A 54,613-nucleotide genomic window follows, 5' to 3' on the forward strand; every position below is an offset into this window, starting at 1 on the left:
GTACTGGCGACCATTCTGCAGAGTGCGCCGCAGGCGCGCGGAGTGCTGTTCGATCTCCCCGCAGTGGTCGAGGGGGCGGGGCGGGTCTTCGACGCCGCCGGGGTGGCAGGGCGCGCGAGCGTCGAGAGCGGATCGTTTCTCGACAGCGTGCCCGCCGGCGCCGACCTCTACGTGATGAAGAACGTCATCCACGACTGGGACGACGAGCACTCCCTCACGATTCTGCGCAACATCCGGACCGGCATCGACGCCGACGGCAGGCTCGTCCTGTTGGAAATGGTGCTGCCCGAGCGCGCGACCTCGTTCATCGGCCACATGCTGGACCTCGAGATGCTGCTGATGCTGCACGGTCGGGAACGCACCCGATCCGAGTACTCAGAGTTGCTGCGCCAGGCCGGTTTTCGACTGACGAAAGTGATCCCGACAGTCAGTCCGCTGTCGGTGATCGAGGCGGTGCCCGCTTAGTCCGCGCGGTTACCCGCCCCGCCTGCGCCGCCGCTGCCGCCGGCACCGCCGGACGTACCACTTCCGGCGCTGCCGGCGCTGCCCGATGCACCGGCCCCGCCGGCGTTGTCGCCGCGGGAACCACCGCTGCCGCCGCGGCCACCGACACCGCCCGCGCCTCCGCCGCCGGTCGATCCGCCGGCGCCGTCGCTGCCGGCAGAGTTCTGTTCCTCGCTACCTGCGCCGCCGCGCCCCCCGGCGCCGCCGGTGCCCCCGGCACCACCGGTTCCGCCACGGCCGCCCGCACCGCCGTCGCCACCGTCACCGTCGGTCACGGTCCCGCGCACCGGATCGGACACGTCGACCCCGCCGTCGCCGCCGTCTCCTCCGATTCCGCCCGCCGCGCCGGTGCCACCTCGACCGCCAGAACCACCGGCTCCGCCGGCACCACCGGTGCCCGTGAGCCGGCCCGCGCGACCGCCGGCGCCTCCTGCGCCTCCTGACGCACCCGTGCCGCCCGTCGCACCGGTACCGCCGGCCCCGCCGTTGCCGCCGGCACCGCCGAAGCCGACCGTGGATCCGATGTCGACGTTGCCACCGTCGCCGCCGTCGCCACCCCGCGCGCCGGTGCCGCCCACGCCGCCGTTACCGCCCCGGCCACCGAACGCGGCTGCGCCGGGCGCGACCTGCTGGGCCAGCCCCGCGCTTCCGCCGTCGCCGCCCATGCCGCCGCCGGCGCCGTTGCCGCCGTCTCCGCCGTCGCCGCTGATCGTGAACAGGTGACGACCGAAAAGTCCGCGGGCGCCCTGGCCGGTGCCACCCTGGCCGCCGGACTGGTTGCTGCCCGTGGCTCCGTCGCCGCCGCGACCACCCGTGGCGCCCGTGATGGCTCCGTCGACGACGGCACCGGCGAACGGCGACCCGGAGGTGCCCAGATAGCTGGGGTTGCCAGTGGCGGCACGACCGACGGGAGCCGGATTGTCGCCGTCGAGGCCCACCCCGCCCTTGCCGCCGTTTCCGCCATTGCCACCGTTGCCGTAGAGGCGTCCGGCCGCACCGCCGGCGCCACCCTTTCCGCCGGCCATGCCCGGTCCGCCGTCTGCGCCGTTGCCGCCGTCACCACCGTTTCCGGTGTCGGCGAAGCGCCCGGCGTTCCCACCGGCACCGCCGTCCTGGCCGGGAGAAGTGCCGTCTCCCCCGCGGCCGCCGTTTCCGCCAAGAAGTCCGCCGTTGCCACCTTTGCCACCGTTGGCGCCGTCGCCGCCGTCTCCCCAGAGCAGACCGCCATTGCGTCCGTTGCAGGCGGCGCCTGTGCAGTCCAGCGGCGCGTCGGCGCCATCGCCGATCAGCCAGCCGCCAGGGCCGACCATCGTCGGCCTCGGGATCGCCGACGTGCGGGTGGTCGATGCCACAGATGCGTCCCGACGATCCGATCCCGCCCAACCGAACAGCCAGAGTTGTTCATTGCCAGCACCTTCGGGCGACAGCGAACTTTCCGTCGAGGTCAGCACGACATCCAGACGCGGAGGTGCGCCGTGGCCGGGCGACAGGCTCAAGACGACGCCGATGCCCATCATGGCCGCGCCACCGGTGCCGGCTGCCAGCCATTGACCGACAGTCGTCCGCCCGCCCATTTTCTTCGTCCCGTGCCCCTCGTTGGGCATGCGCGATCCCCCCGCCGCTTTGCTTGTGAATTGCTGAGATCTAACCGGCAAATCCGCGCGAGAGTCAATAGGCGCGCCGGGTCATGTCGGCGCATATGGTCTGCGGCGTGCACCATCGCGTCACCGTGTCCTCAGGCTCCCCGTTCGAAGACCGCGTCGGCTACTCCCGCGCGGTGCGGGTCGGGCCGTTCGTCGCAGTCGCCGGCACCACTGCACCCGGCCCGACCGCGAGCGCTCAGACCAGAGAAGCTCTGCAGCGCATCGCCGCCGCACTCGCCGAGGTGGGCGCGTCCCTGTCCGATGTCGTCCGGACTCGCATCTTCGTCACCGACATCGCGTCGTGGCCCGAGGTGGGCGCGGTGCACGCGGAGGTCTTCGGGGCGATCCGCCCCGCGGCGACCATGGTCGAGGTGTCGGCGCTGATCGATCCGGGTCTCGTCGTCGAGATCGAAGCCGACGCCTACGTCACGGGCGGGGACGAGGACGGTAGCGGGGCGAACACCCCGTCCGAACCCGGGGCGTAGGGAGTGACGCGGATCACAGCCGCAACCGGCAGTTCTCCGTACAAATGTGGGAACTCCATGCCATCTGGGTCAGTCGGAACCCCCGGCTCCCAGCGAACAGGAGATGTCAGGTGTGCCCCGTCGATGTGCAGCAGCACCAGGTCCGTGCGACCGGCGAAGAGCCGGTTCGCGGGCAGATGGACCTGCTCGGGCGTGGACAGGTGCACGAACCCCACATCGGTCAACGACGAGGGCCGGTGCGCTCCGCACCTCATCGCAGCCGCCCACTCGTCAGAAGTGCACAGGTGCACATAGTCCGCGACGCCTGCCGAACTCGGCATACCAGCCGCCTTTCCGAGTCGTCAATCGGACGGCCGTGAGACACGACACACCCGTAAACCCCCGGGGAACAAGGCCGAAACCCCGAGCGTCTGACACAGTAGAACTACGTCGCTACACCCTATGGAGGTGCCATGACCGCAACGCTCACCAGTCCGGAATTGACCAGGGCTGATCGCTGCGACCGGTGTGGAGCGGCGGCCAAGGTACGTGCCAAGCTCCCGTCAGGTGCCGAGCTGCTGTTCTGCCAACACCACGCCAACGAGCACGAAGCCAAGCTCGTCGCGCTGGCTGCGGTGCTCGAAGTGAGCCCGGTGGAGTCGTAGCCCGAAATTCGGCATGCTGGGCTGGTCATGAGTGACCAGTCTTCGCGCTCGGGTGACCGACCGCCCCGCGCCACCCCGTCTCGTCATCACGTCAGGCAGATCTCACTGAGAGCTTTGTCGAAGAGTTGGGACGATTCGATTTTCTCCGAATCGGCTCAGGCTGCTTTCTGGTGCGCGCTGTCTCTGCCGCCATTGCTGCTCGGCATGCTGGGCAGTTTGGCCTACATCGCGCCTCTGTTCGGTCCCGACACCCTGCCGGTGATCGAGAACCAGCTGATCAGCACTGCGGGACGGTTCTTCTCGCCCAACGTGGTCAGCGAGATCATCGAGCCGACGGTGCGCGACATCGTCAGGGGTGCCCGGGGCGAGGTCGTGTCGATCGGCTTCGTGATCTCGCTGTGGGCGGGGTCGTCGGCGGTCTCGGCATTCGTGGACTCGATCACCGAGGCGCACGATCAGACACCTTTGCGGCACCCCGTGCGGCAGCGGTTCTATGCGCTGGGGCTCTACGTCGTCATGCTGGTCGGGGCGATCGCCACGGCGCCGTTCCTGGCGCTCGGCCCCCGCAAGATCGCCGAGTTCATCCCCGACAGCTGGGACAACGTACTGCGCTTCGGGTACTACCCGGTGCTTTTCGTGGCGATCACCGTGGGAGTCCTCATCCTGTACCGGGTGTCCCTCCCCCGGCCGCTGCCCACGCATCGACTGATTCTGGGTTCCGTGTTGGCGACCACGGTGTTCCTCGTCGCCACCTGGGGTCTGCGGGTCTACCTGACCTGGATCACGAGCACCGGATACACCTACGGCGCGCTCGCCACGCCGATCGCGTTTCTTCTCTTCGCGTTCTTCCTCGGGTTCGCGATCATGATCGGGGCGGAACTCAACGCTGCGATCCAGGAGGAATGGCCCGCTCCGGCCACCCACGTCAACCGCGCACGTGAATGGCTGGAGGCGCGAACGGAAGCGGCGCGCGGCAATGGGTCCGTGCCGGCCGGCGCCCCCACGGCGCCGGCAGTGCAGGAATCCGACGCCGCTACTTCTTGAGTTGTTCGTAGATGCGCTTGCAGTCCGGGCACACCGGCGATCCCGGCTTGGCCGAACGGGTCACGGGGAACACCTCACCGCACAACGCGACCACATGCGTGCCCATGACGGCACTCTCGGCGATCTTGTCCTTCTTGACGTAGTGGAAGACCTTCGGGGTGTCGTCGTCGGTCCCGTCGTCGACGCGTTCGTCGGTGTCGGTGCGTTCGATCGTCTGGGTTTGCATGAAGCCATTCTGCCTGGGAATGAATCGGTAATAAGTGCGGCAGGCATTGCTTGCTCCCGATGTGGAACAGTGGAGATATGAAACAAGGCCAAGAGCTGAGTTTCGACGACGAGGGCCAGCCCGTACTCATCACCAGGGCCGCCCCCGCCTACGAGGAACAGCACCGTCAGCGGGTGCGGAAGTACCTGGCATTGATGTCCTTCCGCATCCCGTCACTCATCCTTGCCGCGGTCGCCTACGGCATCTGGCACAACGGCCTCATCTCGCTGGCCATCGTCGTGGTGGCGATCCCGCTGCCGTGGATGGCCGTCCTGATCGCCAACGATCGGCCGCCACGGCGCGCCGAGGAGCCGCGCCGCTACCAGAACCAGACGCGCATCCCGCTCTTCCCGACCGCGGAGCGGCCCGCACTCGATATCCGCCCTCCGCGCGCACCGCAACCGGATCCGGCCGATTCCGACGGCGACTTCCGCAGCTGAGCGCGTTCTTGCTCATTTCTCAGCACATTCTCAGGTCGTGCCCGAATAACCGCTGATCAGAAGGTGTGAAGCGGATCCATCGTGGGAACTCTGAGCGGGTCTGGGGCGTTGTAGCTCTTGAAAGTTCCACCCGATCAGGAGGCCGTCATGGCAAATGCCACCACCAGCCGCATGGACCAAGACCTCGACGCTCAGTCCCCCGCCGCCGACTTGGTGCGGGTGTATCTGAACGGGATCGGGAAGACGGCTCTGCTCAACGCCGCCGACGAGGTCGAGCTGGCCAAGCGGATCGAGGCGGGGCTCTACGCACAACACCTTCTCGCGACTCGTAAGCGGTTGGGCGAGAACCGCAAACGCGATCTCGCCGCAGTGGTTCGCGACGGCGAAGCTGCCCGGCGCCACCTCTTGGAAGCCAACCTGCGGCTCGTGGTGTCGCTGGCCAAGCGCTACACCGGCCGCGGGATGCCGCTGCTCGACCTGATCCAGGAGGGCAACCTCGGGCTGATCCGCGCGATGGAGAAGTTCGACTACAGCAAGGGTTTCAAGTTCTCGACCTACGCCACCTGGTGGATTCGTCAGGCGATCACCCGCGGGATGGCCGACCAGAGCCGCACCATCCGCCTCCCCGTGCATCTGGTCGAGCAGGTCAACAAGCTCGCCCGCATCAAGCGCGAAATGCACCAGAACCTGGGCCGCGAGGCCACCGATGAGGAGCTGGCGGCCGAGTCCGGCATTCCGGTCGAGAAGATCAACGATCTCCTCGAGCACAGCCGGGACCCGGTGAGCCTCGACATGCCGGTCGGCAGCGACGAGGAAGCACCGCTGGGCGACTTCATCGAAGACGCCGAGGCGATGTCGGCGGAGAACGCCGTGATCTCCGAGCTGCTGCACACCGACATCCGGTACGTGCTGGCCACTCTCGACGAACGCGAACAGCAGGTGATCCGGCTGCGCTTCGGGCTCGACGACGGGCAGCCGCGCACGCTCGACCAGATCGGCAAGCTCTTCGGCCTGTCGCGCGAGCGGGTGCGCCAGATCGAGCGGGAAGTGATGGCCAAGCTGCGCAACGGCGAACGCGCGGACCGGCTCCGCTCGTACGCCAGCTGACCTTGTTCTGCCAGTGAGCCCGTCGGACCACCCGGCGGGCTCACTGCCGTGCGGCCCGGTGTGGCCCGGGTCGCTGCAGGAAGAGCCGCTATCGACTGCGGTGGCCGGTAGACTCGCCCCCGACGGAGGGCTATGCGAATGAACGATCTTGTCGACACCACCGAGATGTATCTGCGAACCATCTACGACCTCGAGGAAGAGGGCGTGGTACCGCTGCGCGCACGCATCGCCGAGCGCCTCGAGCAGAGTGGCCCCACCGTCAGCCAGACCGTGTCGCGGATGGAGCGCGACGGACTGCTCCGCGTCGCCGGAGACCGGCACCTCGAGCTGACCGACAAGGGCCGCGCACTGGCCGTGGCCGTGATGCGCAAACACCGCCTCGCCGAACGGCTCCTGGTCGATGTGATCGGCCTGCCCTGGGAAGAAGTGCATGCCGAAGCGTGCCGCTGGGAGCACGTCATGAGCGTGGACGTCGAGCGCCGCCTGGTGCAGGTCCTCGACAATCCGACGACGTCGCCCTTCGGCAACCCGATTCCGGGCCTGTCCGAGCTCGGCGTCGACAGCCTGCTGGACGAGACGCGCAACCTGGCCCGCCTGACCGAGATGCCCGCCGGCATGCCCGTTGCGGTGGTGGTGCGCCAGCTCACCGAGCACGTCCAGGGCGACGTCGATCTGATCGCTCGGCTCAAAGACGCCGGCGTCGTGCCCAACGCGCGGGTGACTGTCGAGGTCAACGACCACGGTGGCGTGATGATCGTGATCCCGGGCCACGAGCAGGTCGAACTCCCCCACGAGATGGCGCACGCCGTCAAGGTCGAGAAGGTCTGACGCTCATCCGGCCCGCCGGCCGAACGTCTGGCGCGGAGGCAGCCGGACACCGAGTTGCGCGGCGAGTCGATACCCCGTTCGCGCCAGCTCCCTGATCTGCTCCGGGCGTAGCCCCGACTGCAGAGCCTGATCGAGCATCCCGGCCATCCGGTGGAGCGGCTGGCAGCGCAGTGCGGCGTCCAGCGATATCCCGGCCAAGGGCCCGTCTCCGCGCGCGTATGCCGAGAATGCCAGCAGGACAAGGGCTTCCACGCGCCACGGGGCGGGGAGTCGGCGTGACAGCTCGGCCCACAGCGCCTCGGCCATGCCGGCGCGGTCGCCGACGGCGAGCGCGTAGAGCGTGTCCCGCACTCGCGGATCGGTCAACGACAGCGCCAACCGGCTGGCCTGCTCGTCGCGGACCGGGTCACCGCTCGCGAGTTGTTCGGCGCACTCCAGGGCGTGCTCGATGTCGCTGCGTGCGCACGCACACGCGCGGGCACCCTTGAGCGGTCCGGCCGCCTCGATCATCTGCGCGAGCACGGCGCTGTGCGCAGGATCGGTGACGGCGACGACATCGAGCAGCTCGTCGCGACGGGCATAGAGCCGCCGGCCGTCCAGCACCGCCGCCGCAGCGACAGGTGACGCACTCGGGTCCTCGACCGCGCCGGTCGCACCGCAGCCGTCCGCGCAGCTCCAACGCCCACCAGCGGCCACGACGTCACACACGTGCGCGGCGAGCAACTCGATGCCCCATCGCGCCGCCTCCACCGCCAGGTCGCTCGCCCATTCCCGATACAGGTCTTTGCACATGGGGCAGCTGGCACCCTCGGCGTCGACGATCACCGCGATCACGGCCTCCGCGCCCGCTGCGGCCGCCAGCTCGGCCAGGTGTGGCACGCACGTCTCCCGCGGCTCGGACAGATCGGCACGCATGACCGCGCCCATCTCGTCGTCGACAACGGTGACGAGCACGATCGATTTCTCGGGCACGAAGCCGAGCACGGCGGGCAGCGCCGCGATCAGGGCACCAGGCCGGTCGAGGGGTGCGTCGGGGTGTGGTGTTGAGGACATACCGCCAACCTGGCAACTGACTCCGACACCGTGGCGCTGTGCCCGCTGCGGTCGCACCGAACTGGGGATGAAATCGGCTTTGGGGACAACGCCGCGGCAGTGTTCACGAGAAGTTGACCTCCGCCGGCATGCGTAGCCGGCGTACAGGCGCAAGTCTGTCTGCATGGCTTCGATGCTGGAATACGACCTGGTGGTCATCGGTTCGGGTCCGGGAGGGCAGAAGGCCGCGATCGCCGCCGCCAAACTCGGCAAATCGGTGGCGGTCATCGAGCGCGGACGCATGCTCGGCGGCGTCTGCGTCAACACCGGCACCATCCCGTCCAAGACGCTGCGCGAGGCGGTCGTCTACCTGACGGGTATGAGCCAGCGCGAGCTCTACGGCGCGAGCTACCGGGTCAAGGACAAGATCACTCCGGCCGATCTGCTGGCCCGCACCACCCACGTCATCGGCAAGGAACAGGACGTCGTGCGCTCCCAGCTGATGCGCAACCGGATCGACCTGATCTCCGGGCACGGCCGGTTCGTCGACGCACACACCATCGAGGTCGAGGACCCCGAACGCCGCGAGCACACCACGGTGAAAGGTCGGTACATCGTGCTGGCCACCGGGACGAAACCCGCCCGCCCGCCGGGAGTGGAGTTCGACGACGAACGCGTTCTCGACTCCGACGGCATCCTCGACCTCAAGACCCTGCCGACGTCCATGGTCGTCGTCGGTGCCGGCGTGATCGGCATCGAGTACGCGTCGATGTTCGCCGCGCTGGGAACCAAGGTGACCGTCGTCGAGAAACGCGACGCCATGCTCGAGTTCTGCGACCCCGAGATCATCGAATCGCTGAAATTCCATCTGCGGGACCTGGCCGTCACGTTCCGCTTCGGCGAGGAGGTGACCGCCGTCGACGTCGGCTCCAGCGGCACGGTGACGACGCTGGCCAGCGGCAAGAAGATCCCCGCGGAGACGGTCATGTACTCCGCGGGCCGGCAAGGCCAGACCGAGCATCTCGACCTCGCCAACGCCGGCCTGGAAGCCGACGCCCGCGGCCGGATCTTCGTCGACGACAACTTCTGCACCAAGGTCGACCACATCTACGCCGTCGGCGACGTCATCGGGTTCCCCGCGCTGGCGGCCACCTCGATGGACCAGGGCCGGTTGGCGGCCTACCACGCCTTCGGGGAGCCGTGCCACGGGATGACGGAGCTGCAGCCGATCGGGATCTACTCCATCCCCGAGGTGTCCTACGTCGGCGCGACCGAAGTGCAGCTGACCAATGACGCCGTGCCCTACGAGGTGGGGGTGTCCCGATACCGGGAGCTCGCGCGGGGGCAGATCGCCGGCGATTCCTACGGAATGCTCAAGCTGCTGGTGTCGACCGAAGACCTGTCGCTGCTGGGGGTGCACATCTTCGGCAGCAGCGCGACGGAGCTGGTGCACATCGGGCAGGCGGTGATGGGATGCGGCGGGACCATCGAGTACCTGGTCGACGCGGTGTTCAACTATCCGACGTTCTCCGAGGCGTACAAGGTGGCGGCGCTGGACGTGATGAACAAGTTGCGCGCACTCAAGCAGTTCGGCGTCTGAGGCCTCAGCTACAGCCGTCGTCGAAACTCGCCGGCGGGTCGTCCGACGGTCCACCCGCTTCCGCACGCGCCACGAGCGCGCGAACGGCGTCTCCGAAGGCCGGCGTGTAGGACACCTCGTCGCGGCAACCCCCGCCGTCGAGACCACCGATGATCCCCACCACGGTCGAACCCACCTCCCACGGCGCGCCGGAGAAGCCGGCCACGATGCCGTCGCAGTGCACGACCGGGAACCCGTCGCGCGGGGGTGCGGTCGGCGCGGAGCACGCGGTCGGCCCACCCCCGACGCCGAAGCCGTAGCCGACGACTGTCACGGCCGTGCCGGGCGCAGGTGTACTGCCCAGCTGTAGACCGCCGCCGGCCAACGATCGCAGGGAGTCACCATCGTTGCGGCTCACCCGGGCGACGGCGATGTCAGCGGCCGGATCCTGATCGGCCAACCAGCGCGGATCGAGATAGATGGCGTCGAGCCGCCACCGGGCATCGGGCGAAGCCGCCTCGGAGAAGCCGGGCACGAACGTGGTGTCCGAGCCGTCGGTGACGCAGTGGGCGGCCGTGAGGATCAGGTCGGCAACCGCGGATTCGAGCACCGAGGCCGTGCAGAAATGCACATCGTCCGTGCCGTAGAACAGCGCCCCCATGCGGGGATCCGGGGACACCGGATGCGCGGCCCCCGGCGCCGTGTCGGTGGCCGTCGGCACTGCTGCCGCCGGCGCAGGATCGGCGTCGCCCGCCGACGGCGGAGCCGGGTAGGCGGTACCGCACGCGGTCAGCGTGGCCGTGGCGAGCACGGCCAGCGCGGGCCGGACGCAGGCGAACAGGCGCATACCGTCCGATGATCCTCCATGTGGCGTTTTCGTGACGGTCGACGAGGGTAGATCGGCCTCGACGCCGCGGAATGTCACATCGGTGCACGGTTGTTCGAAGACATGGGTGAGATGGCCGCCCACTGGTGAGGGACACTGGTCCTGGAAACCGCGACACGGACAGGAGGCGAGGGACATGGCTGACGAGACTGAATCCGGTCAGCACTATCAACCCGAGCAGACAGGTATGTACGAGCTCGAGTTCCCGGCGCCCTCGCTGTCCTCCGCCGATGGTCGCGGACCGGTGTTGATCCACGCACTGGAAGGCTTCTCCGACGCGGGCAGGGCCATCAAGCTGGCCGCCGAGCATTTGAAGACCACACTCGACACCGAACTGGTGGCCTCGTTCGCGATCGACGAGCTGCTCGACTATCGGTCGCGGCGCCCGCTGATGACGTTCAAGACCGATCACTTCACCAGCTACGAGGAGCCGGAGCTCAACCTGTACGCGGTGCGCGACAGTGTCGGCACGCCTTTCCTGTTGCTGGCCGGGCTCGAGCCCGATCTGCGCTGGGAGCGGTTCATCACCGCAGTGCGATTGCTGTCGGAGCAACTGGCGGTGCGGCGAGTGATCGGCTTGGGCGCGATCCCGATGGCCGTGCCGCACACCCGTCCGATCACCCTGACTGCGCACGCCAACGACAAAGAGCTGATCTCCGAACACCAGCCCTGGGTCGGGGAGGTGGCGGTGCCGGGCAGCGTGTCCAATCTGCTGGAGTTCCGGATGGCCCAGCACGGACACGAGGTCGTCGGTTTCAGCGTCCACGTGCCGCACTACCTGGCTCAGACCGACTATCCGGCGGCGGCGGAGACACTGCTGGCAGAGGTGGCGCGCAGCGCGTCGCTGCAGATCCCCACCGCCGACCTGAGCCGGGCGGCCGCGGAGGCCGCCGAGAAGGTGAACGAGCAGGTGGCTGCGAGCGCGGAGGTCGCTCAAGTGGTGGACGCCTTGGAGAGGCAATACGATGCGTTCGTTGCCGCACAGGAGAACCGGTCCCTCCTCGCGCGCGACGAGGAACTGCCCAGCGGCGACGAACTCGGCGCCGAATTCGAGCGGTTCCTCGCCCAGCAGGCCGGCGAGTACCAGAAGGACAAAGACAAGGACGATCCCCGGGACAGTTCGTAATCGTCCCGGGTCCACACGGGTCCCGTCCCGACGACGAAGTGGGCGACATGACAAGTGACTGCGGGCGATGACCGAGCGCAAACCGAACCTGCGCACGGTGCGGGAACTGACACCGACGCTGCAGTACCGCACGATCCACGGCTACCGACGGGCATACCGCATCGCTGGGTCCGGCCCCGCCATTCTGTTGATCCACGGAATCGGTGACAACTCGACCACGTGGAGCACGGTGCAGACTGCGCTGGCGCAGCGGTTCACCGTGATCGCACCTGACCTCCTCGGCCACGGGAAGTCCGACAAGCCCCGCGCGGACTACTCGGTGGCCGCCTATGCCAACGGCATGCGGGACCTTCTCAGCGTGCTCGGCATCGACACCGTGACCGTGGTCGGGCACTCGCTCGGCGGCGGCGTGGCCATGCAGTTCGCCTACCAGTTCCCGCAGTTGGTGGATCGGCTGATCCTCGTCGGCGCCGGCGGGGTGACCAAGGATGTCAACATCGCGCTGCGGGTGGCATCGCTGCCGATGGGCACCGAAGCGCTGGCGTTGCTGCGCCTGCCGCTGGTGCTCCCGGCGCTGCAGCTCGTGGGCCGGCTGGGTGGGGCGATGTTCGGTTCCACCGGCGCGGGTCGCGACATTCCCGACATGTTGCGGATCCTCGCCGATCTGCCCGAGCCGACAGCCTCGTCGGCGTTCGCACGGACGCTGCGGGCCGTCGTGGATTGGCGTGGCCAGGTCGTCACGATGCTCGATCGCTGTTATCTGACGCAGTCGGTGCCGGTGCAATTGATCTGGGGCAGCGGTGATTCGGTGATTCCGGTCGGCCATGCCGAGATGGCTCACGCTGCCATGCCGGGTTCGCAGCTCGAAATCTTCCCCGGCTCAGGGCATTTTCCGTTCCACGACGATCCCGACCGGTTCGTCGAGGTGGTGGAAAAGTTCATCGACGGGACGCAACCCGCCGTCTACGACCAGGAATACCTGCGGACGCTGCTGCGGACGGGGATCGAGGAGAGCGCCCTGTCCGGCCCGGCAGACACGCGCGTCGCCGTTCTCGATGCCATGGGAGCCGACGAGCGCAGCGCCACCTGAGAGCTGCCCCGATCGAGGGGCGGCCGCTGCGGCACATTCACGACGTAGCATCGGCTCATGGCCATCGATGTGACCGTGCTGCGAGTGTTCACCGACGACAACGGTGAGTTCGGCAATCCTCTCGGCGTCATCGACTCCGACACCGTGTCCCCCGCGGACCGGCAGCGTGTTGCCGCCGAATTGGGCTACAGCGAAACGATATTCGTCACGACTCCCGAGCCTGGGACCCGCACCGCGCACGCCCACATCCACACTCCGACCACCGAGATGCCCTTCGCCGGACACCCCACCGTCGGCGCGGCGTGGTGGCTTTCGCAGCACGGCACGCCGATTCGGACGCTACAGGTGCCCGCAGGCATTGTGCAGGTCGACTACTCCGACGAGCTGACCTCGGTGAGCGCGCGCGCCGAATGGGCGCCAGAGTTCGCGATCTATGACATCGACAGTCTCGAGTCGTTGGCGGCTGCCGATCCCGAGGACTACGGCGATGGCGACAAGCATTACCTGTGGACCTGGCTCGACCGGGAAACCGGGACCATTCGGACGCGAATGTTCGCCGCGGGGCTCGGTATCCGCGAAGACGAAGCGACGGGTGCCGCGGCCGTGCGCATCACCGAGTATCTGAGTCGGGACCTGACGATCGTGCAGGGTCGCGGCTCGGTCATCCACACCGTGTGGAGTGCCGAAGGCTGGGTTCAGGTCGCCGGCCGCGTGGTCGAGGACGGTCGGCGCCAGATCGACTGAGCGACCGTCGGCGCAGAGTCGTCGACTGGCGAGCGTCAGCCGCCCGCCGACACCTCGCGGTGCGCACGGAGGGCCTCGATCTCACGCTCGAAGTCTTCGGCCGAAGAGAAGGATCGGTACACCGAGGCGAAACGGAGGTACGCCACTTCGTCGAGATCGCGCAGCGGACCCAGGATCGCGAGACCGACCTCGTTGCTGGGCACCTCGGGAGATCCGGTGGCGCGCACCGCGTCTTCCACCTTCTGCGCGAGAAGGTTGAGTGCGTCGTCGTCGACCTGCCGCCCCTGACAGGCCCGCCGCACCCCTTTGATCACTTTTTCTCGGCTGAACGGCTCGGTGACGCCACTGCGTTTCACCACCGCCAGCACGGCGGTCTCCACCGTCGTGAACCGACGACCACACTCGGGACACGAGCGGCGCCGACGAATCGCCTGGCCCTCGTCTGTCTCCCGCGAATCGACCACCCGCGAATCAGGATGTCGGCAGAACGGACAGTGCACCACTGCTCCTTCACCGCACCGACGGACCGCTTCGAACGTCTTCGAGCGTACCTGCGGTGGCAGCGCGCAGCTCAGCACAGTGCCCATGGGCGCGTTCCAGACCGCTATGTCCACGATCGCCACCACGCTGCCTGTCCGCGAGCCTTGTTGCTGAGGTCAGGCGATCGGAGCGATCAGCGTCTGACCGGCGGTCAGCGCGACCGTCTCGAGTCGGTTGAGCTCGCGGATCTTCGCGACCACGTCCGTCACCGGCGCGTGCGGCGCGACGCGCTGGGCGACCTCCTGCAACGACTCCCCCGTGTGCACCTGAACGACTGCCAACCGGCCCGGCACCTCCGCCTGCGGTCCGACGACGCCGCCCGCCTGGGCCACCAGACCCAACCACAGCGTGATGGCAGCGGCGACGAGCGCCAGCAGCACCGTGGCCGCGGGGGTGATGGGACGGCGTCGGTGCGACGCCCGCGACACCAGGACGCCACTGCCGCGGTACTGCAGCGGCGCACCGCCGGGACGCTGGCGGCGTCCTGGCCGGACCGGCCGGGCAGACCGGCCGACCGGTGCCGCCGAGGTGGCCGGCCCGATCCGCACGGGACGCGCAGTGCGGCGCGCGGGCTGACGGACATCGGCCTCGTGGAGAACGGTCATCTGACTGCCTTTCGATCCGTGGATTCGCTCTTGTGTTCGAACAGTACTCGATCATGTGTTCGATGAATAGAACACGTGATCGAACTGTTGCGAACGCTAACCGAGGGCACCGACAAGTCGATTCGGACCGCCGACGACCCCGCGACAGTCGCCGACACGAGGCCGACACACCTCGAACACATGTTTGATTACTCGTGTCTCGCGCGTTACATTCGTCGTCATGAGCGACGACAGCAGCGACACCACGTCCGGTCCGGAGTCCGCCAACCGACGTGACCGCGGGTCAGGTCTGACCGAGCGTCAGCGCACCATCCTCGAGGTCATCCGCTCCTCGGTGACCACTCGCGGCTATCCGCCGAGCATCCGAGAGATCGGCGACGCCGTCGGCCTGACGTCCACCTCGTCGGTGGCACACCAATTGCGCACGCTCGAACGCAAGGGCTACCTGCGTCGTGACCCGAACCGCCCCAGGGCCGTCGACGTGCGCGGCATCGACGACATTGCCGCCAATCCGGTTGTCGCGACCGAGGTCGCCGGCTCGGACTCCCTGCCGGAGCCCACATTCGTGCCGGTGCTCGGGCGCATCGCGGCCGGTGGACCGATCCTCGCCGAGGAGGCCGTCGAGGACGTGTTCCCGCTGCCCCGCGAGCTCGTCGGCGACGGCTCACTCTTCCTGCTGAAGGTCGTGGGTGAGTCGATGGTCGACGCGGCGATCTGCGACGGCGACTGGGTCGTGGTGCGGCAGCAGAACGTCGCGGACAACGGTGACATCGTCGCCGCCATGATCGACGGCGAAGCCACCGTCAAGACGTTCAAGCGGACGAAGGGGCAGGTGTGGCTCATGCCCCACAACCCGGCCTTCGACCCCATCCCCGGCAACGACGCCGCCGTCCTGGGCAAGGTCGTGACGGTCATCCGCAAGATCTGAGGCGACGCCGACGCGGTTCGTCAGCCTCCGCGGACGAACCCGTTGGTGCGCGCGATCTCCTCTGTCGCGAACCAGATTTCGGCCCGAGCCTCGTCGTAGTCGGCACTCCCGGGGCTCCAGTACAGGCCCGATCGAGTATCGGCTTTGATCGGGTAGCCGTCGGGAATCGCGTCCGGGTCGTCGTCGAGAGGCAGGTGCAGCGCGGTGCCCATCGGGACGATGTCGTCGTCGTCATCGATCCGGGCATGCCTGCCGGTGTCGAGGAGGGCGTCCCGCTCGAAGGCCGGAGCGACGAGAGGCGCCGCGGGCAGTGCCGACGTGACGCCCTCGTCGTGTGAATCGAGACCGTCCGAATCGAGACCGTCCTCGTCGCTCGTCAGCCCCTCGCCTGTCGGCTCCTCGGCCGTCGGCTCCTCGGCCGTCGGCTCCTCGGCAGCCACATCCTCGGCAGCCAGCTCCTCGTCCGTCGGCTCCGCGGGCGTATCGGGCTGCGCGAAATCGTGCTCAGGTGCGGACTGAACCCGGGTCGGCGCGGTATCGATCGAGTCGGGATCGTCCTGCTCGACGAACGGATCGTCAGCCTGATCACCGGAGGCGGAGCGGTCAGCCGCGGAGTCGCTGAGCCCCCACAGATCGAGCCCGCTCGGCTCGTGGCCTTCGCCTGGGGTCGACGGGCGCTCGGAGGATGTCACCGACCCCAGACCCTCACGTGCATAGCGGTCGCCGAACAACGCGTCCTCGCCGACGTCCGCCGGTTCGTGGCCGTAGTCGTGCGCGTCGTGGTCTTCCTGCTGATACGGGGCCGGGGCGAACACGTCGTCGTCCTGACCACCGCGCCGGCGCCGGGCCACCACGAGCCCGACCACGGCGAGCACGAGCAGAACAGGGATGATCGCCAGCAGCCACCATGCCCACTGCGTCCCGGACCCGGAGTCCGCGTCGCCGCCCTGCGCTGACGGCGGGTCCTGCGTCGCCTGCTGTCCGGGGACCTCCAGCCCGGCCAGCTGAGAGGCGAGGTTCGCCGGTTCGGTGCTGAACCGCTTGCTGGCGGTGTCATAGGTGATCGCGCCACCGCTGAACTTCTGGGTGATCGCGTCGCCGTTCTGCGTCTGATCATCGACCGGGGCGCCAAGCTCGCCCGTCGCGCCGCCCAGCTTTTCCCACGCGGCGTTCATGGCACCACGGACGATGACCGCGCCGTAGTCGGGCGTCCAGAAGATCACCGGCTTGTCCGCCGCCGCGAAACTGCTCATCCTGCTCGCCGGGGCGACGCCGCCGTCCACCTCGCCGCTGATCGGGAAGCCGAGGTCTCCCTCCGGGCCGCCCACACTCTCGTACTTGGCCAGCACCTGGCCGGTCACGACGTTGGCGCCGGTAGCGGGGCTGTAGAAGATCTTGCCGTTGACGAAGTTCTGGCCGAGACCGTCGGAGCCGATCTTGTACGGTTCACCGTCGCTGGCGCCCAACGGTCCCAGTGGCCCCCCGGCGGCCCGGCGGGCGGCGTTGATCGCAGCGACCGGGTCGTCCGGCACGGAGAGGTCGGCGAGCTGTCCGGCGAGATCGGCCGGGTCGGTGGTGAACTTCTTGGCACGCGAGTCGTAGGAGACCTGGCCCCCGGTGAACTTCTGCGTCACCACTGGACCGTCGTAGGTCTCGTCTTCGGCGGGGACGCCGAGGACACCCGACGAGCCGCCGAGCCGGTCCCAGGCCGCATTGATCGGCCCGCGGACCACGTGCGCGCCGGTATCCGGTGTCCAGAAGATCACCGGGTTGTCCGGCGCGCTCAACGTGCTGTTGACGCTGGCGGGTGCGCGCCCGGGGCCCTCGTCGATGGTCGGAAAGCCGAGATCGCTGTCGGCGGGCCCGCCGAGCGACTCGTACTTGTCCAAGATGGCACCCTGCATGAAGTGCGCGCCGGTGCTCGGGGTGAAGAACACCTTGCCCGAGGCGAAGCTCTGCGCGAATCCGGATCCGATCGGATAGACATCGCCCGACGGCGGGCCCAGCGGGCCGGTGTCGCCACCGGTGGCCTGCCAGGTGGCGGTGATCGCGTTGCCGGCGTCGACGTCGGGTTGCGCCGTGGCCACAGGCGAGACCAGGAGCGCAGTGGCGACCCCGAGCAATCCGACGGTCCAACGATCAAACCCACGACGGCGCAGCATGAGCTGCCGGGTCATTCATCCTCCCCGTGGTCGGCGACTTGAGTAACTCCATCACGGTTCAGCGAAAATTACCGCGTGCGTTCACTCTGCGTCAGCGGACCGCGTTTACCAAGCCACCTCGCCGTCAGCGCCGCAAAATGGCACTGACCGCCTACACACCCAGGCTGCGACCGATGATCTCTTTCATGATCTCGGTGGTGCCGCCGTAGATGGTCTGCACGCGGGCGTCGAGATAGGCCCGCGCAACGTCGTATTCGCGCATGTAGCCGTAGCCGCCGTGCAGTTGCAGGCAGCGGTCGATGAGGTGCACCTGCTTTTCCGTGGCGTACCACTTGGCCATCGCGGCCTGCTCGACGGTGAGCTTGTCCTCCAGATGCAGCCGGATGAACTCGTCGACCATCAGTCGGACGACGGTGGCTTCGGTGGACAGCTCTGCCAGCAGGAAACGGCTGTTCTGCTGGCTGCCGATCGGCTTGCCGAAGGCCTTGCGCTCCTTGGCGTACTGCAGCGTGCCGGCCAGCACGGCTTCCATCGCCGCCGCGGCCATGATCGCGATGCTGATGCGTTCCTGCGGCAGGTTCTGCATCAGGTAGATGAAGCCCTGGCCCTCTTCGCCGAGCAGGTTCTCGACCGGCACCTTCACGTCGGTGAACGACAGCTCGGCGGTGTCCTGGGCGTCCAGCCCCACCTTGTCGAGTTTGCGACCGCGCTCGAAGCCCTCCATGCCACGCTCGACCACCAGCAGTGAGAAGCCCAGCGCGCCCTTGTCGGGGTCTGTCTGGGCCACGACGATCACCAGGTCGGACAGGATGCCGTTGGTGATGAAGGTCTTCGAGCCGTTGAGGATGTAGTGGTCGCCGTCGCGGACCGCCCGGGTTTTGATGCCCTGCAGGTCACTGCCGGTGCCGGGTTCGGTCATCGCGATGGCGCTGATGTATTCGCCGCTGCAGAACTTCGGCAGCCAGCGTTGCTTCTGCTCTTCGGTGCCCAGGCGGATGAAGTACGGCGCCACGACGTCGTTGTGCAGGCTGAAGCCGAGCCCGCTGTAGCGACCGGCGGTGATCTCTTCGGTGATGACGGTGTTGTAGCGGAAGTCGGTGACCCCGCCGCCGCCGTACTCCTCGGGGACCGCCATGCCGAGGAAGCCCTGCTTGCCTGCCTCCACCCAGACACTGCGGTCCACCAGCTTGTCGGCCTCCCACTGGTCGTGGTGTGGCGCGACGTGGCGTTCGAGGAACGTCCGGAAGGAGTCGCGGAACATGTCGTGTTCCGGTTCGAACAGCGTGCGCTCGTAGGCGATGACGGACTTTTCGGCTGCAGAGCCCATGGAGGAATCCTCGCGTCGTTGATCGGATCGGGAACGTCGGAACTTTTCAGCCACGGTACCCCACCCAACCGGATGGTTGGGCTCCGGCGAGGCAGGGATCGGCCCACCCGCAACGACACGCGGTGCCCGCCCGGGCCGTACCCGCCCTACACTCAGGCCCCATGGGCACCAGCCTCACCCACTGGGGCGCCTTCCGCGCCACCGTCGAGGCCGGCGACGTCGCCTCTGTCGCCCCGATCGCCGGCGACACCGACCCGTCCCCCGCACTGGGCAATCTGCCCGGCTCGGTCCGCCACTCGGCGCGCATCACCGGCCCGGCGGTGCGCCGGGGCTGGCTCGACGACGGACCGGGACCGAGCAGTCGCCGCGGCGCCGACGACTTCGTCGCCGTCAGCTGGGACGAGCTCACCGAGCTCCTCGCCGCCGAGTTGCGGCGTGTCATCGACCGCCACGGCAACGGCGCGCTCTACGGCGGTTCGTACGGCTGGGCCAGCGCCGGCCGGTTCCACCATGCGCAGAGCCAGGTGCACCGGATCCTCAATTGCCTTGGCGGCTACACGTTTTCCCGGCACTCCTACAGCCTGGGCGCCACCGGTGTGATCATGCCGCGGGTGGTGGGCACGCATGACGATCTGTTCAAGCGGTCCACCGCCTGGGACGTCATCGTCGAGCACACCGAGTTGCTGGTGTGCTTCGGGGGGCTCGCGCTGAAGAACACGGGGGTCAATCACGGTGGCACGACGGCTCATCCGGCCCGGGATGCGCTGAACCGCTTCCGTGCGGGCGGCGGCCGGATCGTGTCGTTCTCCCCGCTGCGTGACGACGTCGACGGGCCCTGCGACTGGTTCGCGCCGGTGCCCGGGACGGACGTGGCCATCATGCTGGCCCTGGCGCACGTGCTGGCCACCGAGTCGCTGGCCGACCGTGACTTCCTGGCCACCTACTGCACGGGATACGAACGGTTCGAGCGCTACTTGCTCGGCATCGACGACGGTGTACCCAAATCGCCGCAGTGGGCGGCCGGGCTCTGCGGGCTGGACCCCGAGGACCTGACCGCGCTGGCTCGCCAGATGGCCGCGCACCGCACGATCGTCACGGTCAGTTGGTCGTTGCAGCGCACCAGGTTCGGCGAGCAGGCCCCGTGGATGGGGTTGACGCTGGCCGCGATGCTGGGTCAGATCGGCCTGCCGGGCGGCGGCTTCGGCCACGGGTACGGATCGATGAACGAGCCGGGGCTACCACCTCTTCGCTGCGCGCTCCCCCGGCTGCCGCAGGGCGTCAACCCCGTCACCTCGTTCATTCCCGTCGCGGCGATCAGCGACATGCTGCTCCATCCCGGAGAGTCGTTCGACTACAACGGGTTACGGCTCACCTATCCCGATGTCAAAATGGTCTACTGGGCCGGCGGCAACCCGTTCCACCATCACCAGAACATTCCGCGGCTGCGCCGAGCGTTGGGGCGCGTGGACACCGTCGTGGTGCACGATCCGTACTGGACCGCGATGGCCAGGCACGCCGACATCGTCGTGCCGTCGACGACGTTCCTCGAGCGCGACGACTTCTCCGGTTCCCGCAACGATCCGGTGCTGATGGCGATGCCCCGGCTGACCGAGCCCTATGCAGACGCCCGCGACGACTACGACACCTTCGCCGCGCTCGCTGCCGCCCTCGGCGTCGAAGAGGACTTCACAGAGGGTCGCACCTCGGCGCAGTGGCTGCGCCACCTGTACGACACATGGTCACAGGCGTTGGATTTCGCGGTGCCCACGTTCGACGAGTTCTGGTCGGCCGGGCAGGTGCGGCTTCCGGTGGATGACGGGCTGACCCTGCTGGCCGACTTCCGCGCCGACCCGGCGGCGCACCGGCTCGGCACCCGCAGCGGGCTGATCGAGATCTTCTCCGACGACATCGACGGCTTCGGGTATTCCGATTGCGCGGGACATCCCGCGTGGTTCGAGCCGTCCGAATGGCTCGGCGGCCCGCGCGCCCAGCGCTACCCACTGCATCTGATCGCCAATCAGCCGGCCTCCCGCCTACACAGCCAGCTCGACGGAGGCAAGACCAGCCAGGACTCGAAAGTGTCCGGGCGGGAACCGATCCGGATGCATCCGTCCGATGCGCAGGCGCGCGGGCTGCACACCGGCGACGTGGTGCGGGTGTTCAACGACCGCGGCGCATGCCTGGCCGGGGTGCTCGTCGACGAGCGGGTACGGCCGCAGGTGGTCCAACTGTCGACCGGGGCCTGGTACGACCCGATCGATCCTGCCGACCCCGAGGCGTTGTGCGTTCACGGCAACCCGAACGTGTTCACCGACGACATCGGAACGTCGTCGCTGGCCCGCGGCTGCACTGGTGCGCACGTCCTCGTCGAGATCGAGAAGTACGCCGCGACACCGCCTCCGGTGCGCGCACATCAGCCGCCGCGGATCGTCAGGCGGTAGCGAACTCGGCGAGGCCTGCGGCCAGTGCGACCGGTACCCGAGCGGTGATCCGGGTGCCCGCCTCGGTGTGTTCGGTGGCGTCGATACGGCCTTCGGAATGCATCCGTGCGACGAGATCCCCGCGGTCGTAGGGAATCGTCACGTCGACGGCCGTGTCCGTGGGTTCGACGAGTTCGGCCATCTTGGCCCGCAACTGATCCAGTCCGTCACCGGTGTGCGCGGAGACGAACACCGCGCCGGGCAGCGCGCGGCGCAACGTGGCCAGCATCAGTCCGCTGGCGGCGTCGGTCTTGTTGACCACCAACAGTTCTCGCGGCGCAGCGATGCCGTACTCGGCGACGACGTCGTTGATCACCGCGCGCACGGCGTTGATCTGGGCCAGCGGGTTCACATCGGAGCCGTCGACCACGTGCACCAGCAGTTCGGCGTCGACGACCTCTTCCAGGGTCGACCGGAACGCCTCGACCAGCTGGGTGGGCAGATGCCGCACGAACCCGACGGTGTCGGTCAGCACGAACGGCCGTCCGTCGTCGAATTGTCCGCGGCGCGTGGTGGGTTCGAGGGTGGCGAACAGCGCGTTCTCGACCAGTACGCCGGCACCGGTGAGCGCGTTGAGCAGACTCGACTTGCCGGCGTTGGTGTAGCCGACGATCGCGACCGACGGCACCTCGCTGCGCCGGCGCCCACTGCGCTGGGTGTCGCGGATCTTCTTCATGTCCTTGATCTCGCGACGCAGCTTGGCCATCCGTTCCCGGATGCGCCGGCGGTCGGTTTCGATCTTCGTCTCACCGGGACCGCGGGTACCCACGCCGCCCCCGGCACCGCCGGCACGGCCGCCCGCCTGACGCGACATCGATTCACCCCAGCCGCGCAGCCTGGGCAGCATGTACTCCATCTGCGCGAGCGAGACCTGCGCCTTGCCCTCCCGGCTGGTGGCGTGCTGGGCGAAGATGTCGAGGATCAGCGCGGTGCGGTCGATGACCTTGACCTTCACCACCTTCTCCAACGCATTCAGCTGGGCGGGGCTCAGTTCACCGTCGCAGATCACGGTGTCGGCGCCGGTGGCGATGACGACCTCGCGCAGCTCGGCAGCCTTACCGGAACCGATGTAGGTGGCGGGGTCGGGCTTGTCGCGGCGCTGGATCACACCTTCGAGCACTTCGGAGCCGGCGGTTTCGGCGAGCGCGGCGAGTTCGGCGAGGCTGGCGTCGGCATCGGCGGCCGAGCCCTCGGTCCAGACGCCGACCAGGACCACGCGTTCGAGGCGCAGCTGGCGGTACTCGACCTCGGAGATGTCGGCCAGTTCGGTGGAGAGCCCGGCGACGCGGCGCAGGGCCGCACGCTCTTCGAGGGCGAGTTCACCCACGCTGGGGGTGTCGTTGCGGAATTCGGGATACGTCATAGGCGAATCAAGGTTCGCACGGAGAACACTGTTCATGCACCTGCTTTAACGTCCATGCGCGGCCCACCATTCCTCGGCGAGCTCGCCGTGGGCGACCAGTACAGACGGTCCGCGCAGGTAGCTGGTCGCGTCGGTGACGGTGACGGTGACGGCGCCACCCGGGACGTGCACGGTCACCTCGCCGGTCTCCTCTCCCTGCTGGGCCAGCGCGGCGACGGCGGCGGCGACCGTTCCGGTGCCGCAGGAGCGCGTCTCCCCCACGCCGCGCTCGTGCACCCGCATCGTGACCGCACGGTCGGCGTCCAGCACGGTGAGCACCTCGACGTTGACCCCGTCGGGAAACGTCTCGGGGTCGAAGGTCACCGGTGCCGCCACGTCGAGTCCGGCCAGCGTCTCGGTCGTCAGCTGGGCGTCGACGCAGGCCAGGTGCGGATTGCCGACGTCGACGGCCAGCCCGGCGAACGACCGTCCGCCCACGGTGGCGGTGGACGAGCCGAGCACGTTGGCTTTGCCCATCTCCACGGTCACCTCGGCGCGCACCGGGTCGGCGGAGTGCAGCACCACCGGGCGGGGGCCCGCGAGTGAGCCGACCACGAACTCGTCGCGGGTCTCGAGCCCGCTGGCCCGCAGGTAGTGCGCGAACACCCGCACTCCGTTACCGCACATCTGGGCGATCGACCCGTCGGCGTTCCGGTAGTCCATGTACCAGTCGCCGGGCGCGAGCCCCTCCGGCAGCCGGTCGAAGACCCCCGCGTCGAGCGCTGCGCCCGCGGTGGTCACCCGCAGCACCCCGTCGGCGCCGAGACCCTGCCTGCGGTCGCACAGCGCGGCGACCGCGGCCGGCGACAGCGTCACGGCGGCCTGCAGGTCGGGCAGGACGACGAAGTCGTTCTGCGTGCCGTGCCCTTTGGCGAACTTCACCTGGTCAGGATACGTCCCGCCAGATGCGCACGGCGCTGGCTGCGAGATCGGCAGCCGCGCCGTCCAGCCACGTGATGCGGTGATCTCGGCGGAACCACGAGCGCTGCCTGCGCACATAGCGACGGGTTCCGACGAAGGTGGGTTCGCGAGCGGCCGACCCATCGCCGCCGGCGTCGAGATCGGCCAGCACCTGTGCGTATCCGAGCGCCCGGGCCGCGGTCACGCCGTCGCGCAACCCACGGTCCCGGAGCTCGCGCACTTCGTCGATCAGGCCCGCGGCGAACATGGCGTCGGTGCGCTGCGCCAGCCGTTGATCGAGAACCTCGGTGGGCCAATCCAATCCGACGATGGCGGTGTTCCAGCGGGGTGTGCCGATGGTGGGCGCAGACGCCGCGAAGGGCTGACCCGTCAGCTCGACGACCTCCAGCGCGCGCACGATGCGCCGCCCGTCGGTGGGCAGGATCGACGCCGCCGCGGCCGGATCGACTCGTGCGAGCTCACGGTGCAGCCCGGCTACTCCGACCTCGGCCAGCCGGGCCTCCCACCGGGCCCGCACGGCCGGATCGGTGGCGGGGAACGTCCATTCGTCGAGCAGCGACTGGATGTAGAGCATCGAGCCGCCCACGATCACCGGGACCGCGCCCCTGGCGAGGATGGCGTCCACGTCGTCGGACGCGGATTGCTGGTACCGGGCGACGGTCGCGGTCTCGGTGACGTCGAGGACGTCGAGCTGGTGGTGCGGGATGCCCTGTCGCTCGTCGGGGAGCAGCTTGGCGGTGCCGATGTCCATCCCGCGGTAGAGCTGCATCGCGTCGGCGTTGACCACCTCGATCGGGTGGCCGATCAGGTCGGCGACCGCCAGCGCGAGCGCCGACTTGCCGGTGCCGGTCGGGCCGATGACGGCCAGCGGCCGGGTCACGGTGTCCAGACGCCCACGGTGTAGCCGACGCCGTAGGGGGCTCCGCGGTAGAGCTGCTCGGCGGTGCGGGGTCCGGGCTCGGCCAGTCCGGCCAGCACCTGGAACGCGACGCGGCCCACGATGCCGTCGGGCAGCGCGGCCAGCGCCGCACGATCGCCGCCGGCGAGCGCGTCGTCGAGGGCGGCCTGCACCGCGACGGAGTCCGGATCGTGGCCGCCGGGGGCTGCCGCGGTCAGGGTGTTCGCGCCGTCGGCGACGACGAGCACCCCGACGGCGTCGGGTCCGGCGTCGAGCTCGCGGCGCAGGGCCCGGCCTGCGGCCACGGCCGCCTGCGGCGCGGTGCGCTCGGTCCAGGTGCGCACCTCGACGACGGCGGGGTTCGCGACGAGACCTCGCAACCAGCCGGCGATGAGCGCGCACAACGGCAGGGCTCGGGGTCCGCCGGCCGCCGCATCGGACAGCCGGACTGCGACGTCGACCCCGTATCCGGCGAACGTGCCCACGGCGTCGGGCCCGATCGCGGCGTCGGCGTCGGCCACCCCGACGGCGAGCCAGCGCGACGGCAGCCTGCCCGCCGCCGTCACCGCCGCGACGCGCAGATCGGCGACCTCCGCGGCCGCCGCACCGGCCAGTTCGGGCACCATGACCGGCGGCGACGGAACGATCGCGATGGCGGTCAGCACGCCCACCAACCTAACCGGCGCACCTCAGGCGGGTTCGCGCGTGGCCGCTTCGCCACGGGCGAGGGCCGCGGTCGCGACGACCATCACGACCACCGCGACGACCAGCACGAAGACCCCGGCCTCCCCGGGCCGCAGCGTCTCACCGAGCACGACGACGCCGAGCACGCTGGCCACCACCGGTTCGGCGACCGTCATCGTCGGCAACGACGCCGTCAGCGCCCCCGAGCGGAACGAGGCCTGCTGCATGGCGGTACCGGCGATCGCGACCGCCGCCCACACATACAGTTCGGGCGTCTTCAGCAGCGTCTCCACCCCGGCCCAGCTGCCCACGTCCAAGCGGGTCACCACCGCCTTGGTCAGCACCGCGAACAACCCCCACAGCGCGCCGGAGACCACCGCCAGCAGGACGGCGCTGACCGTCGGAGGGGCCACCTGCGCGGCCAGCAGGCACAGCGCCAGGGCCGGCCCCAGTACGGCGGCCACCCACACCCAGGTGTGCAGCGACGCCCGGGACGCACCCTCGGTCGGATCGCCCACCGTGACGATCACGGCGACTGCCGCAGCCAGCAGGGCGGCCCACAGCCACTGCCAGTTGGTCACCCGCCGGCCCGACAGCCGCGCACTGATGGGAAGTGCGAAGAGCAGGGAGGTCACCAGCAGTGCCTGCACCAGGAGCACCGATCCCAGGCCCAGCGCGGCGGCCTGCAGCGCGAAGCCGACCGCGGCCACTCCGCTGCCCAACCACCACCGGCCGTCGCGCAGCAAGCGGGCGAACAGCTCGACGTGGCCGACGGGTTCGTCAGTCACGTCGTGGGCGCTGCGCTGGTGGATGACGTCGCCGATGGCGATGAAGAGGGCCGCCGCCAACGCCAGCACCGCGGCGATCTCCGCCCTGGCCATCGGCCACCTCCTCCAGTCCACCGATCCGATTTCGCACCGAGCCTAGAGACCGCGGGCGCCAAGCCGTGGGCGCAGCGCCGGGCGACCTGTTTGAATAGCGTTCACACCATCTTCAGGCGCCGCGCTGCGCGGCAGGTGCGCGGGACCCCGCGCGGAGACACGAGGTAGCTGACATGACGATGACCGGACCGGGCGAATCCGCAGACACCGGCGTACCCGAGACAGGCTCCGCGCCGGCGTCCCCGCCGCGCCCGGGTCCGTCGAGCGTCAGACCCAAGCCAGGACCGGCACGTCCCGTTCCGCGTCCGGCGGCGCCCGCGGCGGCACCGGCCGTCGCGACCGTGCCGTCGGTCGACCCCCATCGCTTCGGCCGCGTCGACCCCGACGGCACGGTGTGGCTGATCACCGCTGCCGGGGAACGGCAGATCGCATCGTGGCAGGCCGGCGACACCGAGGCCGCCTACGCGCACTTCGGGCGCCGCTTCGACGATCTGCACACCGAGGTGGTTCTCCTCGAACACCGGCTGGCGTCGGGTTCCGGCGACGCGCGCAAGATCCGCACCGCGGCGGTGGCCCTGGCCGAGAGCCTGCCCGATGCTCACGTGCTCGGCGATGTCGATTCGCTGGCGGAGCGGCTGACCGCGATCGTCACGCAGGCCGACAGCGCCTCGCAGGAGGAGAAGGCCAAGCGCGAGGAGTTCCGCGCCCAGCAGACGGCTCGCAAGGAGGCGCTCGCCGTCGAGGCCGAGGAGTTGGCCACCACGGCGACGCAGTGGAAGGCCGCCGGTGACCGGATGCGCGCCATTCTCGACGAGTGGAAGACGATCAGCGGCGTCGACCGCAAGACCGACGATGCGCTGTGGAAGAGGTACTCGGCGGCGCGCGAGACGTTCAACCGGCGCCGCGGTTCGCACTTCGCCGAACTGGACCGCGAACGCGCCGGCGCCCGGCAGGCCAAAGAAGCTCTGTGTGTGCGCGCCGAGGAACTCAGTGACTCCACCGACTGGGGGGCCACCTCGGCGACGTTCCGCGACCTGCTGACCGAGTGGAAGGCCGCCGGCCGGGCGGCCAAGGACGTCGACGACGCGCTGTGGCAGCGGTTCAAGGGCGCCCAGGACAAGTTCTTCTCGGCCCGCAATGCCGCCACCGCCGAGCGCGACGCCGAGTTCTCGGCCAACGCCGAAGCCAAGGAGGCGCTGCTCGCCGAGGCCGAGCGGATCGACCCCTCCGACCGCGACGCCGCGCGCGCGGCACTACGCACGATCGGCGACAAATGGGACGCCATCGGCAAGGTTCCGCGGGAGCGCGCACCCGAACTCGAGCGGCGCATGCGCGCGGTGGAGAAGAAGATCCGCGACGCCCCCACAGGTGGCGTGGATCCGGAGGCGCAGGCTCGTGCCGACCAGTTCCGGGAACGCGCCGAACAGTTCGAACGCCAAGCGGAGAAGGCGGAAGCGGCCGGTCGCGCCAAGGACGCCGAACAGGCGCGGGCGAGCGCGCAGCAGTGGCGGGAGTGGGCTGAGGCGGCCGTCGAGGCGCTCGGGAAGAGGCGCTAGCCCCTACGTGGCCGGTTTGTCGTCCTCACCAGGGGTGTCGCCGTAGGTGTCGAGCAGGCCTTTGCTCTCGCGTTCGGCGAGCAGCCGGCGGCGGTGCTCCTCGGTGGCCAACTGCAGGGCGCTGCGCGCGGCGACCACGCGGGCCCAGTGGTACGCGAGCAGGATCACCGAGAACCACGCGACGAGTAGGCCGATGCCGGGCCCCGGGTAGGGCGCGGCGGCGGTCTGGCGGGACCACACTGCCAGCAGTCCGAGGAACGACGCCACCGTCGAGCCAGCGAGCGCGATCCAGGCCAGCGCCCAGCGCCGGGTGAGCAGCGCGAGGATCGAGAATCCGGCGCCGAACACGACCGCCAGCCAGGCGAACACCTTGTGCGGCAGCGCGATGGCGCTGGCGTGCGCGGCGTCGGAGCCCGCGAGCACGTCCAGGCCGCGCGCATCGCCGGCATGCGGCAACGCCAGCGTCGCCAGCAGGGCGAACACGAAGATCGCGATGGCCAGTGCTCGGGGTCCCGGGTCGATCTCGCGGGCGATGCGGCGCTCGGCCTCCTCGAGGTCTTCCCGGAGGTGGTCGAAATCGTCGGGACGGCCGGTCATCGCGCGCATCCCGCCGCGGCCGGGGCGGACTGGGCGGGCGCACCGATGCCCGGCATGCCGAGGCCCGTCCCGGTGCTGGGCCGCTGCCCGTTCTCGTGTGCGTCGCCGGCGCGGGTGCGCCGGTGCGCGAGCAGCGTGGCATCGGCGATCAGGTGGTGGGGCGCGGCGCCGGTGACCGTGGTGACGACGACGTCGCCGGGCCGGATGGCCGCGGCGTCGGGCCCCGGCGCGAAGTGCACGAGTCGGCCGTCGCGCGCACGGCCCGACATGCGGGCGGTGGCGATGTCCTTGCGGCCCTCGCCGGTGGCGACGAGCAGCTCGACGGTTCGGCCGATCTGGGCCGCGTTCTCCTCCATCGAGATCGTCTCCTGCAGCTCGATCAGCCGCTGATAGCGCTGCGACACAACGTCTTTGGCGACCTGATCAGGAAGCTCGGCGGCGGGCGTGCCGGGCCGCTTGCTGTACTGGAAGGTGAAGGCGCTGGAGAACCGGGCCGCGGCGACGACGTCGAGGGTGGCCTGGAAGTCCTCCTCCGTCTCACCCGGGAAGCCGACGATGATGTCGGTCGTGATCGCCGCATGCGGAATCGCCGCACGCACCCGGTCGATGATGCCCAGATACTTCTCGGCGCGGTAGGAGCGTCGCATCGCCTTCAGCACCCGGTCAGAGCCGGACTGCAGCGGCATGTGCAGTGTGGGGCACACATTGGGGGTCTCGGCCATCGCCTCGATGACGTCGTCGGTGAACTCGGCCGGATGTGGCGAGGTGAACCGCACCCGCTCCAACCCGTCGATCTGCCCGCAGGCACGCAGCAGCTTGGCGAATGCGCCGCGGTCGCGCGGCTGATCCGGGTCGGCGAACGACACGCCGTAGGCGTTGACGTTCTGACCGAGCAGCGTGATCTCCAGCACGCCCTGGTCGACCAGAGACTGCACCTCGGCCAGTACGTCACCGGGCCTGCGGTCGACCTCTTTACCGCGCAACGAGGGCACGATGCAGAACGTGCACGTGTTGTTGCAGCCCACCGAGATCGACACCCACGCGGCGTAAGCGGATTCACGCCGCGCCGGCAGCGACGACGGGAACTCGCGCAGCGCCTCGGCGATCTCGACCTGGGCGGTGCGGTTGTGCCGGGCCCGGTCGAGGAGCGCCGGCAGCGAGCCGATGTTGTGGGTGCCGAACACGACATCGACGTACGGCGCCTTGCGCAGCACCGTGTCGCGGTCCTTCTGGGCCAGGCAGCCCCCGACGGCGATCTGCATGTCGGGATCGGCCTGTTTCCGGGGCGCGAGGTGGCTGAGGTTTCCGTACAACTTGTTGTCGGCGTTCTCGCGGACCGCGCAGGTGTTGAACACCACGATGTCGGGGTCCGCACCGTCGGTGGCGCGCTGGTAGCCGGCCTCTTCGAGCAGGCCGGCGATGCGCTCGGAGTCGTGCACGTTCATCTGGCAGCCATAGGTGCGGACCTGGAAAGTGCGTGCGCAGCGATGGGCTGTCGCCGCATCGCCTCCCCTGGTCACCACCGAAGTCACGGCGACCATCCTACGGCGGCGAGCTGGGCGTCCCGCCCCGCGCCAGATTGCGCAAGTTGTGGGGCCATCTGTGCGTTCCCTGGGTAAGGTCACCTCCCATGGAGAGCCCCAGGGAGTCCCCTGACGTGCCGATGATCTCGATGAAGGCGGTCAACAAGCACTTCGGCTCCCTGCACGTCCTGCAGGACATCGACCTCGATGTCGGCAAGGGTGAGGTCATCGTCGTCATCGGCCCGTCGGGCTCGGGCAAATCGACGTTGTGCCGCACCATCAATCGCCTCGAGACCATCGATTCGGGCACGATCACGATCGACGGCCAGACGCTGCCCGCAGAGGGCCGCAAGCTCGCCCAGCTACGCAGTGACGTCGGCATGGTGTTCCAGTCGTTCAACCTGTTCGCCCACAAGACGATCGTCGAGAACGTCATGCTGGCCCCGGTCAAGGTGCGGAAGAAGGGCAAGGGCGATGCGCGTGCGGCGGCGATGACGCTGCTCGAACGGGTCGGGGTGGCCAACCAGGCCGACAAGTACCCCGCTCAACTGTCGGGCGGTCAGCAGCAGCGCGTGGCGATCGCACGGTCGCTGGCGATGAGCCCGAAGGTCATGCTGTTCGACGAACCGACCAGCGCACTGGACCCGGAGATGATCAACGAGGTGCTGTCGGTGATGACCGACCTGGCCTCCGACGGTATGACGATGCTCGTGGTCACCCACGAGATGGGCTTCGCCCGGCGTGCCGCGCACCGCGTGGTGTTCATGGCCGACGGCGCGATCGTCGAGAACGCCGAACCCGCGCAGTTCTTCGACAACCCGACCTCTGATCGCGCCAAAGACTTCCTCGGCAAGATCCTGCATCACTGATTGCGAAAGGAACCCCTTCACCATGGCTTCTAGGCCGACCTTCTCGTCCCGCGCGGTGGCCGCTCTCGCGCTGGCCGTCGCCCTCCCGTTCGCCGCGACCGCGTGCGGCGGCGGCAACAGCGGAGGCGGTGGCGGGGGTGGCGACACCATCGTGATCGGCACCAAGTTCGACCAGCCCGGCCTGGGGATGAAGAACCCCGACGGCACGATGAGCGGTTTCGACGTGGACGTCGCGACCTACGTCGCCGGTGAACTGGGCTACGCCCCGGACAAGATCGAGTGGAAGGAATCCCCGTCGTCGCAGCGGGAGAACCTGATCCAGAACGGTCAGGTCAGTTTCATCGCGGCGACGTACTCGATCACCGATGCGCGCAAGGAGAAGGTGTCCTTTGCCGGCCCGTACCTGATCACCGGCCAAAGCCTGCTGGTGCGGGCGGACAACAACGACATCACCGGTAAGGCCTCGCTGGAGGGCAAGATCCTCTGCTCGGTGTCGGGGTCGACGCCGGCGCAGAAGATCAAAGACGAATACCCGAAGGTGCAGCTGCAGCAGTTCGACACCTACTCGGCGTGCATCGAGTCGATCAAGAACGGCGCTGTCGACGCGGTCACCACCGATGAGGTCATTCTCGCCGGCTACGCCGCGCAGAGCCCCGGCACGTTCAAGATCGTCGGCGAGCCGTTCTCCGAGGAGCGCTACGGCATCGGTCTGAAGAAGGACGACAACGAGCTGAAGACCAAGATCAACGATGCGCTGAAGAAGATGGAGGACAGCGGAGCCTGGAAGGCCGCGTTCGACAAGAACCTCGGCCCGGCCGGCATCACGGCTCCCGCACCGCCGCCGCTGGACAAGTAGTCACCGGTCCGACTCCCCCGTGAACATCTTCACCGAGTACCAAGCCGAGATCTTCGCGGCGTTCTGGACGACCATTCAGCTGACGGTGTTCTCGGCGGTCGGCGCGCTGGTGTTGGGCACGGTGCTGGCCGCGATGCGGCTGGCGCCGGTGCCGATGCTGAACTGGCTGGGCACGGCGTACGTCAACGTCGTGCGCAACACTCCGCTGACGCTGATCGTGCTGTTCTGCTCGTTCGGGCTGGCGCAGACGTTGGGCATCACGCTGGCCGACCGGACATCGCCGACGTTCATCGCCGACAGCGGGTTTCGTCTGGCAGTACTCGGATTCATCGTCTACACCGCGTCATTCGTGTGCGAGACGGTGCGCTCGGGCGTCAACACGGTCCCCCTCGGGCAGGCCGAGGCAGCGCGGTCGCTGGGCTTGACGTTCGGCCAGAACCTGCGGATCATCCTGCTGCCGCAGGCGTTTCGCGCGGTGATCGCCCCGCTGGGGTCGGTGCTGATCGCACTGACCAAGAACACGACGATCGCGTCGGCGATCGGCGTGGCCGAGGCGGCGCTGCTGATGAAGGAGATGATCGAGAACACGGCCGCGGTGCTGGTGGTGGGCTCGATCTTCGCGCTGGGCTTCGTGATCCTGACCCTGCCGTTGGGCTTGCTGTTCGGCTGGCTGGGCCGGCGACTGGCGGTGGTCCGGTGACGATTTCTTTCCGCGAGCAGACACGAACTCGCGTGACACGCCGCCAGAACACTCGAGTTCGCGTCTGCTCGCCGGAGGGTGGTGAGTCCTCATGACCGGGTCGTCGGTGCTCTTCGACGCGCCGGGGCCGCGGGCGCGGGTCCGCAACCGGCTGATATCGGCCGTCACCGTGGTGGTGGCGGTCGCGATCGCGTGGGTGATCTACACCCGGCTGGACGAGAAGGGTCAGCTGACGGCCGCCAAGTGGGAGCCGTTCCTGACCCCTGATCTGTGGCGCACCTACATCCTGCCGGGTATCGAGGGCACGCTGACCGCAGCGGCGGTGTCGATCGTGCTGGCGCTGGTGCTGGGCTTCCTGCTCGGCGTCGGGCGTCTCTCCACCCACCGCGGTATCCGCTGGGTGTCATCGATCATCGTCGAGTTCTTCCGCGCGGTGCCCGTGCTGATCATGATGATCTTCGCCTACTTCCTGTACGCCAACTACGACGTGTTCGCGTCGCAGTACCTGGCGCTGGCAGGCGTGATCACGGGGCTGACGCTGTACAACGGCGCCGTGATCGCCGAGATCGTGCGCGCCGGCGTGCACGCGCTGCCGCGAGGTCAGGCCGAGGCCGCCTCGGCGCTCGGGTTGACGTCGGGCCAGACGATGCGGTCGATCCTGCTGCCGCAGGCCGTCACGTCGATGTTGCCGGTGCTGGTGTCTCAGGTCGTCGTCGTCCTCAAGGACACCGCGCTGGGGTACCAGATCACGTTCGTCGAGCTGGTGCGCCAGGGCACCAATGTCGGCTCTTCGTACGGCAACTACATTCCGGCGCTGATCGTGATCGCACTGCTGATGATCTGCCTGAACTTCACGTTGTCGTGGCTGGCCACCCGGTTGGAGGCGCGCCTGCGACGCTCCCGCAAGGGTCCGGCGCCGATGGAGGCCGAGCCGCTGCAATTGCAGGGCGACCGCAGTCGCGGCGTATGACCCACACGCTGGCGGCGTGGGAGATCCTGCCCGAATCAGCCCTGCGCACCCTGGTCGACACCATGGTGCGCCTGATCGAGGCGTGCGGCGCGATCGTCATCATGATCGGCGCGCTGGTGGCGATCGTGAAATTCGTTGCCGCACTGGGTCGACGCGACATCAATCAGTTCTCGTCGGTGCGGCTGTCGTTGGCGCGCTTCCTGGTGCTGGGGTTGGAATTCCAGCTCGCCGCCGATGTGCTGCGTACAGCGATCTCTCCGTCGTTCGCCGAGATCGGCAAGCTCGCCGCGATCGCGGCGATCAGGACGCTGCTGAACTACTTCCTCAACCGGGAAATCGCCCAGGAACAGCGGGAGATCGAGGCGCAGAAGCAGCCGCGTCCGGCGCCCCCGCCATGACGATCGTCGTCGCCGCGTCGTGGTGTCTGGCCATCGCCGCCATCGCGGTCGGCGTGGCTGCTCTGCTCGTCTTCCGCAGCCCACTGCCCGCGTTGCGCGCGATGATCGACCTGTTCACCGCGGCAGGGCTACTCCGGTTGAGCGTCGACATGTCGTGGACGGCGGTTCTCGGTGTTGTCACGCTCATTGCCGTGCGACGCGTCGTCACGCGGAGTCTGACCGCCGACCTCGACGTGTCAGGCCCGGGTGTCAGGTCGCGCTGAACTCCGGACTGACGCTGCGAGTTTCACGCCCGGCGGGGCGGCGAGCCGCCAACGACGACCACACGCTGCCGATGACCAGCCAGAGCACCGCCTGGATCAGCACGGAGTACAGCCGGAAGTCGGCGAGTGTCTCGGCAGGGAAGCCCTCCGGTATTTCGTGGAAGCTCGGCAGCAGGATGGCTGCCACGCCCATCACCGCGGCGTAGCCGAGCACTGCGATGCCGGTGAGCCGCCACAGCGGTACGCGCCGCGCGGCAGCCAGCGCCGCGGCCAGGGCGACACAGGCGACCGCCACCGACAGGACCGTCATCGTCAGCGACGCCGAGGTCCGTTCCGCGACAGTGTCGTCCAGTCCGACACCGGGCGGGTTCGCCGGATATTTCAGCGCAGGCACGAGCGCGATCGTCACGAACATCCCCCCGGCCAGCAGGAGCGCCAGCGCGGTGGGGTCCGGCGTGACACCACGTGCGGCGAGGGCGTTGGCCACCACGGTGTGGGCGACCGCGTAGAGGACTCCCATGACGACGCCGAAACCGATCACGCCGACGGCCGCGCCGACGTTCTCCTGGACCGACCGGGTGAACAGTTCCGCAGCGTGGTCATGTCCGCCGCCGGCGGTGTGCTCGAGCGCCGCCTCAGCGTCCACCGCGGCATCGATCAGCGGCGCGATCGCCACCCGGCTGACGAGGAACGTCACCACACCGGCCACCGCACCCGGCAGCAGGTAACGCAGAACCGCGTACGACGACGCCGTCAGTGGCACGGGAACCCCAGGAGATGGCGCGCGTCATGCAGGAATTCGTGGATGTGGGTGTCGGACCCGAAAACCGACACCGCGCCCTGGTCGTATCCCAGGAAGTAGTAGCCGATCAACGCCAGCAGCGTGATGGCGCTCAGCCGGGCGGCGGTTCCGAGCCGGCCGGCATCGACGTCGAGCCGGGGTACGGCCAGCGCCTGGTTCGCAAGGTTCATCGCCGATCTCTTCCTGTGTCAGTGGACGTGGTCATGGTCGATGGCGTGGTCGCCGTCGTCGGTGTGCACCGGGGCGGTCAGGAGTTCGTGGCGGTCGACGAGCGTCTCCAGGGTGGCCACCCAGTGGTCGTAGTACTCCCAGTGTCCGCGTTGGGATTCCGGCGTGCCCTCCCACTCCCCGATCGTCGCGATCAGGGTCTCCTGGAACTCGCTCCACGGGTAGTGCCGGAACTCCGACAGTGCGAGCGCCAGACCGAACGCGCGGCGCTGCCATTCGTGGTCGAACTGCGGGGCCGCCTGGTCGGTGGTGCAGGTGTCGTGCAGCTTCACCGGACCGAGCCCGCCAGTGCGACGCCGATCATGGACTCGGTGGTGACCAGGTCCATCAGCATTTCATCGCTGAAATCATCGGTACCCGACGGCCTTTCGGGAATCACGAACCACCGAGAATGTCCGCTCGAATCCCAGACCTTGATCTCGGTCTCGACCGGCAGATCGACGCCCACTTCGGCCAGCACCGCACGCGGCTCGCGGGCAGCGCGGGCCCTGAACGTCGGGTCTTTGTACCAGTACGGCGGCAGACCAAGCACCGGCCACGGGAAGCACGAGCACAGGGTGCAGATCACCAGGTTGTGGACGCCCGCTGTGTTGGCCACCGCCTGGAGATGCTCACCCTCCGCCCCGGCCATGCCGTCGGGCAGGTCGAGCTCAGCGATCGCAGCGGGGGTGTCGGTCACGACCTTCTCGGCGAACACCGGGTCGGTCCAGGCTTTCACGACGATCTTCTTGCCGTTGAGTGGCGTCATCTCGGTCTCGAAATAGGCGAGTACCTTGTCGACCGTCTGCGGGGTGATGACGCCCTTCTCGATCAGCAGCGCTTCCAGTGCCGCAGCCTTCTTGGCGCTGGCCTCTTCCCGGTCGGGCGGGTAGGCGAATTGGTCGGTCATGACTCCTCCATCGGTTCCAGATAGGCCTCGAACAACTCGGCGTACAACGACAGCGGGCCCGATTCGGCTCGGGCGCCCCAGATCTCGGCGGGGTCGAAGGCGACGATGTAGATGGGCATCGGATCACCGATGCCGTCGCCGGTCTCGCAGAAGTAGGCGTAGTCGCCTTCGAAGATCCGTTCCACGGTTCCGATCCGGCCGCGTAGGTATCCCGGGAGACGGCTGTGCGCATCGGTACGCGGGTTGGCGATCCGCACCGCGTCGCCCACGGCGAATGTCGGGTGCGCGGTGTCACGCCGCGGTGTGTCACCGGATCGCAGGTAGGCGATCACCTGTTCGTCGATCTCCGGGATATCGGTGGCCGGTGTGGCCGACGAGTCCTCGGCGATGCGTGCCGCGAGCTCCTCTTCGGTCACGTATCCCTTGTCGACGAAGAACGCGGTAATGCCACCGAGCCATTTCTCGTAGTAGCGGAACTTGAAGTAGTCGAAGGGATTCATCCCCTCTGCCCCGGTCCGCAGGTCGGCCCAGGTCCATTCGTCGGCGAAGGTGGTGGGCACCGAATCGATCGGATACCCCGGCGCAGCGGAGCCCAGGTGGTTCGACAGTCCCATCATCGCGACGTGGATGCCGAAGATGCGCTTCTCCCACTCCTCGACGAACACCCGCTTCTCCAGTGCCAGTGGCGACGGCAGACCCTCCAGTCCACCGAGATAGTGCTGCAGTTTCATCAGGCCGGGTTTCCTTCCGTGGCAGGGGTTCCATCAGGTGCGGTGGCCGACTTCGCGGTCATCGCGGTCGCCAGGTATTCCGACAGAAGACCGAACGACGCCCCGAGCACGCAGGCGACCGCCGCGACGAGGCCGGGATGAGAGATCGAGGTGACGGTGACGTCGTTCCCGGTGCCCGCGACGGTCGACACCGTGGAGGCGAATCCGACCACGACGGCCGGCGTGGTGGACAGCAACCCCACCCACGACGCCTGCACCATCAGCGCGCTACCCACGCCGACGGCCACCGCGACCGCAAGCAGGCTGCCGCCGAGCAGGTACGCGGCGAACAAGCTGGCCGAGGCGATGACGACGCCGGTGAGATTCGACGCGACCGAGCGCACCCATCCGGCGGGACTTCCGCCGACGAAGAAGAAAGAGGCCCATGCCAGGAACACCACCCAGATGGGCACGGTGATGATCTCGGCGGTCAGCGCGACCGCGACTCCGCCGAGGAGACCGATGCTCAGCGTCAAGGCCGTTCGTGAATCCATGAGCTCACCTTCGCCACAGGGTGACCGCGCGCCGGGTGGCGTGCGTACCGTCAACAAGAGCCTCACGGCAACAGGTTTCGCGTGCGTAAATCGCGTGTGTCACCAGCCGTCCGGAGCGGACACGATCCCTGCAGTTCCGGACGTCGACACCACCGCCGATACCGCGCATCGACCGCGTCGATGCGGGCGTCGCCGCAGGCCGCGACCATCGGCAACGCCGCTGTAACAGCTCCGCGTTAGCGTGATTCGCCCACGCCGTCGGGAGCGAATGCGATGGGATGTGCGACCACAATCAGCACACAGGGGGCGACGAAGGGGCACACACCGGTGGCCGAGGACAGCAGGGCAGCACGGTCGGCGCGAGTGACCCAGGCCCGCACCATGCACGCCCGACGGTCGAAGGCACCCAAGACCATCGTGTTCGCCCTCTACGACAAGGTGACGTTGCAGGACGTCGCGGCACCGTTGGAGATCTTCGCGCGCGCCAACGACTTCGGGGCCGACTACGAGGTCATCCTCGCCTCCCCGACGGGCGCTGCGGTGGAGACCACATCGTTTGTCGCGCTCAAGGTGCACCGAGCGCTGAGCGAGGTACCCGCGCGGTTCGACACGTTGATCGTGCCGGGCGGGGTGCCGCCGAACTTCACTTTCACTCCGGGTGAACACGACATCCCTGAGGAACGGACGCCTGACGACGTACCGGCCGCGCTGGACATGGTGGACGCCCTGGCACCGCGGGCGCGTCGCGTCGCGTCGGTGTGCACCGGCGCTTTCGCGCTGGCCGCGCTCGGGTTGCTCGACGGGCGGCGGGCGACCACCCACTGGGCGCACTGCCGGCACCTCGCGAGGGTCTACCCGGACATCGAGGTGGTTCCCGATTCATTGTTCGTCCAGGACGGGCGATTCATCACCGGGGCCGGCATCAGCGCCGGTATCGATCTCGCGCTGGCTTTGGTGGAAAGCGACTACGGCCCGGACGTGGCGCGGCGGGTGGCGCGATGGATGGTGGTCTTCCTGCAGCGTCCTGGCGGTCAAGCCCAGTTCAGTGTGTGGACCGAGTCCGCGCCTTCGGTGTCCAGCGGGCTGCGCGCCATCCTCGACGCGATCATCACCGATCCGGCCGCCGACCATTCGATCGCGGCGCTGGCCGATCGCGCCGCGGTGAGCGAGCGACATCTGGTGCGGATGTTCCGGATTCACGTCGGTATGACGCCGGCGCGATTCGTCGAACAGGCCCGGCTGGAGGCAGCCAAAGTACTCTTGGCGACCGGCGATCACGGCCAGGAGGCGGTGGCGCGCCGCGCTGGGTTCGGATCCGCCGACACCATGCGGCGGACCTTTCGTCGCGCCCTCGGAGTCACACCGAGCATGTACCGCAGCCGATTTCGCACCACCGGTATCCAGCAGCCGCTGTAGCACGGCACGCTAGACCCGGCGCCGCTCCCGCTCGTTGGCCAGTTCGGCGGTGACGACGTCGAGTGCCATCGTCTGGCTGTAGCCGCGGCGCGCAAGCATCCCGACGAGTCGACGTGCCACCTTGTTCTCGGCGTCACGGTCCCCCGGGTCACCGAGCTTCTCCCGTCGCAATCGGTCGCGGACCAACTGCTCGGCGCGCGTCCGCTCGGCACCCGCGTCGATTCCGGACAGCGCGGCGCTGATCACCTCGGCATCGACACCCTTGGTCCGTAGCTCGGCGGCCAAGGCGCGCTTGCCTTTTCCCGCATGCATCCGCCGGGACCGTACCCACTGTTCGGCGAAGTCCTCGTCATCGATCAGGCCGACCTGCGTGAGCCGGTCGAGCACGTGGGCGGTGACGTCCTCGGGATATCCGCGCTTGGCCAGCTGCGTCTCCAACTCGGCGCGGGTGCGGGCGCGTGCGGTGAGCAGGCGCAGGCACACCGCCCGCGCCTGCTCGGCACGATCAGAAGTCGACGGGAGCGGGGAGGACATCGTCATCGGTCAGCACGGCACCGATCCCGAGCTTTTCCTTGATCTTCTTCTCGATCTCGTTGGCCACGTCGACGTTCTCCAGCAGGAACTTGCGGGCGTTCTCCTTGCCCTGCCCCAGCTGCTCGCCCTCGTAGGTGAACCACGAACCCGACTTGCGGATGAAGCCGTGCTCGACGCCCATGTCGATGAGCGAACCCTCACGGCTGATGCCGTGGCCGTACAGGATGTCGAACTCGGCCTGCTTGAACGGCGGGGAGACCTTGTTCTTGACGACCTTGACCCGGGTCCGGTTACCGACGGCGTCGGTGCCGTCCTTGAGCGTTTCGATACGCCGGACATCCAGGCGCACCGACGCGTAGAACTTCAACGCCTTACCGCCGGTGGTGGTCTCGGGCGAACCGAACATGACGCCGATCTTCTCGCGCAACTGGTTGATGAAGATCGCCGTGGTGCCCGAGTTGTTCAGCGCGCCGGTCATCTTGCGCAGCGCCTGGCTCATCAGGCGGGCCTGCAGACCGACGTGGCTGTCGCCCATCTCGCCCTCGATCTCAGCGCGGGGCACCAGGGCCGCCACCGAGTCGATGACCAAGATGTCGAGGGCTCCGGAACGCACCAGCATGTCGGCGATCTCGAGCGCCTGCTCACCGGTGTCGGGCTGGCTGACCAGCAGCGCGTCGGTGTCCACGCCGAGCTTCTTGGCGTATTCGGGATCCAGCGCGTGCTCGGCGTCGATGAAGGCCGCGATACCGCCGGCGGCCTGCGCATTGGCGACGGCGTGCAGAGCCACCGTGGTCTTACCCGAGGATTCCGGGCCGTAGATCTCGACGACGCGCCCGCGCGGCAGACCGCCGATGCCGAGGGCGACGTCCAGCGAGATGGAACCGGTGGGAATGACCGAGATCGGCTGGCGGACCTCTTCGCCCAGCCGCATCACCGAGCCCTTGCCGAAGTTCTTGTCGATCTGCGCGAGCGCCAGTTCCAGGGCCTTCTCGCGATCGGGGGCTTGCTGCGCCATGATGTACCTCTCCGGGTAGTCGTTGTCGACCGGTTCTCGATCGGTTGGCCGTGACGCTAGGCCAGGGCACCGACAAGTCGCGTGGGCGAACTCCACCCACAGTAGACGAACACGTGTTCGATTCAAGCGGACACGCCGCCGGGCTAGCGTTTTCCGATTCAGCGGACACGGCGGCGGGCTAGCGTTTCCGCCATGACCACGCCTGAGGACGTTCGCATCCCGGCCGGTGCCGACCAACTCGCCGCGTACCTGTACCGGCCGGCCGGCTCCGGCCCGACCGCTCAAGCCCCATGCATCGTGATGGCCCACGGCTTCACCGCCACCCGCGACGACGGACTTCCCGAGTACGCCGAAGCCTTCTGCCAGGCCGGATACGTCGTGGTGGTGTTCGACTACCGCGGGTTCGGCGCATCCACCGGCACGCCCCGGCAGCTGCTCGACATCGGGATGCAGCAGACGGACTACCACACCGTCGTGGCGTGGGCCCGTCGGTTGGACGGCGTGGACCCCGACCGAATCGCGCTGTGGGGCTCGTCATTCAGCGGCGGGCACGTCCTGGCCGTCGCCGCTGCCGACGCACGCATCGCTGCGGTGGTCTCCCAGGCGCCGTTCACCGACGGGCTCGCGACACTGCGGGTCCAACCACCGGCGTTCGTCCCGAAGGCATTGGTCGCGGGGGTCAGGGATCAGCTCGGCGCCTGGCGCGGCCGCCCACCCCACCTGCTACCCGCTGTCGGCACACCGGGCGCCTTCGCCGCGATGACATCCCCGGATGCGCAGCCGGGCTTTGAGGCGATCGTCGGAGCGGAGTCGTTGTGGCGCAACGAGTTCAGCGCCCGAGTCGGACTAAGGCTGGGTCTCTACAGGCCAGGGACCAAGACCGCGCAGCTGGCCATGCCGTTGCTGATCTGCGTCTGCGACGACGACAAGGTCACCCCACCCGGCCCGACGGTCCGCGCCGCCCAGCGCGCCCCGCGGGGAGAGCTACTGCACTATCCCTACGGCCATTTCGACATCTACCACGACCCGCGAGTCAAAGCCGACCAGGTCGCGTTCCTGCAGCGCGCCGTCCCCGCCCGGCACGAATAAGCACCGCCGCTCGAGACTTTCGCGACGATGACCTCCTACATTTCAGCCGGCACCGGCTTTCTGACGTCTCTGAAGCGCTGGTGGGATGACACCGGCGATTACGCATGGTTTCTCGACTTCCTCCGCCCCCGTGGGCTCTTGCCCGGCCTGCGGGCGACGATCTGCGCGAGTGGCGTCGTCGTCGGAATCGCGGCGATGTGTCTACAGTTCGTCCCCCTGCATCAACCTGAAGCCGTCAGCCGCGCCATCGCAACGGCGCTCGCTGTGGCCGGACTGACCTGGGCTGTGTACTGGGCGCTGGCGCCCTGGCCCACGGAACGAATGTCCGCGGCTCTGTTCATCCTCGTGGATCTGGGGATCATCGTCGCGACGGTGCTGCACGCCGACCCGCTCCAGGCGATGGGGACGACCACGCTGTTCACACTTCCCGGCGCCTACATCGTGTTCTTCCACGGCCCGCGGATGCACTGCGTACACCTGGTCCTCGCTGTTCTCACACTGTTCGGAGTCGGCCTGTGGTTGGGCTCGGCGGCGAGGCCGGACGCGATCGCGTTGGCGGTGTCGAAAGTCGCGATCGGACTGGTCATCATTGCCGGCATCCTGCCGGTGCTGCAGTTCGCGTTCTGGCTCATCCGGCACAGTTCCGTGGAGTCGCTCATCGATCCGCTGACCGCGTTGTCCAACCGTCGCGGTCTGGACAACCATCTGGAACGGATCGCTGTGTCATCGCACGGCGGTGAGCTGTGTGTCATCGCCATCGACCTCGACGGGTTCAAGGGCATCAACGACCGGTTCGGACATCAGGCGGGAGACGAGGTGCTCGTTCGAACCTCGCGACGTATCAGCGAGACGGTTCGGCAGTCGGCCTTGGTCGCACGCACGGGAGGTGAGGAGTTCGTCGTCGTGGAACGCTCCCCCGCAGCGGCCGCCGGGGTGATCGGCGAGCGGATTCGGGATGCCATCCGCGCAGCAGCACACCCACCGGTCACCGCGAGCATCGGAGTGGCGGCGACCGCCGGGCGCGACGGGATCAGCTTCCAGAATGCCCTTCATGCCGCCGATGCTGCGATGTACCAGGCCAAGCGCGAGGGCGGCGACCGTGTGGTGATCGCGGCTCACACACCCGCCGAGTACGAACCCCCCAGACCACCGCCGGACTGATCAGCGCGGAGCCCGCTCACCACTGGTCGCGCGGCACGTCGAAGTCTGCACACAACGCCCGCCAGACGTCGCGGGGCTCGACGCCGTCCTCGATCGCCTGCGCCGCGGTCCGCCCACCCATCGTCGTCAGCACGTGGTCGAGCAGCATCGACGATGCCCGCACCGCGCCGAACTGCCGCTCGACCAGCTCCTGGAATTCCGTCAGCCGCACAGGCCCAACCTACGCGGAGGCCCGCAGGGCGTCGTGACAGACTCCGACCGGATCGGCGACCGCATCGGCGGTGGCGCCGGCGCGCAACGCGGCGTCACGGTGGCGCGCCGAGCCCAGCACCTCAGCGGTCGCCGCACCCAGAGTCTCGGAGTTCAGCGGCCGGACCAGCTGCGCACTGCCCTGGCGCACAAGGCGATTGGCGATCTCCCACTGGTCGCCGCCACCGGGCACCACCACCATCGGCACACCGGCCAGCAGCGCTTTGGACACGATGCCGTGCCCGGCACCGCACACCAGCAGGTCCGCTCGCGACAGCAGTTCGTCCTGGCGGCCCAGCCCCACCACCGCCCAGGGCGGCACCTCGCCGTCCGGGCCGTGCAGCTGCGAGACGGCGACGCGCGAGCCCTGGGGTAACACCTGGCCGGGGATCAACGTCCGGAGCGCCAGATCGGCGAGTGCGACGGCGCCGGTGCTCGCCGTCGACGGTGCCACCATCACGACGGGTCCGTCCCCGGGTGGCAGGTCCAACACCGCCGTCGTCGGCTCGTAGTGCAGGGGTCCGACGACGACGGCCTCGGCGGGCCAGTCGGGGCGCGGCACCTCCAGGGCGGGCAGCGTGGCGATGAGCCGGCGCAGCGGACCGGGGTCGGCAGCAGGCAGCCCGATCTCGACGCGCACGGCGGCGCGTTGTCGCAGCCCCGCTCGCCAGGACCGCGCGCTGAGCGCCCGCAGCACCGCATCGCGGGCCCGGCCGCGCAGCCCCACGCCCGGGGCGAGGCCACTGCCCAACGGCGGCAAGCCCTTCGACGGCCGGTACAGCGGATGGGTGTTCAGTTCGATCCACGGCACGCCGATGAGGTCGGCGACCAGTCCCCCGCAGGTGGTAATCGAATCCGACACCACCACATCGGGTTTCAACGATTCGATGCGCGCCCTGTTCAGCACCGCCATCCGAGCTGCCCGCTCGTGGATCTTCGCGCCCGCGTCGGCGTCGTCGTCGCCGGCCATGACCCGCAGCCCGTCGAGTTCGACGGCGTCGAACCCCTCTCCCCGCGCGGTGTCCAACCATCGCGTGCCGGTCAGCAAGGTCGGTTCGTCCCCGGCCGCCAGGAAGCGCAGGCACAACGCGATCGCGGGAAACGCGTGACCGGGGTCCGGTCCGGCGACCACCGCGACACGCATGCGGGCTACCCTGCCACAGCGCCTGCGGTTAGTGTCGATCGGTATGACCGACGAGGCCCGCCCGACCCTGTTGCCGATCACCGACAACGCCGCTCTGGTGCAGAAGTTCCTGCTCGCGCTGGCCGACGAGGATTTCGACACCGTCGAATCGTTGGCCGCTGCGGACCTGGTGTGGCAGAACGTCGGGTTGCCCTCGATTCGGGGCCGTTCGCGCATCATGGGGTTGCTGCGCCGCGGTGAAGGCAAGGTCGGGTTCGCGGTGGCGTTTCACCGCGTGGCCGCAGAAGGCGACACGGTGCTGACCGAGCGTACCGACGCGATCCTGCTGGGGCCGCTGCGGCTGCAATTCTGGGTGTGCGGGGCGTTCGAGATCCGCGACGGACAGATCACGTTGTGGCGGGATTACTTCGACATGGTCGACGTCATGGTCAAGGCGCCGCTGAAAGCGCTGGTCGGGCTGGTCGTCCCGGCGCTGCGGCCCCGCTTCTAGCTCCTCAGGCTCGCAGCCGGCCCAGCTCGTCGAACGCCTGCGCCCATCCGGTCAGCCGGTCGGTCGCCGAAGTGAGCTCGTCGCGGTAGCGCCTCTGCACCATCGGCGAGCTCGACATCGAGCCCGAATTGGCCGCCGACACCAATTGCGCTGCCGCCGACACCATGTCGCTGTACTGGCGGGCACCGCGATCGAGCTGCGCGGAGAACGCGGCGATGGTGGGCGCCAGGTGCGCGCGGGCTTGGGGCGCCGAGCCGACCGTGCGCTCCATCGACACCACCTCGGCAGCGGTCGCCGACATCGTGGCGGCGGTCCGCTCGGCAGCGGCCCGCAGTTCGCGCAGCTCCCCGTCGGGCAGCAGGCGGCCGCGCTCCATCACCCCGAGCAGGGAGACGAGCCCGCGTTCGGACGATGTCAACGCCGCCATCGGCGCGCGGGCGGCCGAACCCCACGGCGGTAACCGACGCGCTGCCGCGCTGCGCGCCGGGGGCAACGGCTCACCGCGCAGCCAGCGGTACCGCAGAAACGCCAGTGTGGCGAGGAACGCGGCACCGACGGCGATCGGAGACGGGATGAACAGCGCCCACACGGGGGTGTTCCAGGACGCGAGCAGCGCGGTCACCCCCACCCAGAAGACCGACGACAGAGCGAAGAACACTCCGAGGCGCAGCGCCCAGCGCCGCTTGCGCAGCAGTTTGGCGCGCGGATCGGCGGCAGCGTTGAGTTTGTCGGCGAGCGTGCCCGACCACTCCGCGGCGGTGTCGATGCCGCGCTGGGCCAGCGTTCGCCAGGCGTCGGATCGTCGGGTCCGAGTGCTCACCACATGCTCCCGTGAATGTTATTGCGACAGCGGGTTTTCCGGCGTCGGGTTGGTGGCCGGGGTGGCCGGTGACTGCGTGGGCGTTGCCGGAGCCTGGGCGGAGCCGGCGGGCAGCTGCTCACCGCGCATGGACGCCCGGATCTGCTCGAGCCGAGAATGGCCGGCCATCTGGACGCTGGCCTGCTGGACCTCCATCATGCGGCCCTGCACCGAGTTCTGGGCGAGCTCGGCAGCCCCCATCGCGTTGGCGTAGCGACGCTCGATCTTGTCGCGCACCTCGTCCAGGCTGGGTGTGCTGCCGGGGGCGGCGATCTCGCTCATCGACCGCAGGGACGCGCTGACCTGCTCCTGCATCTTGGCCTGCTCGAGCTGGCTGAGCAGCTTCGTGCGCTCGGCGATCTTCTGCTGCAGCACCATCGCGTTCTGCTCGACGGCCTTCTTGGCCTGTCCCGCAGCCTGCAGCGCCTGGTCGTGCAGACCTTTGAGGTCCTCCACGCTCTGTTCGGCGGTCACCAGCTGCGCGGCGAACGCCTCGGCCGCGTTGTTGTACTCGGTCGCCTTCGCGGCATCGCCGGAGGCGACGGCCTGGTCGGCGAGTGTCAGTGCCTGGCGGACGTTGACCTGGAGCTTCTCGATGTCGGCCAGCTGACGGTTGAGCCGCATCTCCAGTTGGCGTTGATTGCCGATCACCTGGGCCGCCTGCTGGGTCAGCGCCTGGTGCTGACGCTGGGCCTCTTCGATCGCCTGCTGGATCTGCACCTTGGGATCGGCGTACTCGTCGACCTTGGAGCTGAACAGCGCCATCAGGTACTTCCACGCCTTGCTGAACGGATTGGCCATGAGAACGTTTCCGCCTTCTCGAAGTCTTCGGGTCAGTGGAACAGGGTCACCAGCACGGGTTCCCTGTCATCGCAGGTACCCAACTTATCGGTTCTGTACAGCTCGCCACACCCCTGTCGGGGATCAGGCGACCGCCATCGAGACGACCGGGGCGACGGCCTGCGGGATGACCACCTTGGTGCTGGCGTCGATACGCGAGGTGCTGACCTCGGTGCGGGCCTCTTCGAGCGCCATGTCGTCGCCGGCTTCGGACAGCACCCGCGACAGCGGAACGTCGAGCGCGCCGCAGATGGCGCTGAGCAGTTCGCTGGACGCTTCCTTGCGGCCGCGTTCGACTTCGGAGAGGTAGCCCAGGCTGACCCTGGCGGTGTCGGACACTTCACGCAGGGTGCGGCCCTGTTCGACCCGCACGCGGCGCAACACGTCGCCGATCACTTCGCGCAGCAGTGTCGTCATCGCGCTCTCCTTCGTCAGCTTGTGGCTGCAAGTCCCGCAAACCATGGTGGCGTGCTATTCCCCCCAACGCACGGCGGCCCCGGGATGGTTCCCGGCCGGGCCCCGCTCACCGGTTCTCTGACTGGTTCTCGACCAGGATGCGCAGGCGCTGCAGCGCGGCGTACACCGCGGCCAGCCGGATCTGCCAGCGGCTGCCGTCGAGGTGCAGCGCCAGCACCTCGGTGTCGACAGGTCCTGCGAGGCCGACGAACACCGTGCCGACCGGGTGTCCGCCGTGGGGTTCGGGACCGGCGACCCCGGTCAGGCCCACGCCCCAGGTGGCACCGCAGCGCTGCTGGGCGCCGACGGCCAAGGCCCGCGCGGTGGGTTCGGCGACCGGGCCGACGTCGGCGAGCAGCTCCGGGGCCACGCCGGCGAGCTCGATCTTGGTATCGACGGTGTAGGTGATGAGGCCGCCCCGCAGCACCGCACTCGCCCCCGGCACGCCGGCCAACGTCGCCGCAACCAGGCCGGCGGTCAGCGACTCGGCCGTCGCCACGGTCTGGCGGCGCACGGTCAGGTCGGCGACCAGCGCAGCGGCATCGCCATCGACAAGCGGGTCACTGACGGGCGGGTCGCCCACGGGAGTCCCTCACCGCCGAGATGAAGTAGTCGACCCCGGTCAGGATGGTGAGCACCACGGCGGCGAGCATGACGATCCACGCACCGGTGGCCCAGGCTCCGGTCAGGGGCAGGATGAGCAGTCCGATCGCAACGGCCTGCACGGTGGTCTTCACCTTGCCGCCGCGGCTGGCCGGGATGACGCCGTGGCGCAGCACCACCAGGCGCAGCAGTGTCACGCCGAGCTCGCGGGCCAGTATCACCACCGTCACCCACCACGGCAGGTCGCCGAGCATCGAGAGCCCGATCAGCGCCGCACCGATGAGGGCTTTGTCGGCGAGCGGATCGATCAGCGTGCCGAATTCGGTCACCATGCCGTAGCTGCGGGCGAGCGCCCCGTCCAGGCGGTCAGTGATGACGGCCACCGTGAACACGGTGAACGCCATTGCCCGCCAGAAGGTTTCGTGGCCATCGCCGACGAAGAGGAAGGCCAGGAACACCGGGACCAGGATCAGTCGGACACCGGTGAGCGCGTTGGCCAGATTCGCCACCCGAGCGCGCGGAACCACAGGATCGGTCTGTGGTTGGCCCGGCACCGACACAGAATACTGGTTGCCCGAACCGATACCCTTCCCCGTGTGAGCTCTGATCCGGGCGAGACCGAACGTGAGCCGGTGGTGCGCCGGGCCAGGACGTCTGACGTGCCTGCCATCAAGGCACTCGTCGACGTCTATGCCGGCCGCATCCTGCTCGAGAAGAACCTGGTGACGCTGTACGAGTCGGTGCAGGAGTTCTGGGTGGCCGAGGTCGCCGGTGAGGTCGTCGGCTGCGGCGCCCTGCACGTCCTGTGGTCCGACCTGGGCGAGGTGCGCACGGTGGCAGTGCATCCGAAGGTGCGCGGCCGCGGGATCGGCCACCGGGTGGTGGACCAGCTCCTGACGGTTGCCCGCGAGCTGCAACTGCAACGGCTCTTCGTGTTGACGTTCGAGACGGAGTTCTTCGCTCGGCACGGTTTCGCCGAGATCGAGGGCACGCCGGTGACCGCCGAGGTCTACGAGGAGATGTGCCGTTCCTACGACATCGGTGTGGCCGAGTTCCTCGACCTTTCCTACGTCAAACCCAACATCCTCGGTAACACCCGCATGCTCCTCACCCTCTGACGCCCATACCGACGTCTGGGCGCGAAAGTGCGAGACAGCAGCGCCATTTCGTCGATCTCGGCGGCCGGATCAGAAGTCCGGCTCGTCGTCGGCATCCCCACCGACCGCATCGCTGCCACCGCGGATCAATGCCAGCGTGCCGGCCAGCTCGTCGGGCTTGACGAGAACCTCGCGGGCTTTGGAGCCCTCGGAGGGGCCGACGATCCCGCGGGTCTCCATCAGGTCCATCAGCCGACCCGCCTTGGCGAAGCCCACTCGCAGCTTGCGCTGCAGCATCGAGGTGGAGCCGAACTGCGATGACACGACGAGTTCGACCGCCTGCAGGAACACGTCCATGTCGTCGCCGATGTCGGGGTCGACGTCCTTGCGCTCGCCGGCCTTGACCGCGGTGACGCCCTCGACGAACTCCGGCTCGGCCTGATCCTTGGACGCGTTGACGACCGCCGAGATCTCCTCGTCGGTGATGAACGCGCCCTGCAAGCGGATCGGCTTGTTGGCGCCCATCGGCAGGAAGAGGCCGTCGCCCATGCCGATCAGCTTCTCGGCGCCGGGCTGGTCCAGGATGACCCGGCTGTCGGTCAGCGACGACGTGGCGAACGCCAGACGCGACGGCACGTTGGTCTTGATCAGACCGGTGACGACGTCGACCGACGGCCGCTGGGTGGCCAGCACCAGATGGATTCCGGCGGCGCGGGCCTTCTGGGTGATCCGCACGATGGCGTCTTCGACGTCGCGGGGCGCGGTCATCATCAGGTCGGCGAGCTCATCGACGATCGCGAGGATGTAGGGGTAGGGCTTGTAGACGCGCTGGCTGCCCAGCGGCGCGGTGATCTCCCCGGTGCGCACCTTCTCGTTGAAGACGTCGATGTGACGCACCCGGGAGGCCTGCATGTCCTGGTAGCGCTGTTCCATCTCCTCGACCAGCCAGGCCAACGCCGCGGCGGCTTTCTTGGGTTCGGTGATGATCGGCGTGATCAGGTGCGGAATGCCCTCGTATGGCGTCAGTTCGACCATCTTCGGGTCGATCAGGATCATCCTGACCTCGTCGGGGGTGGCGCGCGCAAGCAGCGACACCAGCATCGAGTTCACGAAGCTCGACTTGCCCGAACCGGTGGAACCCGCGACGAGCAGGTGCGGCATCTTGGCGAGGTTCGCCGAGATCATCTCGCCCTCGATGTCCTTGCCGAGGCCGATCACCAGCGGGTGATGGTCGGAGCGCACCACCGGATCGGTGAGCACGTCAGCCAGGCGCACCATCTCGCGATCGAGGTTGGGCACCTCGATACCGACCGCCGACTTGCCAGGGATCGGCGCCAGCATGCGCACACTCTCGGTGGCCACGGCGTAGGCGATGTTGCGCTGCAGCGCGGTGATCTTCTCGACCTTGACGCCGGGACCGAGCTCGACTTCGTAGCGGGTCACGGTCGGCCCGCGCGTGCACCCGGTCACCGCGGCGTCGATCTTGAACTGCTCCAGCACCGAGGTGATCGCGTCGGTCATGTGCTGGTTGGCCGCGGTCAGCCGCTTCGGGGGATCACCGGCGATCAGCAAGTCCAGGGACGGGAGCGCGTAGGGACCTTCGACCACGCGGTCCAGGCTCAGCGCGGGCTCTTTGCGCGGCTGCTTCTTGCGGGTCTTCGCCGGGGGCGGCACATCGGCCACCTCGTCGTCGACGGGGTAGTTCTCCATCGGAGTCCCCGACGGCTTGCCGAGCGGCACGGTGGGTTGAGTCGACGACGATGAGGTGGGCCAGGCGGGGTCGTCGCCGGACACGTCGGTGTCGTAGTAGCCGTCGGAGAAATCGTCTGCCACGGCTGCACGGCCCGATTCGATCTCGGCGGGGTCGTCGAACCAGTCCTGATCCTCGTCGAAATCCTCGTCGACGTCCTCGTCAATGTCGCCGTCCTCGCCACGCCACCGGGTGGAGAACATGTAGTGCAGGGTCGCGGGGACTTCGCGAATGGTCGTGCCGGTGATCAGCAGGACGCCGAAGAGGGCGCCGATCACGAGCAGGGGTGCAGCGATCCAGGCGGTCAGGCCGTCGGCCAGTGGGCCGCCGATCGCGAAGCCCACGAAGCCGGCCGCGTGCTGGCGTGCCGTGGGGTCTTGCGGTGCCCCCGACCACAGGTGCAGCAAGCCCAGTGCCGGCAGCGTGATCATCGCCGCACCCAGGATGAATCGGGGGCGCGCCTCGGGATCGGGCTCGGAGCGCATCAGCGTCACACCGATGACCGCCAGGGCGAGCGGCACCAGCACCACGGCGTCGCCGACCAGCATGCGCAGGAAGGTGTCGATCCACTCTCCCACCGGACGCGCTGCGTCGAACCAGGAGCTGGCGGCCACGACGACAGCGAGAGCGAGCAGGCCGAGCGCGATGCCGTCGCGGCGGTGGCCGGGTTCCAGATCGCGGGCGCGACCGACCGAGCGGGCGGTGCTACCGGCGCCCTTGGCGAGCATCAGCCATCCGGCGCGGGCACCGCGGCCGACGGCGGTGCCGGCGGCCGCCACCGGTGAGGGGCCTCGACGGGCCGGTTTGCGCCGCGCAGGCGCCGGGCGCGCGGACCGCGCAGAACCCCGCGAACTGGGCTTCGACCTGGTCGAACGGGCGCCAGCGCGGGACGCGGTCTTACTCGCCATGCCTCTCAGCCTAGTCGCATGAGCCCCAGATGCACCATCTGCCACACAGGTCACAGATGGGTCTCGATGCACCCCGACCGGCGATCAGGTGTGGGCCGCCGACACCGTCGGCGCGAGACAGTACGGTGAGGCCTGTTCAGTCACTCTCAACGAGGAGTCCCGTATGCCTGTCGTCGTCGTTGCGACCATGACCGCCAAGCCCGATTCCGTGGACGCCGTGCGCGACGCCTGCAAGAAGGCGATCGAGGCCGTGCACGACGAGCCCGGCTGCGAGCTCTACGCCCTGCACGAGGCCGACGGCACGTTCGTGTTCGTCGAGCAGTGGGCCGACGCGGAGGCCCTGCAGGCCCACGGCGCCGCACCGGCGGTCGGCACCCTGTTCGGGACCATCGGAGAGCACCTCGACGGCGCCCCCGACATCAAGATGCTCGCCCCCGTGGTCGCCGGCGACCCGGCCAAGGGCCAGCTGCGGCCCTGACGGTCCCGAGGACGTGACGATGGGCGAACTCACCGGCAAGGTCGCATTGATCACCGGCGCCGCGCGCGGGCAGGGCCGCGCACACGCGGTGAAGCTCGCCTCCGCCGGTGCCGACATCATCGCGCTCGACCTGTGCGCGCAGATCGATTCGGTGCCCTATCCGCTCGCCACACCCGCTGACCTGGCGGAGACGGTGGCACTCGTCGAGAAGACGGGTGCGCAGATCGTGGCATCCGAGGTCGACGTGCGCGATCGCGACGCGCTCAAATCGGCGGTGCGCGCGGGCACAGAACGTCTCGGTGAACGGCTCGACATCGTGATCGCCAACGCGGGCATCGCGCCGATGACCGCGCCGCAGGCCTGGCAGGACGTCATCGACGTCAACCTCACCGGTGCCTATCACACCGTCGACGTCGCGATGAAGCCGATGATCAAGTACGGCAACGGTGGCGCCATCGTGCTCACCAGCTCGGTGGCCGGTCTGGTGGGCGTCGGCGCGCCCGTAGCTGGGGCGGTCGGGTACACCGCCGCCAAGCACGGCATGGTCGGGTTGATGCGGGCCTACGCCAATTTCCTCGCCGCATACAGCATCCGCGTGAATTCCATCCATCCCGCGGGCGTGAACACTCCGATGATCGACAACGAGTTCACTCGGTCGTGGCTCGACGGGATGGCCGACGAGAGCGGTCCGGACATGAGCAACGCGCTCCCCGTGCGGGCTCTGGAGGCCGAGGACATCGCCAACGCGGTGTACTGGCTGGTGTCTGAGGCCGGGCGCTACGTCACCGGCGTCGCGCTGCCCGTCGACGCCGGGTTCGTCAACAAGCGATGACGCGCGGCAATCCCGCCGCGCAGACGGCGTTCGGCCCGATGCTGCTGGCGGCGATCGAACAGAACGAGCCGCCGCAGCGCCGGCTCGTGGACGACGATCTGGCTGCGCAATTCCTGCCGGCTCGGATGCGGGCGCTGGTGGCGGCCACGCGCGCGGCACCGGTGCGTCGGGCCGTGATGGCGGCCGTGCAGCGCAGCGGGCCGGGCCTGTGGTCGAGCATCGCGTGCCGCAAGCGTCTCATCGACGAGCGGCTGTCCGATCCCCTCAACGAGACCGACGCCGTCGTCGTCCTCGGCGCCGGCCTCGACACCCGTGGCTGCCGGATCGCCCGGCACAGCGACATGCCCGTGTTCGAGGTGGATCAGGCGGTCAACATCGAGCGAAAGGCCGCGGTGCTGCAGCGGGTGCTGGGCGGCACACCTCCGTCGGTGCATCTGGTGTCCGCCGACCTCGAGCGCGACGATCTTCTGGCCGCGCTGCAGGCGGCCGGGTACGACGCCTCACGGCGCACCTTCTTCATCGTCGAAGGGGTGACGCAGTACCTCTCCCCCGATGCCGTACGCAGCACGCTCGCAGCTCTGGGTACCGCGGGTAAGGGCAGCCGACTGGTGTTCAGCTACATCCGGCAGGACTTCTTGGACGGCACGAATCTCTACGGCGCGCCGTCGCTGCACCGGCGTTTCCGCGGTCGGCATCCCGTGTGGCACACCGGCCTGGTTCCCGAGCAGCTCGGTGAATGGCTGGCCGACGTGGGTTGGCAGCTCGTCGAGCAGGCCGGCCCCAGCTATTACCGGGACCTCTACATCCGCCCCACCGGCCGCACGCTGGCGGCGTCTCCGATCGAGTGGACAGCGGTCGCCCAGCGTTGAGGTCGACATCGAGGGACCTTTGGCCCTGTCCCGAATCCGTGTGGCCCTAACGCACGCACCCCGGATCCGGGATCGTCGATGGCAACGCCGACAGGAGCTGCACGGCGCCGGGCGAGGGGGAAACGACGTGACCGCAGTTCTGGTTGCCGAGGCCGACAGGCAGATGTCGACGATGATCCGCAGAATGCTTCGTGCTCAGGGGTTTTCGGTGACCGTGGTGGCCGACGGGCTGTGTGCGTACAACGACGCCCGCCGCGGCAACTTCGATCTCGCGATCCTCGGGGCACGCATGCCGCGCATGGACGGGTTCGAGGTGGCGCGGCGGCTGCGCGCCGACGGCCTGGGGCTTCCCGTCGTCTTGCTGACGACCCGTGGCGGAGTCGCGCGCGCCGGCGCGAAGTTCAGCACGTCGACAGAAGCGCTCGTCTCGATCGCCCCGTTGCGGGCCGACGAACTCGTGCAGACGGTGCGGAGCCTGGTGTCACCGCGGCGGGCCACCCGGCCCGCCGAACTGCGCTACGGCGGTCTGCGGGTGGACCTCGCGAGCCGGCGGGCACACGTCGGGGACTACTGCGTCGACCTGTCGACGCGTGAATGCGATCTGGCTGCGACGTTCCTGCGTCATCCAGGCCAGGTCCTCAGCCGCGAGTACCTACTGCGGCAGGTGTGGGGCCATGACGAGCCGGAGTCGAACGTCGTCGACGTCTACGTTCGCTACCTGCGCCGCAAACTCGGCGCGCACTGGTTCACCACCGCGCGGGGGGTGGGCTACCGGCTGCAGGCCGGTTAGACCTCGATGACGGTGGGCACGATCATGGGCTGACGGCGGTAGGTCTCGCCCACCCACTTGCCCACGATGCGCCGCACCGCCTGGGCGATACGCGCCGGGTCGGTGGTGTTCTGGGCGGCCAGGTTCTCGAGCTCGGCCTCCACGCGGCGCGCGACCGGCTCGAGCGCTTTGGGATCTTCGGAGAAGCCGCGCGAGGACAGATGGGGCGGGGCCACCGCCTGACCGGTGCCGCGGCGCACCACCACCGTCACCGAGACGAAGCCCGACGACAGGATGAGCCGCTCGCCGAGGGTCGCGTCGCCGACGTCGCCGGTGACGAGCCCGTCGACGAACATCTTGCCGACGGCCACCGCGCCGGCGATGGAGACTCGACCGCCGGCCAGATCGACGCTGACGCCGTTCTCGGCGATCACGATGTTCTCCTGGGCGACCCCGGTGCTGGCCGCCAGGGCGGCGTTGGCGCGCAGCATCCGCCAGGTGCCGTGCACCGGCATCACGTTGCGCGGGCGCACCCCGTTGTACAGGAACAGCAGTTCACCGGCGTAGGCGTGACCCGAAACGTGCACGCGCGCTTGACGATTCGTGACCACGCGGGCGCCAACCTTGGCCAGCGAGTCGATCACTCCGTAGACCGCCTCTTCGTTGCCGGGGATCAGCGACGAGGACAGGATCACCAGGTCGCCGGCGGTCAGCGTGATGCTGCGGTGCTCACCGCGCGACATGCGCGACAGCGCCGCCATCGGCTCCCCCTGCGTGCCGGTGGTGATCAGCACGACGCGGTCGGCCGGCATCATCTCGGCGGCGGCGATGTCGAGGACGTCGGAGTCGGCGACCGTCAGATAGCCGAGGTCGCGGGCGATACCCATGTTGCGC

Annotated in this window: 62 protein-coding genes (1 of these 62 cut by a window edge); 29 read left to right on the forward strand and 33 right to left on the reverse strand. The window is 68.8% G+C overall.

Annotated features, from left to right (window positions below; genetic code table 11):
- The coding region (locus DMB80_RS17865) for a methyltransferase (protein WP_276131557.1) at positions 1-465 on the forward strand (465 nt) is incomplete at its 5' end.
- On the opposite strand, the gene DMB80_RS28840 is transcribed toward DMB80_RS17865, so the two are convergent.
- Positions 462-2,108 carry a hypothetical protein gene (locus tag DMB80_RS28840; protein WP_162938600.1) on the reverse strand — a complete coding sequence of 549 codons (1,647 nt, stop codon included), beginning with the start codon at positions 2,106-2,108 and terminating at the stop codon, positions 462-464. The two genes, DMB80_RS17865 and DMB80_RS28840, sit on opposite strands and share 4 nt — an antisense overlap.
- 107 nt (positions 2,109-2,215) lie before the next feature.
- Here DMB80_RS28840 and DMB80_RS17875 point away from each other — a divergent pair, with 107 nt between their 5' ends.
- The gene (locus tag DMB80_RS17875) at positions 2,216-2,632 is read left to right on the forward strand and encodes a RidA family protein (protein WP_420812199.1); all 417 of its coding nucleotides are present in this window, start codon (positions 2,216-2,218) and stop codon (positions 2,630-2,632) included.
- On the opposite strand, the gene DMB80_RS17880 is transcribed toward DMB80_RS17875, so the two are convergent.
- Entirely contained in the window at positions 2,569-2,952 is a 384-nt protein-coding gene (locus tag DMB80_RS17880) for a DUF952 domain-containing protein (RefSeq protein ID WP_111511091.1), read from the reverse strand. The genes DMB80_RS17875 and DMB80_RS17880 overlap by 64 nt on opposite strands.
- Before the next feature lie 132 nt (positions 2,953-3,084).
- Here DMB80_RS17880 and DMB80_RS17885 point away from each other — a divergent pair, with 132 nt between their 5' ends.
- Both DMB80_RS17885 and DMB80_RS17890 read left to right on the forward strand, forming a co-directional pair.
- On the forward strand, positions 3,085-3,276 hold the full coding sequence (locus tag DMB80_RS17885; RefSeq protein ID WP_046365044.1) for a DUF7455 domain-containing protein: 192 nt from the start codon (positions 3,085-3,087) through the stop codon (positions 3,274-3,276).
- A gap of 27 nt (positions 3,277-3,303) precedes the next feature.
- Positions 3,304-4,320 carry a YihY/virulence factor BrkB family protein gene (locus DMB80_RS17890; RefSeq protein ID WP_111511092.1) on the forward strand — a complete coding sequence of 339 codons (1,017 nt, stop codon included), beginning with the start codon at positions 3,304-3,306 and terminating at the stop codon, positions 4,318-4,320.
- Here the strand turns inward: DMB80_RS17890 and DMB80_RS17895 are convergent.
- Complete coding sequence (locus tag DMB80_RS17895; protein WP_111511093.1) at positions 4,310-4,546, reverse strand: DUF3039 domain-containing protein; 237 nt, start codon at positions 4,544-4,546, stop codon at positions 4,310-4,312. The genes DMB80_RS17890 and DMB80_RS17895 overlap by 11 nt on opposite strands.
- A 59-nt stretch (positions 4,547-4,605) precedes the next feature.
- On the opposite strand from DMB80_RS17895, the gene DMB80_RS17900 reads away from it, so the two are divergent.
- The 3 genes from DMB80_RS17900 to DMB80_RS17910 all read left to right on the forward strand — a co-directional run bounded on the left by DMB80_RS17900 (position 4,606) and on the right by DMB80_RS17910 (position 6,960).
- A complete protein-coding gene (locus tag DMB80_RS17900; protein WP_420812200.1) occupies positions 4,606-5,025 on the forward strand; it encodes a DUF3099 domain-containing protein in 420 nt (139 codons plus the stop codon).
- A 147-nt stretch (positions 5,026-5,172) separates the two neighbouring features.
- Positions 5,173-6,132 carry a sigma-70 family RNA polymerase sigma factor SigB gene (gene sigB, locus DMB80_RS17905; protein WP_046365040.1) on the forward strand — a complete coding sequence of 320 codons (960 nt, stop codon included), beginning with the start codon at positions 5,173-5,175 and terminating at the stop codon, positions 6,130-6,132.
- A 138-nt stretch (positions 6,133-6,270) separates the two neighbouring features.
- Positions 6,271-6,960, forward strand: coding sequence for an iron-dependent transcriptional repressor DtxR (locus tag DMB80_RS17910; RefSeq protein ID WP_046365039.1), 690 nt, complete (start codon positions 6,271-6,273; stop codon positions 6,958-6,960).
- A 3-nt stretch (positions 6,961-6,963) separates the two neighbouring features.
- Here DMB80_RS17910 and DMB80_RS17915 read toward each other — a convergent pair whose 3' ends face one another.
- Positions 6,964-8,013, reverse strand: a complete 1,050-nt coding sequence (locus tag DMB80_RS17915; RefSeq protein ID WP_111511095.1) for a DUF4192 domain-containing protein — start codon at positions 8,011-8,013, stop codon at positions 6,964-6,966.
- Positions 8,014-8,185: 172 nt separating this feature from the next.
- Here DMB80_RS17915 and sthA point away from each other — a divergent pair, with 172 nt between their 5' ends.
- Positions 8,186-9,592, forward strand: a complete 1,407-nt coding sequence (gene sthA / locus DMB80_RS17920; protein WP_172835628.1) for a Si-specific NAD(P)(+) transhydrogenase — start codon at positions 8,186-8,188, stop codon at positions 9,590-9,592.
- Between the two features lie 4 nt (positions 9,593-9,596).
- Here the strand turns inward: sthA and DMB80_RS17925 are convergent, their stop codons facing one another.
- Positions 9,597-10,418, reverse strand: a complete 822-nt coding sequence (locus DMB80_RS17925; protein WP_111511154.1) for a trypsin-like serine peptidase — start codon at positions 10,416-10,418, stop codon at positions 9,597-9,599.
- Between the two features lie 175 nt (positions 10,419-10,593).
- On the opposite strand from DMB80_RS17925, the gene DMB80_RS17930 reads away from it, so the two are divergent.
- From DMB80_RS17930 to DMB80_RS17940, 3 genes are all read left to right on the forward strand, one after another.
- Positions 10,594-11,583, forward strand: a complete 990-nt coding sequence (locus tag DMB80_RS17930; protein WP_111511096.1) for a proteasome assembly chaperone family protein — start codon at positions 10,594-10,596, stop codon at positions 11,581-11,583.
- A gap of 67 nt (positions 11,584-11,650) precedes the next feature.
- Entirely contained in the window at positions 11,651-12,673 is a 1,023-nt protein-coding gene (locus tag DMB80_RS17935) for an alpha/beta fold hydrolase (protein WP_111511097.1), read from the forward strand.
- Positions 12,674-12,730: 57 nt separating this feature from the next.
- Positions 12,731-13,417: a PhzF family phenazine biosynthesis protein gene (locus tag DMB80_RS17940; RefSeq protein WP_111511098.1), complete on the forward strand. Its 687-nt coding sequence runs from the start codon at positions 12,731-12,733 to the stop codon at positions 13,415-13,417.
- Positions 13,418-13,452: 35 nt separating this feature from the next.
- Here the strand turns inward: DMB80_RS17940 and nrdR are convergent, their stop codons facing one another.
- Positions 13,453-13,917 (reverse strand): transcriptional regulator NrdR, encoded by a 465-nt coding sequence (gene nrdR, locus DMB80_RS17945; RefSeq protein WP_046365049.1) that lies wholly within the window; start codon positions 13,915-13,917, stop codon positions 13,453-13,455.
- Between the two features lie 156 nt (positions 13,918-14,073).
- Entirely contained in the window at positions 14,074-14,562 is a 489-nt protein-coding gene (locus tag DMB80_RS28410; protein WP_240431256.1) for a LysM peptidoglycan-binding domain-containing protein, read from the reverse strand.
- 220 nt (positions 14,563-14,782) lie between these two features.
- On the opposite strand from DMB80_RS28410, the gene lexA reads away from it, so the two are divergent.
- A complete protein-coding gene (gene lexA, locus DMB80_RS17955) occupies positions 14,783-15,490 on the forward strand; it encodes a transcriptional repressor LexA (RefSeq protein ID WP_111511099.1) in 708 nt (235 codons plus the stop codon).
- A gap of 20 nt (positions 15,491-15,510) precedes the next feature.
- Here the strand turns inward: lexA and DMB80_RS17960 are convergent, their stop codons facing one another.
- Together DMB80_RS17960 and DMB80_RS17965 are read right to left on the reverse strand one after the other, a co-directional pair.
- The gene (locus DMB80_RS17960) at positions 15,511-17,667 is read right to left on the reverse strand and encodes a sunset domain-containing protein (protein WP_111511100.1); all 2,157 of its coding nucleotides are present in this window, start codon (positions 17,665-17,667) and stop codon (positions 15,511-15,513) included.
- A gap of 136 nt (positions 17,668-17,803) precedes the next feature.
- Positions 17,804-18,979 (reverse strand): acyl-CoA dehydrogenase family protein, encoded by a 1,176-nt coding sequence (locus DMB80_RS17965; protein WP_111511101.1) that lies wholly within the window; start codon positions 18,977-18,979, stop codon positions 17,804-17,806.
- 161 nt (positions 18,980-19,140) lie between these two features.
- On the opposite strand from DMB80_RS17965, the gene DMB80_RS17970 reads away from it, so the two are divergent.
- Positions 19,141-21,420, forward strand: coding sequence for a molybdopterin-dependent oxidoreductase (locus tag DMB80_RS17970; RefSeq protein ID WP_111511102.1), 2,280 nt, complete (start codon positions 19,141-19,143; stop codon positions 21,418-21,420).
- Here the strand turns inward: DMB80_RS17970 and hflX are convergent.
- From hflX to DMB80_RS17995, 5 genes are read right to left on the reverse strand one after another with little or no spacing between them, the layout of a single operon-like run.
- Positions 21,410-22,822 carry a GTPase HflX gene (gene hflX / locus DMB80_RS17975; protein ID WP_111511103.1) on the reverse strand — a complete coding sequence of 471 codons (1,413 nt, stop codon included), beginning with the start codon at positions 22,820-22,822 and terminating at the stop codon, positions 21,410-21,412. The two genes, DMB80_RS17970 and hflX, sit on opposite strands and share 11 nt — an antisense overlap.
- A gap of 45 nt (positions 22,823-22,867) precedes the next feature.
- A complete protein-coding gene (dapF, locus tag DMB80_RS17980; protein ID WP_111511104.1) occupies positions 22,868-23,743 on the reverse strand; it encodes a diaminopimelate epimerase in 876 nt (291 codons plus the stop codon).
- A gap of 4 nt (positions 23,744-23,747) precedes the next feature.
- Positions 23,748-24,662 carry a tRNA (adenosine(37)-N6)-dimethylallyltransferase MiaA gene (gene miaA / locus DMB80_RS17985; RefSeq protein WP_111511105.1) on the reverse strand — a complete coding sequence of 305 codons (915 nt, stop codon included), beginning with the start codon at positions 24,660-24,662 and terminating at the stop codon, positions 23,748-23,750.
- Complete coding sequence (locus tag DMB80_RS17990) at positions 24,659-25,345, reverse strand: class III extradiol ring-cleavage dioxygenase family protein (RefSeq protein ID WP_111511156.1); 687 nt, start codon at positions 25,343-25,345, stop codon at positions 24,659-24,661. Before DMB80_RS17990 ends, miaA begins: the two co-directional genes overlap by 4 nt.
- Positions 25,346-25,369: 24 nt before the next feature.
- The gene (locus tag DMB80_RS17995; RefSeq protein ID WP_046365148.1) at positions 25,370-26,245 is read right to left on the reverse strand and encodes a DMT family transporter; all 876 of its coding nucleotides are present in this window, start codon (positions 26,243-26,245) and stop codon (positions 25,370-25,372) included.
- 173 nt (positions 26,246-26,418) lie between these two features.
- Here DMB80_RS17995 and DMB80_RS18000 point away from each other — a divergent pair, with 173 nt between their 5' ends.
- Positions 26,419-27,801 carry a DUF349 domain-containing protein gene (locus DMB80_RS18000; RefSeq protein WP_111511106.1) on the forward strand — a complete coding sequence of 461 codons (1,383 nt, stop codon included), beginning with the start codon at positions 26,419-26,421 and terminating at the stop codon, positions 27,799-27,801.
- 3 nt (positions 27,802-27,804) lie between these two features.
- Here the strand turns inward: DMB80_RS18000 and DMB80_RS18005 are convergent, their stop codons facing one another.
- Together DMB80_RS18005 and miaB are read right to left on the reverse strand one after the other, a co-directional pair.
- On the reverse strand, positions 27,805-28,407 hold the full coding sequence (locus DMB80_RS18005) for an Rv2732c family membrane protein (protein WP_111511107.1): 603 nt from the start codon (positions 28,405-28,407) through the stop codon (positions 27,805-27,807).
- Entirely contained in the window at positions 28,395-29,939 is a 1,545-nt protein-coding gene (gene miaB, locus DMB80_RS18010) for a tRNA (N6-isopentenyl adenosine(37)-C2)-methylthiotransferase MiaB (protein WP_111511108.1), read from the reverse strand. Before miaB ends, DMB80_RS18005 begins: the two co-directional genes overlap by 13 nt.
- Positions 29,940-30,061: 122 nt before the next feature.
- Between miaB and DMB80_RS18015 the strand changes: the two genes are divergently transcribed.
- The 6 genes from DMB80_RS18015 to DMB80_RS18040 all read left to right on the forward strand — a co-directional run bounded on the left by DMB80_RS18015 (position 30,062) and on the right by DMB80_RS18040 (position 33,977).
- Positions 30,062-30,790, forward strand: a complete 729-nt coding sequence (locus DMB80_RS18015; protein WP_082133428.1) for an amino acid ABC transporter ATP-binding protein — start codon at positions 30,062-30,064, stop codon at positions 30,788-30,790.
- A gap of 22 nt (positions 30,791-30,812) precedes the next feature.
- On the forward strand, positions 30,813-31,646 hold the full coding sequence (locus DMB80_RS18020) for a glutamate ABC transporter substrate-binding protein (protein WP_048423581.1): 834 nt from the start codon (positions 30,813-30,815) through the stop codon (positions 31,644-31,646).
- A gap of 19 nt (positions 31,647-31,665) precedes the next feature.
- Positions 31,666-32,346 carry an amino acid ABC transporter permease gene (locus tag DMB80_RS18025; protein WP_048423582.1) on the forward strand — a complete coding sequence of 227 codons (681 nt, stop codon included), beginning with the start codon at positions 31,666-31,668 and terminating at the stop codon, positions 32,344-32,346.
- A 91-nt stretch (positions 32,347-32,437) separates the two neighbouring features.
- The gene (locus DMB80_RS18030; protein ID WP_111511109.1) at positions 32,438-33,316 is read left to right on the forward strand and encodes an amino acid ABC transporter permease; all 879 of its coding nucleotides are present in this window, start codon (positions 32,438-32,440) and stop codon (positions 33,314-33,316) included.
- A complete protein-coding gene (locus DMB80_RS18035; RefSeq protein WP_111511110.1) occupies positions 33,313-33,714 on the forward strand; it encodes a DUF1622 domain-containing protein in 402 nt (133 codons plus the stop codon). The genes DMB80_RS18030 and DMB80_RS18035 overlap by 4 nt, the downstream gene beginning before the upstream one ends.
- Positions 33,711-33,977 carry a hypothetical protein gene (locus DMB80_RS18040; protein WP_111511111.1) on the forward strand — a complete coding sequence of 89 codons (267 nt, stop codon included), beginning with the start codon at positions 33,711-33,713 and terminating at the stop codon, positions 33,975-33,977. Before DMB80_RS18035 ends, DMB80_RS18040 begins: the two co-directional genes overlap by 4 nt.
- On the opposite strand, the gene DMB80_RS18045 is transcribed toward DMB80_RS18040, so the two are convergent.
- From DMB80_RS18045 to DMB80_RS18070, 6 genes are read right to left on the reverse strand one after another with little or no spacing between them, the layout of a single operon-like run.
- Complete coding sequence (locus DMB80_RS18045) at positions 33,964-34,740, reverse strand: CbtA family protein (protein ID WP_111511112.1); 777 nt, start codon at positions 34,738-34,740, stop codon at positions 33,964-33,966. The genes DMB80_RS18040 and DMB80_RS18045 overlap by 14 nt on opposite strands.
- Positions 34,731-34,949, reverse strand: a complete 219-nt coding sequence (locus tag DMB80_RS18050; RefSeq protein ID WP_111511113.1) for a CbtB domain-containing protein — start codon at positions 34,947-34,949, stop codon at positions 34,731-34,733. The genes DMB80_RS18045 and DMB80_RS18050 overlap by 10 nt, the downstream gene beginning before the upstream one ends.
- A gap of 18 nt (positions 34,950-34,967) precedes the next feature.
- A complete protein-coding gene (locus DMB80_RS18055; protein WP_111511114.1) occupies positions 34,968-35,279 on the reverse strand; it encodes a nitrile hydratase accessory protein in 312 nt (103 codons plus the stop codon).
- The gene (gene nthA, locus DMB80_RS18060; protein ID WP_111511115.1) at positions 35,276-35,896 is read right to left on the reverse strand and encodes a nitrile hydratase subunit alpha; all 621 of its coding nucleotides are present in this window, start codon (positions 35,894-35,896) and stop codon (positions 35,276-35,278) included. Before nthA ends, DMB80_RS18055 begins: the two co-directional genes overlap by 4 nt.
- Positions 35,893-36,627, reverse strand: a complete 735-nt coding sequence (gene nthB / locus DMB80_RS18065) for a nitrile hydratase subunit beta (RefSeq protein WP_111511116.1) — start codon at positions 36,625-36,627, stop codon at positions 35,893-35,895. The genes nthA and nthB overlap by 4 nt, the downstream gene beginning before the upstream one ends.
- Entirely contained in the window at positions 36,627-37,160 is a 534-nt protein-coding gene (locus DMB80_RS18070; protein ID WP_111511117.1) for a DUF1097 domain-containing protein, read from the reverse strand. Before DMB80_RS18070 ends, nthB begins: the two co-directional genes overlap by 1 nt.
- A 381-nt stretch (positions 37,161-37,541) precedes the next feature.
- On the opposite strand from DMB80_RS18070, the gene DMB80_RS18075 reads away from it, so the two are divergent.
- Complete coding sequence (locus DMB80_RS18075) at positions 37,542-38,576, forward strand: GlxA family transcriptional regulator (protein WP_111511118.1); 1,035 nt, start codon at positions 37,542-37,544, stop codon at positions 38,574-38,576.
- 9 nt (positions 38,577-38,585) lie between these two features.
- Here the strand turns inward: DMB80_RS18075 and recX are convergent, their stop codons facing one another.
- Entirely contained in the window at positions 38,586-39,116 is a 531-nt protein-coding gene (recX, locus tag DMB80_RS18080; RefSeq protein ID WP_111511119.1) for a recombination regulator RecX, read from the reverse strand.
- The gene (recA, locus tag DMB80_RS18085; protein WP_046365165.1) at positions 39,082-40,125 is read right to left on the reverse strand and encodes a recombinase RecA; all 1,044 of its coding nucleotides are present in this window, start codon (positions 40,123-40,125) and stop codon (positions 39,082-39,084) included. The genes recX and recA overlap by 35 nt, the downstream gene beginning before the upstream one ends.
- A 192-nt stretch (positions 40,126-40,317) precedes the next feature.
- Here recA and DMB80_RS18090 point away from each other — a divergent pair, with 192 nt between their 5' ends.
- Complete coding sequence (locus tag DMB80_RS18090; protein ID WP_111511120.1) at positions 40,318-41,214, forward strand: alpha/beta hydrolase; 897 nt, start codon at positions 40,318-40,320, stop codon at positions 41,212-41,214.
- Between the two features lie 27 nt (positions 41,215-41,241).
- Positions 41,242-42,375 carry a GGDEF domain-containing protein gene (locus tag DMB80_RS18095; protein WP_111511121.1) on the forward strand — a complete coding sequence of 378 codons (1,134 nt, stop codon included), beginning with the start codon at positions 41,242-41,244 and terminating at the stop codon, positions 42,373-42,375.
- A 16-nt stretch (positions 42,376-42,391) separates the two neighbouring features.
- Here the strand turns inward: DMB80_RS18095 and DMB80_RS18100 are convergent, their stop codons facing one another.
- Together DMB80_RS18100 and DMB80_RS18105 are read right to left on the reverse strand one after the other, a co-directional pair.
- Entirely contained in the window at positions 42,392-42,586 is a 195-nt protein-coding gene (locus tag DMB80_RS18100) for a DUF3046 domain-containing protein (RefSeq protein WP_111511122.1), read from the reverse strand.
- Between the two features lie 9 nt (positions 42,587-42,595).
- Positions 42,596-43,768, reverse strand: a complete 1,173-nt coding sequence (locus DMB80_RS18105) for a glycosyltransferase (protein ID WP_111511123.1) — start codon at positions 43,766-43,768, stop codon at positions 42,596-42,598.
- A 43-nt stretch (positions 43,769-43,811) separates the two neighbouring features.
- On the opposite strand from DMB80_RS18105, the gene DMB80_RS18110 reads away from it, so the two are divergent.
- Positions 43,812-44,258, forward strand: a complete 447-nt coding sequence (locus tag DMB80_RS18110; protein ID WP_111511124.1) for a limonene-1,2-epoxide hydrolase family protein — start codon at positions 43,812-43,814, stop codon at positions 44,256-44,258.
- Positions 44,259-44,262: 4 nt separating this feature from the next.
- On the opposite strand, the gene pspM is transcribed toward DMB80_RS18110, so the two are convergent.
- The 5 genes from pspM to pgsA form a co-directional block, all read right to left on the reverse strand.
- Complete coding sequence (pspM, locus tag DMB80_RS18115) at positions 44,263-45,078, reverse strand: phage shock envelope stress response protein PspM (protein WP_205538762.1); 816 nt, start codon at positions 45,076-45,078, stop codon at positions 44,263-44,265.
- A gap of 18 nt (positions 45,079-45,096) precedes the next feature.
- Positions 45,097-45,918 (reverse strand): phage shock protein PspA, encoded by an 822-nt coding sequence (gene pspA, locus DMB80_RS18120; protein WP_111511126.1) that lies wholly within the window; start codon positions 45,916-45,918, stop codon positions 45,097-45,099.
- A gap of 123 nt (positions 45,919-46,041) precedes the next feature.
- Positions 46,042-46,374: a transcriptional regulator ClgR gene (gene clgR, locus DMB80_RS18125; RefSeq protein WP_046365173.1), complete on the reverse strand. Its 333-nt coding sequence runs from the start codon at positions 46,372-46,374 to the stop codon at positions 46,042-46,044.
- Positions 46,375-46,480: 106 nt separating this feature from the next.
- Entirely contained in the window at positions 46,481-46,996 is a 516-nt protein-coding gene (locus DMB80_RS18130; protein WP_111511127.1) for a CinA family protein, read from the reverse strand.
- Positions 46,974-47,570, reverse strand: coding sequence for a CDP-diacylglycerol--glycerol-3-phosphate 3-phosphatidyltransferase (gene pgsA, locus DMB80_RS18135; RefSeq protein ID WP_048423636.1), 597 nt, complete (start codon positions 47,568-47,570; stop codon positions 46,974-46,976). The genes DMB80_RS18130 and pgsA overlap by 23 nt, the downstream gene beginning before the upstream one ends.
- Before the next feature lie 42 nt (positions 47,571-47,612).
- Here pgsA and DMB80_RS18140 point away from each other — a divergent pair, with 42 nt between their 5' ends.
- Positions 47,613-48,134: an amino-acid N-acetyltransferase gene (locus DMB80_RS18140; RefSeq protein ID WP_111511128.1), complete on the forward strand. Its 522-nt coding sequence runs from the start codon at positions 47,613-47,615 to the stop codon at positions 48,132-48,134.
- Between the two features lie 69 nt (positions 48,135-48,203).
- On the opposite strand, the gene DMB80_RS18145 is transcribed toward DMB80_RS18140, so the two are convergent.
- Positions 48,204-50,771, reverse strand: coding sequence for an FtsK/SpoIIIE family DNA translocase (locus tag DMB80_RS18145; RefSeq protein ID WP_205538765.1), 2,568 nt, complete (start codon positions 50,769-50,771; stop codon positions 48,204-48,206).
- 163 nt (positions 50,772-50,934) lie between these two features.
- On the opposite strand from DMB80_RS18145, the gene DMB80_RS18150 reads away from it, so the two are divergent.
- The 4 genes from DMB80_RS18150 (at position 50,935) to DMB80_RS18165 (ending at position 53,740) form a co-directional block, all read left to right on the forward strand.
- Positions 50,935-51,249, forward strand: coding sequence for a putative quinol monooxygenase (locus tag DMB80_RS18150; RefSeq protein WP_111511157.1), 315 nt, complete (start codon positions 50,935-50,937; stop codon positions 51,247-51,249).
- Positions 51,250-51,268: 19 nt separating this feature from the next.
- The gene (locus tag DMB80_RS18155; RefSeq protein WP_111511158.1) at positions 51,269-52,081 is read left to right on the forward strand and encodes a mycofactocin-coupled SDR family oxidoreductase; all 813 of its coding nucleotides are present in this window, start codon (positions 51,269-51,271) and stop codon (positions 52,079-52,081) included.
- Positions 52,078-52,950 carry an SAM-dependent methyltransferase gene (locus DMB80_RS18160; RefSeq protein WP_111511130.1) on the forward strand — a complete coding sequence of 291 codons (873 nt, stop codon included), beginning with the start codon at positions 52,078-52,080 and terminating at the stop codon, positions 52,948-52,950. Before DMB80_RS18155 ends, DMB80_RS18160 begins: the two co-directional genes overlap by 4 nt.
- A gap of 127 nt (positions 52,951-53,077) precedes the next feature.
- Positions 53,078-53,740, forward strand: a complete 663-nt coding sequence (locus DMB80_RS18165; RefSeq protein WP_111511131.1) for a response regulator transcription factor — start codon at positions 53,078-53,080, stop codon at positions 53,738-53,740.
- Here the strand turns inward: DMB80_RS18165 and DMB80_RS18170 are convergent.
- Positions 53,737-54,613: the 3' portion of a ribonuclease J gene (locus DMB80_RS18170; protein ID WP_111511132.1), read on the reverse strand. Its footprint extends 800 nt past the window's final position; 877 of the gene's 1,677 nt are visible here — the last part of the coding sequence; its start codon lies beyond the right edge, outside the window; the stop codon is at positions 53,737-53,739. The two genes, DMB80_RS18165 and DMB80_RS18170, sit on opposite strands and share 4 nt — an antisense overlap.

The sequence above is a fragment of the Mycobacterium kyogaense genome (assembly GCF_003254575.1).
In the GTDB taxonomy this organism is placed as follows: Bacteria; Actinomycetota; Actinomycetes; order Mycobacteriales; family Mycobacteriaceae; genus Mycobacterium; species Mycobacterium kyogaense.

Bases quoted from the DNA above. Each gene is read 5' to 3' on its own strand.
- lexA (WP_111511099.1), top strand. From the start codon at position 14,783: ATGAGCGACGACAGCAGCGACACCACGTCCGGTCCGGAGTCCGCCAAC.
- DMB80_RS17900 (WP_420812200.1), top strand. From the start codon at position 4,606: ATGTGGAACAGTGGAGATATGAAACAAGGCCAAGAGCTGAGTTTCGAC.
- DMB80_RS18000 (WP_111511106.1), top strand. From the start codon at position 26,419: ATGACGATGACCGGACCGGGCGAATCCGCAGACACCGGCGTACCCGAG.
- DMB80_RS18070 (WP_111511117.1), bottom strand. From the start codon at position 37,160: ATGGATTCACGAACGGCCTTGACGCTGAGCATCGGTCTCCTCGGCGGA.
- DMB80_RS28840 (WP_162938600.1), bottom strand. From the start codon at position 2,108: ATGCCCAACGAGGGGCACGGGACGAAGAAAATGGGCGGGCGGACGACT.
- DMB80_RS17995 (WP_046365148.1), bottom strand. From the start codon at position 26,245: ATGGCCAGGGCGGAGATCGCCGCGGTGCTGGCGTTGGCGGCGGCCCTC.
- DMB80_RS17880 (WP_111511091.1), bottom strand. From the start codon at position 2,952: ATGCCGAGTTCGGCAGGCGTCGCGGACTATGTGCACCTGTGCACTTCT.
- recA (WP_046365165.1), bottom strand. From the start codon at position 40,125: ATGGCGCAGCAAGCCCCCGATCGCGAGAAGGCCCTGGAACTGGCGCTC.
- DMB80_RS18105 (WP_111511123.1), bottom strand. From the start codon at position 43,768: ATGCGTGTCGCGGTGGTCGCCGGACCGGACCCCGGTCACGCGTTTCCC.
- DMB80_RS17925 (WP_111511154.1), bottom strand. From the start codon at position 10,418: ATGCGCCTGTTCGCCTGCGTCCGGCCCGCGCTGGCCGTGCTCGCCACG.
- DMB80_RS18145 (WP_205538765.1), bottom strand. From the start codon at position 50,771: ATGGCGAGTAAGACCGCGTCCCGCGCTGGCGCCCGTTCGACCAGGTCG.
- DMB80_RS18075 (WP_111511118.1), top strand. From the start codon at position 37,542: ATGCACGCCCGACGGTCGAAGGCACCCAAGACCATCGTGTTCGCCCTC.
- DMB80_RS28410 (WP_240431256.1), bottom strand. From the start codon at position 14,562: ATGACCGTTCTCCACGAGGCCGATGTCCGTCAGCCCGCGCGCCGCACT.
- DMB80_RS18050 (WP_111511113.1), bottom strand. From the start codon at position 34,949: ATGAACCTTGCGAACCAGGCGCTGGCCGTACCCCGGCTCGACGTCGAT.
- DMB80_RS18040 (WP_111511111.1), top strand. From the start codon at position 33,711: ATGACGATCGTCGTCGCCGCGTCGTGGTGTCTGGCCATCGCCGCCATC.
- DMB80_RS17970 (WP_111511102.1), top strand. From the start codon at position 19,141: ATGGGCACCAGCCTCACCCACTGGGGCGCCTTCCGCGCCACCGTCGAG.
- DMB80_RS17940 (WP_111511098.1), top strand. From the start codon at position 12,731: ATGGCCATCGATGTGACCGTGCTGCGAGTGTTCACCGACGACAACGGT.
- DMB80_RS17890 (WP_111511092.1), top strand. From the start codon at position 3,304: ATGAGTGACCAGTCTTCGCGCTCGGGTGACCGACCGCCCCGCGCCACC.
- DMB80_RS17935 (WP_111511097.1), top strand. From the start codon at position 11,651: ATGACCGAGCGCAAACCGAACCTGCGCACGGTGCGGGAACTGACACCG.
- sigB (WP_046365040.1), top strand. From the start codon at position 5,173: ATGGCAAATGCCACCACCAGCCGCATGGACCAAGACCTCGACGCTCAG.
- DMB80_RS18020 (WP_048423581.1), top strand. From the start codon at position 30,813: ATGGCTTCTAGGCCGACCTTCTCGTCCCGCGCGGTGGCCGCTCTCGCG.
- pspA (WP_111511126.1), bottom strand. From the start codon at position 45,918: ATGGCCAATCCGTTCAGCAAGGCGTGGAAGTACCTGATGGCGCTGTTC.
- DMB80_RS17965 (WP_111511101.1), bottom strand. From the start codon at position 18,979: ATGGGCTCTGCAGCCGAAAAGTCCGTCATCGCCTACGAGCGCACGCTG.
- recX (WP_111511119.1), bottom strand. From the start codon at position 39,116: ATGACGATGTCCTCCCCGCTCCCGTCGACTTCTGATCGTGCCGAGCAG.
- hflX (WP_111511103.1), bottom strand. From the start codon at position 22,822: ATGACGTATCCCGAATTCCGCAACGACACCCCCAGCGTGGGTGAACTC.
- DMB80_RS17895 (WP_111511093.1), bottom strand. From the start codon at position 4,546: ATGCAAACCCAGACGATCGAACGCACCGACACCGACGAACGCGTCGAC.
- DMB80_RS17960 (WP_111511100.1), bottom strand. From the start codon at position 17,667: ATGACCCGGCAGCTCATGCTGCGCCGTCGTGGGTTTGATCGTTGGACC.
- DMB80_RS18110 (WP_111511124.1), top strand. From the start codon at position 43,812: ATGACCGACGAGGCCCGCCCGACCCTGTTGCCGATCACCGACAACGCC.
- nthB (WP_111511116.1), bottom strand. From the start codon at position 36,627: ATGAAACTGCAGCACTATCTCGGTGGACTGGAGGGTCTGCCGTCGCCA.
- DMB80_RS18015 (WP_082133428.1), top strand. From the start codon at position 30,062: ATGATCTCGATGAAGGCGGTCAACAAGCACTTCGGCTCCCTGCACGTC.
- DMB80_RS18150 (WP_111511157.1), top strand. From the start codon at position 50,935: ATGCCTGTCGTCGTCGTTGCGACCATGACCGCCAAGCCCGATTCCGTG.
- DMB80_RS18155 (WP_111511158.1), top strand. From the start codon at position 51,269: ATGGGCGAACTCACCGGCAAGGTCGCATTGATCACCGGCGCCGCGCGC.
- sthA (WP_172835628.1), top strand. From the start codon at position 8,186: ATGCTGGAATACGACCTGGTGGTCATCGGTTCGGGTCCGGGAGGGCAG.
- nthA (WP_111511115.1), bottom strand. From the start codon at position 35,896: ATGACCGACCAATTCGCCTACCCGCCCGACCGGGAAGAGGCCAGCGCC.
- DMB80_RS18035 (WP_111511110.1), top strand. From the start codon at position 33,313: ATGACCCACACGCTGGCGGCGTGGGAGATCCTGCCCGAATCAGCCCTG.
- clgR (WP_046365173.1), bottom strand. From the start codon at position 46,374: ATGACGACACTGCTGCGCGAAGTGATCGGCGACGTGTTGCGCCGCGTG.
- DMB80_RS18030 (WP_111511109.1), top strand. From the start codon at position 32,438: ATGACCGGGTCGTCGGTGCTCTTCGACGCGCCGGGGCCGCGGGCGCGG.
- DMB80_RS17915 (WP_111511095.1), bottom strand. From the start codon at position 8,013: ATGTCCTCAACACCACACCCCGACGCACCCCTCGACCGGCCTGGTGCC.
- DMB80_RS18160 (WP_111511130.1), top strand. From the start codon at position 52,078: ATGACGCGCGGCAATCCCGCCGCGCAGACGGCGTTCGGCCCGATGCTG.
- DMB80_RS18005 (WP_111511107.1), bottom strand. From the start codon at position 28,407: ATGCGCGCGATGACCGGCCGTCCCGACGATTTCGACCACCTCCGGGAA.
- DMB80_RS17910 (WP_046365039.1), top strand. From the start codon at position 6,271: ATGAACGATCTTGTCGACACCACCGAGATGTATCTGCGAACCATCTAC.
- miaB (WP_111511108.1), bottom strand. From the start codon at position 29,939: ATGGTCGCCGTGACTTCGGTGGTGACCAGGGGAGGCGATGCGGCGACA.
- DMB80_RS18090 (WP_111511120.1), top strand. From the start codon at position 40,318: ATGACCACGCCTGAGGACGTTCGCATCCCGGCCGGTGCCGACCAACTC.
- DMB80_RS17885 (WP_046365044.1), top strand. From the start codon at position 3,085: ATGACCGCAACGCTCACCAGTCCGGAATTGACCAGGGCTGATCGCTGC.
- DMB80_RS17930 (WP_111511096.1), top strand. From the start codon at position 10,594: ATGGCTGACGAGACTGAATCCGGTCAGCACTATCAACCCGAGCAGACA.
- DMB80_RS18095 (WP_111511121.1), top strand. From the start codon at position 41,242: ATGACCTCCTACATTTCAGCCGGCACCGGCTTTCTGACGTCTCTGAAG.